Annotated in this window: 38 protein-coding genes and 1 pseudogene; 37 read left to right on the forward strand and 2 right to left on the reverse strand. The window is 34.6% G+C overall.

Features of this window, described 5'->3' with window-relative positions; genetic code table 11:
* From DB895_RS14390 to DB895_RS13030, 11 genes and pseudogenes are all read left to right on the forward strand, one after another.
* Nucleotides 1-201: pseudogene (locus DB895_RS14390) on the forward strand (MBOAT family O-acyltransferase); the annotation flags it as partial.
* 2 nt (nt 202-203) lie between these two features.
* Nucleotides 204-1,169 carry a hypothetical protein gene (locus tag DB895_RS12985; protein WP_116725800.1) on the forward strand — a complete coding sequence of 322 codons (966 nt, stop codon included), beginning with the start codon at nt 204-206 and terminating at the stop codon, nt 1,167-1,169.
* 81 nt (nt 1,170-1,250) lie between these two features.
* Nucleotides 1,251-2,216 (forward strand): hypothetical protein, encoded by a 966-nt coding sequence (locus tag DB895_RS12990; protein ID WP_116725801.1) that lies wholly within the window; start codon nt 1,251-1,253, stop codon nt 2,214-2,216.
* Between the two features lie 312 nt (nt 2,217-2,528).
* Nucleotides 2,529-3,131 carry a DUF6088 family protein gene (locus tag DB895_RS12995; RefSeq protein ID WP_116725802.1) on the forward strand — a complete coding sequence of 201 codons (603 nt, stop codon included), beginning with the start codon at nt 2,529-2,531 and terminating at the stop codon, nt 3,129-3,131.
* The gene (locus DB895_RS13000) at nt 3,128-4,129 is read left to right on the forward strand and encodes a nucleotidyl transferase AbiEii/AbiGii toxin family protein (protein WP_116725803.1); all 1,002 of its coding nucleotides are present in this window, start codon (nt 3,128-3,130) and stop codon (nt 4,127-4,129) included. Before DB895_RS12995 ends, DB895_RS13000 begins: the two co-directional genes overlap by 4 nt.
* Nucleotides 4,116-5,231 carry a glycosyltransferase family 4 protein gene (locus DB895_RS13005; RefSeq protein ID WP_116725804.1) on the forward strand — a complete coding sequence of 372 codons (1,116 nt, stop codon included), beginning with the start codon at nt 4,116-4,118 and terminating at the stop codon, nt 5,229-5,231. The genes DB895_RS13000 and DB895_RS13005 overlap by 14 nt, the downstream gene beginning before the upstream one ends.
* On the forward strand, nt 5,228-6,169 hold the full coding sequence (locus tag DB895_RS13010; RefSeq protein ID WP_116725805.1) for a GNAT family N-acetyltransferase: 942 nt from the start codon (nt 5,228-5,230) through the stop codon (nt 6,167-6,169). Before DB895_RS13005 ends, DB895_RS13010 begins: the two co-directional genes overlap by 4 nt.
* Nucleotides 6,170-6,274: 105 nt before the next feature.
* Entirely contained in the window at nt 6,275-7,369 is a 1,095-nt protein-coding gene (locus tag DB895_RS13015; RefSeq protein WP_243694677.1) for a hypothetical protein, read from the forward strand.
* A 302-nt stretch (nt 7,370-7,671) separates the two neighbouring features.
* Entirely contained in the window at nt 7,672-8,628 is a 957-nt protein-coding gene (locus tag DB895_RS13020; protein ID WP_116725807.1) for a polysaccharide deacetylase family protein, read from the forward strand.
* Between the two features lie 321 nt (nt 8,629-8,949).
* Nucleotides 8,950-10,050, forward strand: coding sequence for a hypothetical protein (locus DB895_RS13025; protein WP_133242678.1), 1,101 nt, complete (start codon nt 8,950-8,952; stop codon nt 10,048-10,050).
* A gap of 239 nt (nt 10,051-10,289) precedes the next feature.
* Nucleotides 10,290-11,438, forward strand: coding sequence for a glycosyltransferase family 4 protein (locus DB895_RS13030; RefSeq protein ID WP_116725809.1), 1,149 nt, complete (start codon nt 10,290-10,292; stop codon nt 11,436-11,438).
* A gap of 117 nt (nt 11,439-11,555) precedes the next feature.
* Here the strand turns inward: DB895_RS13030 and DB895_RS13035 are convergent, their stop codons facing one another.
* Nucleotides 11,556-12,311: a hypothetical protein gene (locus DB895_RS13035; RefSeq protein ID WP_116725810.1), complete on the reverse strand. Its 756-nt coding sequence runs from the start codon at nt 12,309-12,311 to the stop codon at nt 11,556-11,558.
* Between the two features lie 213 nt (nt 12,312-12,524).
* On the opposite strand from DB895_RS13035, the gene DB895_RS13040 reads away from it, so the two are divergent.
* The 6 genes from DB895_RS13040 (at nt 12,525) to DB895_RS13065 (ending at nt 20,205) form a co-directional block, all read left to right on the forward strand.
* Complete coding sequence (locus DB895_RS13040; protein ID WP_116725811.1) at nt 12,525-13,127, forward strand: sugar transferase; 603 nt, start codon at nt 12,525-12,527, stop codon at nt 13,125-13,127.
* Entirely contained in the window at nt 13,117-13,737 is a 621-nt protein-coding gene (locus tag DB895_RS13045) for an acetyltransferase (protein ID WP_116725812.1), read from the forward strand. Before DB895_RS13040 ends, DB895_RS13045 begins: the two co-directional genes overlap by 11 nt.
* The gene (locus DB895_RS13050) at nt 13,730-14,866 is read left to right on the forward strand and encodes a DegT/DnrJ/EryC1/StrS family aminotransferase (RefSeq protein WP_116725813.1); all 1,137 of its coding nucleotides are present in this window, start codon (nt 13,730-13,732) and stop codon (nt 14,864-14,866) included. Before DB895_RS13045 ends, DB895_RS13050 begins: the two co-directional genes overlap by 8 nt.
* A 90-nt stretch (nt 14,867-14,956) precedes the next feature.
* The gene (locus DB895_RS13055) at nt 14,957-16,912 is read left to right on the forward strand and encodes a polysaccharide biosynthesis protein (protein ID WP_116725814.1); all 1,956 of its coding nucleotides are present in this window, start codon (nt 14,957-14,959) and stop codon (nt 16,910-16,912) included.
* A gap of 87 nt (nt 16,913-16,999) precedes the next feature.
* Nucleotides 17,000-17,806, forward strand: a complete 807-nt coding sequence (locus DB895_RS13060) for a polysaccharide biosynthesis/export family protein (RefSeq protein WP_116725815.1) — start codon at nt 17,000-17,002, stop codon at nt 17,804-17,806.
* A gap of 5 nt (nt 17,807-17,811) precedes the next feature.
* A complete protein-coding gene (locus DB895_RS13065; protein ID WP_166426981.1) occupies nt 17,812-20,205 on the forward strand; it encodes a GumC family protein in 2,394 nt (797 codons plus the stop codon).
* 38 nt (nt 20,206-20,243) lie between these two features.
* Here DB895_RS13065 and DB895_RS13070 read toward each other — a convergent pair whose 3' ends face one another.
* Nucleotides 20,244-20,981, reverse strand: coding sequence for a tyrosine-protein phosphatase (locus DB895_RS13070; protein ID WP_116725817.1), 738 nt, complete (start codon nt 20,979-20,981; stop codon nt 20,244-20,246).
* 357 nt (nt 20,982-21,338) lie between these two features.
* On the opposite strand from DB895_RS13070, the gene DB895_RS13075 reads away from it, so the two are divergent.
* The 20 genes from DB895_RS13075 to DB895_RS13170 form a co-directional block, all read left to right on the forward strand.
* Nucleotides 21,339-22,208, forward strand: coding sequence for an ABC transporter permease (locus DB895_RS13075; protein ID WP_116725818.1), 870 nt, complete (start codon nt 21,339-21,341; stop codon nt 22,206-22,208).
* Nucleotides 22,209-22,303: 95 nt separating this feature from the next.
* Nucleotides 22,304-23,569: an ABC transporter ATP-binding protein gene (locus DB895_RS13080; protein ID WP_116725819.1), complete on the forward strand. Its 1,266-nt coding sequence runs from the start codon at nt 22,304-22,306 to the stop codon at nt 23,567-23,569.
* Between the two features lie 61 nt (nt 23,570-23,630).
* Nucleotides 23,631-24,176 (forward strand): class I SAM-dependent methyltransferase, encoded by a 546-nt coding sequence (locus DB895_RS13085; protein WP_166426982.1) that lies wholly within the window; start codon nt 23,631-23,633, stop codon nt 24,174-24,176.
* Nucleotides 24,173-25,174, forward strand: a complete 1,002-nt coding sequence (locus tag DB895_RS13090) for a polysaccharide pyruvyl transferase family protein (protein WP_116725821.1) — start codon at nt 24,173-24,175, stop codon at nt 25,172-25,174. The genes DB895_RS13085 and DB895_RS13090 overlap by 4 nt, the downstream gene beginning before the upstream one ends.
* Before the next feature lie 5 nt (nt 25,175-25,179).
* A complete protein-coding gene (locus DB895_RS13095; protein WP_116725822.1) occupies nt 25,180-26,448 on the forward strand; it encodes a glycosyltransferase in 1,269 nt (422 codons plus the stop codon).
* Between the two features lies 1 nt (nt 26,449).
* Entirely contained in the window at nt 26,450-27,280 is an 831-nt protein-coding gene (locus DB895_RS13100) for a glycosyltransferase family 2 protein (RefSeq protein WP_116725823.1), read from the forward strand.
* 49 nt (nt 27,281-27,329) lie between these two features.
* On the forward strand, nt 27,330-28,166 hold the full coding sequence (locus DB895_RS13105) for a glycosyltransferase (protein ID WP_116725824.1): 837 nt from the start codon (nt 27,330-27,332) through the stop codon (nt 28,164-28,166).
* Complete coding sequence (locus DB895_RS13110) at nt 28,163-29,095, forward strand: glycosyltransferase family 2 protein (RefSeq protein WP_116725825.1); 933 nt, start codon at nt 28,163-28,165, stop codon at nt 29,093-29,095. The genes DB895_RS13105 and DB895_RS13110 overlap by 4 nt, the downstream gene beginning before the upstream one ends.
* A 173-nt stretch (nt 29,096-29,268) precedes the next feature.
* The gene (locus tag DB895_RS13115; RefSeq protein WP_116725826.1) at nt 29,269-30,213 is read left to right on the forward strand and encodes an NAD-dependent epimerase/dehydratase family protein; all 945 of its coding nucleotides are present in this window, start codon (nt 29,269-29,271) and stop codon (nt 30,211-30,213) included.
* Between the two features lie 36 nt (nt 30,214-30,249).
* A complete protein-coding gene (locus DB895_RS13120) occupies nt 30,250-31,506 on the forward strand; it encodes a glycosyltransferase family protein (protein ID WP_116725827.1) in 1,257 nt (418 codons plus the stop codon).
* Nucleotides 31,506-32,417: a glycosyltransferase family 2 protein gene (locus tag DB895_RS13125; protein WP_116725828.1), complete on the forward strand. Its 912-nt coding sequence runs from the start codon at nt 31,506-31,508 to the stop codon at nt 32,415-32,417. The genes DB895_RS13120 and DB895_RS13125 overlap by 1 nt, the downstream gene beginning before the upstream one ends.
* A gap of 29 nt (nt 32,418-32,446) precedes the next feature.
* Nucleotides 32,447-33,454: an N-acetylneuraminate synthase family protein gene (locus DB895_RS13130; RefSeq protein ID WP_116725829.1), complete on the forward strand. Its 1,008-nt coding sequence runs from the start codon at nt 32,447-32,449 to the stop codon at nt 33,452-33,454.
* Nucleotides 33,451-34,611, forward strand: a complete 1,161-nt coding sequence (gene neuC / locus DB895_RS13135) for a UDP-N-acetylglucosamine 2-epimerase (protein ID WP_116725830.1) — start codon at nt 33,451-33,453, stop codon at nt 34,609-34,611. The genes DB895_RS13130 and neuC overlap by 4 nt, the downstream gene beginning before the upstream one ends.
* Entirely contained in the window at nt 34,611-35,309 is a 699-nt protein-coding gene (locus DB895_RS13140) for an acylneuraminate cytidylyltransferase family protein (protein ID WP_116725831.1), read from the forward strand. Before neuC ends, DB895_RS13140 begins: the two co-directional genes overlap by 1 nt.
* Before the next feature lies 1 nt (nt 35,310).
* Nucleotides 35,311-37,005, forward strand: coding sequence for an asparagine synthase (glutamine-hydrolyzing) (asnB, locus tag DB895_RS13145; protein WP_116725832.1), 1,695 nt, complete (start codon nt 35,311-35,313; stop codon nt 37,003-37,005).
* Between the two features lie 9 nt (nt 37,006-37,014).
* A complete protein-coding gene (locus DB895_RS13150) occupies nt 37,015-37,887 on the forward strand; it encodes an FkbM family methyltransferase (protein WP_116725833.1) in 873 nt (290 codons plus the stop codon).
* A gap of 2 nt (nt 37,888-37,889) precedes the next feature.
* Nucleotides 37,890-38,984 (forward strand): acyltransferase family protein, encoded by a 1,095-nt coding sequence (locus tag DB895_RS13155; protein ID WP_116725834.1) that lies wholly within the window; start codon nt 37,890-37,892, stop codon nt 38,982-38,984.
* 96 nt (nt 38,985-39,080) lie between these two features.
* Nucleotides 39,081-40,802 carry an HAD-IIIC family phosphatase gene (locus DB895_RS13160; protein WP_116725835.1) on the forward strand — a complete coding sequence of 574 codons (1,722 nt, stop codon included), beginning with the start codon at nt 39,081-39,083 and terminating at the stop codon, nt 40,800-40,802.
* A gap of 5 nt (nt 40,803-40,807) precedes the next feature.
* On the forward strand, nt 40,808-41,050 hold the full coding sequence (locus DB895_RS13165; protein WP_116725836.1) for an acyl carrier protein: 243 nt from the start codon (nt 40,808-40,810) through the stop codon (nt 41,048-41,050).
* A partial coding sequence (locus tag DB895_RS13170) for a MaoC/PaaZ C-terminal domain-containing protein (RefSeq protein ID WP_116725837.1) occupies nt 41,047-41,438 on the forward strand: 392 nt, incomplete at its 3' end. The genes DB895_RS13165 and DB895_RS13170, both read left to right, overlap by 4 nt.

The raw sequence follows: 41,438 nt of genomic DNA on the forward strand, positions 1-41,438 counted from the left end.
AAATTAATGTTGGTTATTACTTTGTTATTTGTTTTATTAATGTTTATTATTGAATGGATAGGGAGAGATAAACAGTATGGAATTGGAGGCTTGTTTACTGGAAAATCAAGACTTTATCGATGGGGCATATATTATGTGATTATTTTATTAATATTTATTTTTGCAGGATCTAATCAACAATTCATTTATTTTCAATTTTAAATATGAGAAATGATTTAAAGTATTTCCTGATTTTTCTATCTCCAATAATTATGGCGTCTTATTTTATAGATGTTTTTATTTCTACCAATTTAAAAAAATCTAATCAATATGCCGAAAAAGAATACAGTACTTGGAATGATTTATTGGAAGGAAATCTAAACTCGGATGTTATTGTATATGGAGCTTCAAGGGCATGGAGACACATTAATCCCACAATGATTAGCGATAGTTTGCATCTTTCCGCGTATAATTTAGGCATAGACGGGCATAATTTTTGGCTGCAATATTTAAGACATACTCTATTGCTGAAAAACAATAAAAAACCTAAGTTGATACTTGTTTCTGTCGATATGTTTACTTTTCAAAAAAGAGAAGATTTGTATAATTCAGAGCAATTTTTGCCTTATATGCTTTGGAACAAGGAAATTAAAAATGCAACTATTGGTTATAACGGATTTAAGGCAATGGATTATGAAATACCGCTAATTCGATATTACGGAAAACAGGAAGCAATTGAAACGGCAATCCGATCCTTTTCAGGACATTTAAGTAATCCGGTTTTTAGAATAAAAGGGTATCAAGGTCGTGAAGAATCTTGGAATGGTGATTTTGATAGAGCGAAACTAACCCTAAAAAATTACGAAGTAAAAATAGATGCTGCTACCGTAGTTTTATTCGAAAAATTTCTTAAAGAGTGCAAAACTCAAAATATAAAACTGGTTTTTGTTTATTCACCAGAATATATTGAAGGACAAAAATTTGTAAAAAACAGGAATGAAATTATATCAATTTTCACTAGATATAGCAAAGAGTATCATATTCCGTTTTATGACTATTCAAAAGATTCCCTTTCCTTTCAAAAAAAGTATTTTTATAATTCCAACCACCTGAATAAAACGGGTGCAGAATTGTTTACAGGTAAACTTATTGATAAACTCAAAAATACAAACGCATTGCAAGGATTATAGAAGAGGGTAATACGGAATTCCAATAACACATTTGTTTTTTTTCCTTAAATAATAGCAGTCCTCTTTTTCAATTATTAAACCATGAAGAAATTCTTAAAATATTTTTTGTTTTTTTTATCTCCAATAATCCTATTGTCTTATTTTATGGATGTTTTTATATCCACTAATTTAAAAAAATCCAATAAAGATGCCTTTGGGGAATATTCTACTTGGAATGATTTATTGGAAGGGAAAGTTAATTCTGATGTAGTGATTTACGGAAGTTCAAGAGCGTGGAGACATATAAATCCTTCAATGATTAGCGATAGTTTACATGTTTCCGCTTATAATTTAGGAATTGACGGTCATAATTTTTGGCTACAATATTTGAGGCATACAATTCTATTGGAAAAGAATAAAAAACCCAAATTAATCATCTATTCTGTTGATATGTTTACTTTGAAAAAGAATAAAGACTTGTATAATTCGGAACAATTTCTGCCCTATATGCTTTGGGACAAAAAAATTAGGGATGCCACGATAAGTTATAACGGATTCAAATCAATGGACTATGAAATACCACTAGTTAGGTATTATGGAAGGTATTTTGAAATTATGAAAGCCGGTTTTATGTTTTTTAAACCCCAAAATAATGCTGTTAAAAGGATAAAAGGATACCAAGGTCAAGAAGAATCTTGGAATGCAGATTTTGAGAGAGTTAAATCAAAAATGAAAAATTTAGAGATAGAATTAGACCCCGCTTCTATCGTTTTATTTGAACAGTTTCTTAAGGAGTGTAAGGCTAAAAACATAAAAATAATTTTTGTATATACGCCAGAATATGTTGAGGGACAAAAATTCGTAAAAAACAGAGATCAGATCATTTCAATTTATAAAAAGTACAGTGAAAAATATCATATTCCGTTTTATGATTATTCCAACGATTCCATTTCCTTTCAAAAAAAATATTTTTATAATGCCAACCACCTGAATAAAACTGGAGCAGAATTGTTTACAGGTAAACTTATTAGTAAACTTAAAAGTACAAACGCATTGCAAGGATTATAGAAGAGGGTAATACGGAACTCCAATAACACATTTATTGTTTTTTCTTAATACAGCAGTCTATCTTTTCCAATTATTAAACCATGAAGAAATTCTTAAAATGTTTTTTTTTTCGCCAATACTGCTATTGTCGTATTTTATGGATGTTTTTAATATCAAGGAATAAACTGCTACGATTTCTTAATTTCAGATGCATGGAGTATTTATAATTTTTTATAAAAATAAGTTTTTGTCCCAAATATTCACTAAATTTGGGACGAAAATGAAGTCTTACGAGTGTCAAAAAATAAATATTTCGAGAATAAATAAATCGTAATGGAACGACCAATAGTAGAAAATAAAATTGCCGAAGTGCTGCAATCACACCCAAAAGGAAGTATTCTTTTTGTGCACGACTTCTTAGACTATGGTAATCCCGAAAGTGTTAAGAAAGCCTTATTACGATTGAAAGAAAAAGAAATACTTGTTCGATTGGCTCACGGCATTTACTTATATCCCAAAATTGACGCAGCACTTGGTATTCTGTTTCCATCTACTGAAGATATAGCCAAAGCTATTGCAAGGCGAGATAAAGCAAGAATTGTCCCAACGGGAGTTCAGGCATTAAATAAATTGGGCTTGTCAACCCAAGTTCCAATGAAAGTAGTTTATCTAACCGACGGAGCAGCAAGAAGCATTAAAGTTGGAAAAAGAACAATTACTTTTAAAAACACAAGTCCTAAAAATTTATTGGCACAAGGCGAAATAAGCAGTTTGGTAATTCAGGCTCTCAAAACTATTGGTCAATCAAAAGTAGATGATAAAACAATTTCAAAAATTCAAACCCTTCTTAAAAAAGAGAAAATAGAAAATATAATGAATGATGCCAAACTTTCACCCGCTTGGATAAACAAAATAGTAATACAAGCGATTAAATGAATACCAACTGGCTAACATTATCAAAAGAAAGAAGAATTGAAATTCTTAATCAGGCAACAGAATTAACGGGTTTGCCATCGGTAGCCATTGAAAAAGATTGGTGGGTAACATTGGCATTGAACGCATCTTTTTCATTACCATACAGTAAAAACATAGTTTTCAAAGGGGGCACTTCTTTAAGTAAAGGTTGGAATTTGATAGAACGATTTTCGGAAGATATTGACTTGGCAATAGATAGAAAGTTTTTTGGTTTTGAGGGAGAGATTAGTAAAACTCAAATCAAAAATTTAAGGAAGGAATCTTGTGAATTTATATCAACTACATTTCTTGACGATTTAACTAAAATATTCAACGAATGGGAAGTAATAGATGAATGTAAACTAATTGCTCAACCAGTAAAAGATTCAGACAAAGATCCACAAGTGATTGAAATTCATTACAATTCTGTAATTGATACATCGGAATATTTACCACAAAGGGTTTTGATAGAAGTAAGTTCACGGTCATTAATGGAACCGATAGAAGCAAGAGAAATCAACTCCATTTTAAGCGATAATTTTCCTCAACAAGGTTTTGCAACGGTTCCGTTTGCAATAGCAACGGTGCTTCCTCAAAGAACATTTTTAGAAAAGGTCTTTTTGCTTCACGAAGAATTTTCTCAAGAAACCGAAAAAATCCGTATTGACAGACTTTCAAGACATTTATATGATTTGGAAAAATTGATGGACACCGAACATGGAATTGAAGCTTTGAAAAACAAAAAACTATACAAGAACATTGTTGCACACAGAGAAAAATTTAATCCATTGAGAGGTCTTGGCTATGCTAATCACATTTCAAATAAAATCAGTATTATTCCGCCAGACAGTGTAATGAAAAATTACGAAATGGATTATGAAGCCATGACCCGTTTTATGATTTACGGAGATTCGTTAAAATTTGACCAACTAATGAAAAGAATTTTAGAATTACAATTAAGAATAAATGAGAAAGACTAAAATACTTCATATTATCAAATCGCTGGGGCGTGGCGGTGCCGAAATGTTACTGCCGGAAACCTTAAAGCAACATCATCAAGACCAATTTGAGTTTCATTATATCTATTTTTTGCCTTGGAAAAACCAATTGGTAGAAACCATAGAAAAAGCAGGAGGGAAGGTAAGTTGTTTTTCGGCCAAAAATAATATCCAATTGCTCTTGCAATACCCTAAAATCATACGATATTGTAAAGAAAACCAAATCCAATTGATTCACGCCCATTTGCCATGGGCCGGTTTTGTGAGCCGTTTGGTTCATCAATTAACAAAAATCCCCGTAATTTACACCGAACATAATTTACAGGAACGCTACCATTTTATTACCAAAACCATTAATAAATGGAGTTTCAATTCCCAGACCTTAGGCATTGGAGTTTCTGAAGATGTTACCCAATCGATACTTAAAAACATTAAACCTATAATTCCTTGTAAAACAATACTTAATGGGGTAAATACCCAAAGTTTTGTGCGATTAAATGGAGCCGAGAGAGAAACAATCCGAAAACAATTTAGTATTCCTGAAGATTCCCTATTGGTAGGAACCGTGGCGGTTTTTCGTTTTCAAAAACGTCTGGACAAATGGTTGGAAATCATGAAGGAGTGTATGGAGAAAAACCCCAATGTATATGGAATTATCATTGGAGCTGGCCCATTAGAAAATGAATTAAAAGCGAAACATAAAGAACTTAATTTAGAAGGAAAGGTTTTTTTTGCGGGCTTACAAACTCAGGTAAAACCCTATTATGAAGCCATGGATATTTTCATGATGTGTTCCTCTTTTGAAGGGCTTCCTATAGCGCTACTTGAAGCGATGAGCATGAGCTGTGCAATTGTCTCAACCAATGCGGGAGGGATAAAGGAAGTACTACGTCACGAAGTTGACGGACTCATGGTTGACGTTGACGATTGGGAGCAATTACCTTACTCTATATTGGAATTGGCCGAAAATCCATCAAAATTGAATCATTTACAAGTTCAAGCCAGAAAAAGAGCGGAAGCGGCTTTCAGTATTGACGCCATGGTAACCGAACTCGAATCGTTATATCTTTCCCATATCTCATGATTATCAGGACATCCGAAATAGCCGATACTCCAGCCATAGTTGATTTATTGAAACTTAGTTTAGGAGAAGGTTTAGTAAAAAAATCAACCGTTGTTTGGAATTTTAAACATCTTAAGAATCCATTCGGGGCATCTCATGTATTGTTGGCTATAGAAAACGAAACCTTCGTAGGCGTGAGGGCTTTTATGAAATGGAATTGGCAAATAGGCAACAAAGTATGGATAGCTTACAGGGCTGTGGATACTTCTACTCATCCAGAGTACCAAGGGAAAGGAATTTTTAAAAAACTGACCCTGCAAGCGTTAGAAGATGTTCAAAAGGATAAAGAGACTTTTATTTTTAACACCCCTAATGATAAAAGTCGTCCTGGATATTTAAAAATGGGATGGGTTGAAGTGGACGCCATTCCTATTGCATTAGTACCAACAATCGGGTATTTTTTTCAAAGTGTTTTTTCTAAAAAAAAGGTTATAATGAATCCAATTGAGCCTGAAAGACTGGAGGAACTTTGTGTCGTTCATAATCGCATTTTGGCAGAAAAAAATGTACTCTTTACACCAAAATCAGCCGAATATTTAAAATGGCGATTCGAACAGAATCCAATGCAGGAGTATGTCGTAATATCCTCTAATGATTGGTATGTGGCATTATACATAAAGAAACAGCGATTTTTTAAAGAGGTAAGGGTAGTTGAAGTGATTGGTTCCGAAAGCCATTCTGATAAAAAAGAAATTCGCAATGCCATTGTAAACTATGCCCTTAAAAATCGTTGTTGGATCATTACCATTGCCAATACCGAATTATTTCGATTTAGGATTTATGGTAAATTTGGACCCAAGCTCACTTTTAAAGCACTAACAAAAAATACTTCATTTATTAACAAAGCCCTGAATGTATACCATTGGAAATACAGTCTAGGAGATTTAGAATTATTTTAGATGATTGATATCGATTTTCCGATTGTTTTTATTCTGCTTTTCATTATAAACAATATGATGCTGAATCGTTTGTCTAAAAAATATTCTTTTTTTGACAAAAAGTTAATGAACTACCTGTACTGGTATCATCTTTTGTTTTTTGCCATCTATTTTATGTATTCAATTTATAATAATTCAGATTCATTATTGTATTATTTAACGGTTGGAAATAAGGGAGACCAATGGCCAGAGCTTTTCTATACAGGCACTCGATTTATCAGTTTTTTTGCAGTACCTTTTGTTTATTTAGGACTATCCTATTCTTCTGTGATGCTGGTTGCATCGTGGTTTGGCTATGTGGGTTTTGTTTATGCCTATCTGTATTTTAGAGAGAGCATTCCCATAAATGTAACAGTTTTCGGTCGATTTGATTTGCTTACGCTTTTGTTGTTTTTGCCCAACATGCACTTTTGGACGGCTTCTCTAGGAAAGGGAGCCCTGATTTTCATGGGTTTGATGGTGTTTACCCAAGCGGTTAAATTTCCGCAAAAAAGAATAGTTGCCTTGCTCATAGGTGGTTTCTTTATTTATATGGTACGTCCCCATGTCATGCTTTTTGTTTTGGTTGGGGTTATGATTGGCATATTAACCGGTAAAGGAAAAATCAGCATTGGAATAAAACTGCTGGTACTGGTGGCTTCAATAGTTTTTTTGGCAGCTGCAAGCAGTTCTATTTTGGCAGTAGCCAAGTTGGAAAATTCCGAAAACGTAGTGGATGACTTTGAGCAATTTTCTGATACAAATTCAGCAAAATTAGAGTCGTCGGCTAAATCGGGCGTTTCCATGGCTAGTTATCCATTACCCTTAAAATTATTTACGTTTTGGTTTCGTCCTTTGTTTGTAGATTCTCCGGGAGCTATAGGTATGTTTAGTTCAGTCGAAAATTTAATTTATTTATTGTTGTTTGCCAAAATTTGTAATCGGCGTTTTTTGCGTTTTATCCTAAAAGCACCCTATATGGTAAAAATGTCAATCATAGTTTTCTTATTGTCTTCTTTTGCATTGACCTTCGTGATGTCTAATTTAGGGATTATCATGAGACAGAAATCGATGGTAATGTATTTTGGGTTCTTCGTTATTTACTACTTTTTGGCACAGGAAAAATGGGAACAAATGCAAAGATTGAAGGAAAGAAATAATGCCGTGGCTTTAAATGCCTGATCCTCTACCCTCCCGATAGGTATCGGGACTTTCCAAAGGAAAGGGGAGAAAAAAGAATAAATATTATAACCTGAGTTCGATTATTCTTTATTGACGAAAAACAATTTAATTTTTTTATTAAACCACATAGAGACATAGAAAAATAGAGATAAACAAGTCGCTTTGCTCTGTTTTAGACCACAATAGTCCCGATAGCTATCGGGATTGAAAATGTATTTTCTAGAAAAGCTCTTGTTTTCTATGTTTCTATGTGGTAAAAAATTTTTAATTGTACTCCCTCCGGTAATAAAATACAAATAGCTATGAAAAAAGGAACTTTGGTAATTTCTTTGGATTTTGAATTGATTTGGGGTGTTTTTGACCATGTCTCCATTGTCGATAAAAAACAGTACTTTGACAACACTTTAAATGTAATTCCTAAAATTATCGAAAGCTTCGTTAAAAATGAAGTTAAAGCGACTTGGGCAACGGTAGGGATGTTATTCAATTGCAATTGGGAGGAATGGGAAGCGAACAGCCCCTTGAAAAAGCCGAGCTATACAAATACCCAATTAGATGCTTATAGTTATGGACATCTCCATAAAAATTTAGGTTTGAATCGGTTCTTTTTTGCGCCCAATATCATTCAAGATTTGCAAAAGGCAGAAGGGCAGGAAGTAGGAACCCATACCTATTCGCATTACTACTGTTTGGAAGGAGGCCAAAATAAAGAACAATTTGAAGTGGATTTGGATACCGCCATTGCCTTGGCTAATAAATTTGGGATTTCCCTAAAATCGTTAGTTTTTCCCAGAAATCAATTCAATGCTGCTTATTTGGAATGTTGTGCTGAAAGAGGAATATCGTCTGTGCGTTCTAATCCCGATGTTTGGTATTGGGACACTTTAGCTCCTCAAACACTAGCCACAAAAGTTTTCCGTACTGCGGATGCCTACGTGCCATTAGGTGTAAAGTCCTATCCGAAAGACAGCCTGAAACAAAATAGCCCCTTAAGCCAGCCTTCAAGCCGGTTTTTGCGTCCGCAACATAAGCTTGAACTGCTTAATAGTTTACGATTAATTCGAATCAAAAACGAAATCATACACGCTGCCCGTAACGGTGAAATTTACCATTTGTGGTGGCATCCGCATAACTTCGGGATAGATCCAGAAGGAGCTATGAAGACACTAAAATCCATATTGGAAGTCTATTCCTACTGTAAAAACACTTTCGGGATGGAAAGCAAAACCATGGAGGAACTACAACGGGATGTGGAGTAATTATTTAAGATTTTTGATTAACGATTTTTGACCCGAGCGATAGCGAACTGGCGAAGCATTTCAGAATTTTTTAATATGACTATCCGTTACTTGTACCAAAATAAAAATTGGAACACGGATGACACGGATTTAAACCGATTTAAACGGATTTTCTTGTTTAATAATCAGCGAAAATCCACTCAATCTGTGTCATCTGCGTCCTAATTTACTTAATGGCATTAGTTGCAGATTGGTTCGTGGTAAAAAAACAATACCGACACTACTCAGGGTAGTACCATTATTTTAAATTTATAGTCCGGTTGATTTCTAAATAAATTAATTTTGAATATAATCAAACGCCTTAGTTTCTCGAAAATTTTTCAGAATCAATGGTTGAATCTCCTTTTTGTTTACCATTGTCTTTTTATTCTTTTGGCCTACTTTCTTCGAATCCACCGAGGCTATTCGGATGCACATCTGTATTGGGCACGGAGTTTTGACATTACTAAATATTCCTGGCTTTCTTTTGCAGATTACGGGACTACTTTCATGCTTTTTTTAAACTACCCGTTTATTAAAATGGGGCTTCCTTTTTGGTTTGGATTTTTACTGTATGGATTGGTTGGTTTTTGGAGCATTATCCTTTACATTAAATGGATTCATCTGGTTTTAGGAAAACAACTCCTCATTCGAGGAATTAATATTCTTCCCATTTTTTATTTTTTGCCCAATCTGCATTATTGGACGGCTGGTTTAGGAAAAGAACCCTTGATTTTTTTTGGATTGGTTTCTGTTTTTTATGCTATGGCTTCCCGTGCTTATATCACATTCAGTAGTCTTATGGGGGGTATTCTCCTTTTGATTCTCCGTCCCCACGTGGCCATGATGTTGCTTTCAGCTCTTGTTTTGGTTTTTGTTTTCAATGAAGAATACAGTTTAAAAAGACGTGTGGCGGTGGCTTCAGTAGCTCTTTCCTTTTTTTTAACGCTCTTGTACATGGTCTTTCAAATCACCCATATCCGGCATTGGAATTGGGAACGCATCCTCTATTTTAATGCCTATTCCATAGAGTCTTTCCGGCATTCCGGTTCTTATGTTCCTATGTTGGAATACTCTTTGCCGTATCAATTGTTCTCCTTCTATTTTAGGCCTTTGTTTTTTGATGCTAATTCCCTGTTTCAACACTTGGCGAGTGTCGAAAATGTTTTTGTTTTTGCGATTCATCTTTTGGGGATTTTATTTGCCCTTCGCGATTATAAAAAAATCCATTATCCGCAATGGGTTAAAATGGTCTTTCTATTTACATTGATTTGTGGGCTTTTGTATGTGCAACGGTATGCCAATTTGGGTATTTTTATGCGTACCAAAATGATGTTTCAGCCTTTTACTTTAATTGCTTTGCTATTCATAATCAAACAGGGTAAGCCTTTTAAGAACACATAAAACTTGAACCACAAAGAAACACAGAAAAAAAACAATAGTTTATTAAGGAATTATAGTCGTTTCACTTTCTCATGGTTATGACCTGAAACCAAAGACCGAACAGATAAAGTAAATCTATCCAAAAGTGAAACTTTCTTTTAGTATCTTACAAAATCTATGTATTTATGTGGTAAAAAAACAAAAAACAATTTGTACCTAATTTCAAAAAAGGGTTTACCCTGTCTTAGTCCCAAATCCACATGACAAAACAAAAAATTGTACGCATCACCACGGTTCCCATTTCATTGGAAAAATTACTTTCCGGACAACTCCGCTATATGAGTTCGTTTTATGAGGTAATTGCTATTTCTTCGGAACGGGGAAAATTAGAAAAGCTTGGGAAATCTCAAGGGGTTGCCGTATTTCCACTCGAAATGACCCGAAGAATTACGCCTCTGTATGATTTATTTGCGGTTATTCGGTTGTATTTGTTTTTAAGAAAAACGAAACCTTATATTGTTCATACCCATACCCCAAAAGCTGGGATTGTAGGAATGGTAGCCGCGAGATTAGCGGGAGTGCCCCATCGTTTGCATACCGTTGCCGGTTTGCCTTTGCTGGAAGTTAGTGGTTCTAAAAGAAAATTACTTAACTGGGTTGAGCAATTTACTTACCGTTGTGCCACGAATGTTTATCCCAATTCTTTTGGTTTGATGGATATCATTCTCGCCCATGATTTTTGTGCTCCCGAGAAATTGAACGTATTAGCGAATGGCAGTTCCAATGGCATTGATACTTCCCATTTTAGTCCTTCGTTGTTTACAGCTGCACAAAATTCGATCTTAAAAGAGCAGTTGGGTATCCCGTCGGATGCTTTTGTATTTGTTTTTGTTGGGAGGTTGGTTAAAGATAAAGGAATTAATGAAATGGTTGTGGCTTTCGAGCTTTTGCAAAAAGACAACCCAACTGTGCACTTGCTTTTAGTGGGGGATTATGAAAGCGATTTGGATCCTTTGTCTTCCTCTACTTTGGAAAGCATCCACAACAATCCTTTCCTACATGCCGTAGGTTTTCAAAATGACGTTAGACCTTATTTGGCCCTTTCCAATGTATTGGTATTTCCGAGTTACCGAGAAGGTTTTCCTAATGGGGTTTTGCAAGCCGGAGCCATGGGGTTGCCTTGTGTCGTGTCGGACATTAATGGCTGTAATGAAATCATTGCGGATGATATTAATGGATTGATCATCCCGGTAAAGGACGCCTTGGCTCTCTATAATGCCATGAAACGTCTTGCCACGGATTCCGATTTACTAGCTAAAATGCGACTGCATGCCCGATCTTTGATTGTTTCCCGATATGAACAAGAAGTGGTTTGGAATGCCATTTTGGAAACGTATCGGAGTTTGTGATGGATTCGTATTTACTTTAGGTAGGATATTTCTTTAACAACTATTAGGCTTTTAACCTCATCTTGTTCCTTCGTAGGAGAAACAATTTTGGACCTCCTTATAGATCTTTTTTAAACTTTAGGGAATCACCACTATCAGTGTTACTGTATTGTACTTTCTTTTTAGGGGGATTGTTCTTTTTTTGTCCTTGATGGAAAAGCCGATAAAAAGATAGACCATTTGGAGGTTATTTCCCTCTGGGATTTCTAGTTTTAAGTCGATATCTATTTTAATCGCTTCTTTTGGATAGGTTATTTCTTCGCTGTAAGTGGTGTTGAAGGTGTTTTCTTTGTAATTCCAATTGGTTCTTGCAACCGCCAGATGTACCTGATTTGCCAGTTCCGGCCAGTCTAACAGTTTTAAAGGGTTGAATTTTGGGATTTTGAAAATCCCCTCTTGATTTTCCCAAATCCATTTTGTTTTTAAAACGTTAGAAAGGGGTCTGAGTTTGTTGCCCTCAAAACCCACAAATTGTAGTTTTCCCTCTGGGGTATCAATTCCATTGGCTACCGTTCTTTTTCCTTGTTCATTGCCCGTGTCTTCTTGTAGAATTTCAAATAACAGTTTGTTTGCCCTTCCTGCAAAACTTCCATCTTTTGCCCGAAGGTTGAACTGGTTGGCAAGCATTCGAAATTGCACGCCTACCTTGGCACAATGACCAAACTCTGTTCCTTGGTTCCTTATTTTTTGGAAAACCGGGTTGGATCTAAATTCCTTGGACGAAACACCCGTTTTGCCTTTCATCCTTACCCTATTGATGTCATTTTCGTCGATGTAGAAGTTAAGATCTTCTAAGGTACCCACTATTTTGAAAGGTGCAATCACTTTTGCCATATTGTTTTCAATCTAAAAATCAGGACTAAAGATACGTTTTTTTTCATTTGGGTTTTATTGGTTCCAAAAAGTTTATTAGGCTCTTTCACATCATTTCTGTTGTTCCGTTTCTATCCTTAAAAAGGAATAAATACGATTTTCGGAAATTATTAAAGCTTTATACTAGTTCCATAAATTATTATTAGCTTTGACCCATACTAAGAACGAAAAGGAATGTACAAAAATTACCTTAAAAGAATTGCGGATTTTACTGCCTCCTTGTTGGGTTTTATTATTTTATTGCCGGTTTTACTTGTCGTTACAATACTGTTGTATTTTGCCAATAATGGAAAACCGTTTTTCTTTCAGCTCCGACCTGGTAAGGGCGGAAAAATCTTTACCATCATCAAGTTTAAAACCATGAACGATGCAAGGGATTTAAACGGAGTCCTGCTGTCTGATGCCCTCCGACTCACAAAAGTGGGTGCTATTGTTCGAAAAACCTCTTTAGATGAAATTCCACAATTGCTTAATGTATTAAAAGGGGATATGAGTATTATAGGGCCGCGCCCCTTGCTAACCCACTATTTGCATTTGTACAGTGCTTTTCAAAATCGCCGTCATGAAGTTAAACCGGGCATTACGGGTTGGGCACAAGTTAACGGAAGAAATGCCATTTCTTGGGATGAAAAATTTGAATATGATGTTTGGTATGTCGATCATCTTTCTTTTGCCTTGGATTTAAAAATACTGTTTAAAACGATACAAAAAGTGGTTGTCAGCGAAGGCATTAATGCCGCTAATTCCTCTACTATAGAACCTTTTAATGGAAACTAAAGTCACTCTATTTGGCGCAAGCGGCCATTGCAAAGTCATTATTGATATTTTACATACCAATCGTGTAACCGTAGCTTTGATTGTTGATGATAATCCTCTTACTACCTGTATTGTAGGACAAAAAGTAGTCCATTCCAGTGCCGTAGATTTCAACCATTTGAATCCATTGATTTTATCGATTGGGAATAACAGCACCCGAAAGATGCTCTCCGAGAAGTTCAAAGGCCCTTTTGCCCGAGCGATCCATTCCAAGGCCATTGTTTCAAATTATGCCACTATTGGAGAAGGGACGGTTATTATGGCCGGAGCTATTGTCAATCCTGATGCCACAATCGGAAAACATTGCATCATTAATACCGGAGCCGTTATTGAGCATGACTGTATTATCCGGGATTTTGCACATATTTCGCCAAATGCTGCACTCGCGGGTGGGGTTGAAGTTGGAGAAGGATCACAAATCGGTATTGGAGCATCTGTAATTCAAGGAATAAAAATAGGAAATTGGGTTACAATTGGTGCTGGAACCGTACTTGTTAAAGATGTTCCAGATTTTGCAGTTGTAGTAGGGATTCCCGGGAAAATAATAAAATACAATAAAGAAAATGACTAATTCTAAAATTTGGCTTTCCTCCCCTCATATGGGAGGAGGTGAACAAAAATTCGTGCAAGAGGCTTTTGATACCAATTGGGTTGCTCCTTTGGGGCCTAATGTCACTGGATTTGAACAGGATCTGGCGCAGTATATCAAAGGAGACATTCATGTTGCCGCTTTAAGTTCCGGTACTGCAGCCCTCCACTTGGGACTGATTTTGTTGGGCGTAACATCAGGAGATGAAGTTATTTGTCAAAGTTTTACCTTTTCGGCTTCGGCAAATCCGATTCTTTATCAAGGAGCCATTCCGGTGTTTGTAGATAGTGAGCCGGAAACATGGAATATTTGTCCGATTGCACTAGAAGAAGCTATTGTTGACCGAATTGCGAAAGGTAAAAAACCGAAAGCGATTATTGCGGTGCATCTTTATGGTATGCCGTTTCAAGTTGAGGCCATTAGTGCCATTGCCCACCGCTATGAGATTCCTATTTTAGAGGATAGTGCTGAAGCATTAGGAAGTACCTTTAAAGGAAAAAAATGTGGCACTTTTGGCACTTTTGGCGTTTTGTCTTTTAATGGAAATAAAATCATCACCACATCTGGAGGAGGCGCATTAGTGGCCCCTACAAAAGAGCTGAAAGAAAAGGCCGTTTTTTTTGCTACACAATCCAGAGATCCCGCACCCCATTATCAGCATTCGGAAATTGGTTACAATTATAGAATGAGTAATATATGTGCCGGAATTGGACGAGGACAAATGGAGGTTCTAGCTGCCCATGTTGCTTTACGAAGAAGCATGCATGATTTTTATGTTGATTATTTTGCGAATATTGACGGGGTTGCCGTCTTTTGCGAGCCTAACACTGATTATTGTTCCAATCACTGGTTGACTGCGCTAGTAGTAGACCCTTACAAAACCAATGGAAAAACCAGAGAAGATTTACGATTGGCACTGGAACAAGTTGATATTGAAAGTCGACCTTTGTGGAAGCCCATGCATCTACAGCCCCTTTTTGAAAGGTATCCCTACTATGGAGGTACAGTTGCAGAACACTTGTTTGAAAATGGTTTGTGTCTGCCTTCCGGATCCAATTTAGAAGAATGCGACAGAATTCGACTTCAGGAGGCTCTAGATGGATTTTTTTAATACCTCTACATTTTTCTTAAAAAAGGAACGTTATATCCGGTAAAGTCGTAATTTTGCCAAAATTTAAATCCATTGACCAATACCACTAAAATGAACTCTATTTTTGGCATTACAAAAGATAGTTTTTTTAAAAAGAGATTCCATAATTTGGCTTACTTGCCACGGTGGATTATTTTTGTGGTAGATTTAGGAATCGTTTTTATTGCCATTCTAATCACACACTTGATTATTACGAGCCTCAATGTTTCTTTTTACGATCATCATGATGTTTATTTCGGTTATGCCATTGTGCTTGCTGTAAATGCTGTTTTCTTTCTGTTTTACCGGACCTATGCCGGGATTATTCGACATTCTACCTTTATCGATGGAGTCAATTTATTGATCTCCACAACGACTTCCTACTTTGTGTTGCTGGCTATCAATTATTCCTTTTTGCTTATTTTTAAGGATAAAATATTATTGACCACTGGATTGTTTATTAGTTATGTTATCTCTTTTACACTACTTTTTTTATTTCGAATATTGGTTAAGTATTTTTTCGAAAAGTACATGAATTTTGATGATAAAAAACAGCTGACCAATGCGGTAATCTATGGTGCAGATGCCAATGCGATATCCGTTGCCAATGCCTTACGGACAGAGAAGCCAAGTCGATTTAAGTTGTTGGGATTCATTGATAAATTCAGTCAGGACAAAACGAGCAAGAGTATCCTCAATCTTCCTATTTTAAACCAAAATAGGAATATCCACGTGGTATTACGCGCAATGAAAGCAGAGGCTTTGATTATTGCCGAAAAAAGTCTCAGTAAAGAAGAGACCATTGCTATCGTTGAAGAGTGCCTTGAATATAATTTTAAAGTCTATTCCGTTCCCTTAATAACCGATTGGGAAGATGAAAAACAAATTTCCAATAAATTAAAAAGTTTTGAAATCGAAGATTTACTGGAGCGAAAACCGATTGTTTTAGACACCAAAACCATTTCTTCCCAACTCAACGGAAAAACCATATTGATAACGGGAGCTGCCGGTTCCATTGGCAGTGAAATTACAAGACAGGTTCTAGGTTTTAACCCTGCGCAAATTATTATTTTAGATCAGGGAGAAACGCCTCTTCATAGTTTAAGTTTGAAAATAAATAGCATTAAGGGGCAGATTAAAATACGAACGGTACTTTTGGATATAAGGAATTTTGAAGCCTTGGAGAAAATATTCGTAAAATACAAACCACATATTGTCTATCATGCTGCTGCCTATAAACATGTTCCCCTGATGGAAGAGAATCCATCACAAGCCATAAATACCAATGTTTTGGGTACTAAAAATCTTGCTGATTTAGCGGTTAAATATGGTGTAGAGCGGTTTGTCATGGTTTCTACCGACAAGGCGGTAAATCCGAGCAGCGTTATGGGAGCCAGCAAGCGCATAGCCGAAAAATATGTGCAAACCCTTCAAAATAAATTGCAGCAGGAACAAAATTCAAATATTACCAAATTTATTACCACTCGATTTGGAAATGTATTGGGTTCTAATGGCTCTATTGTTCCTTTATTTGCGAGACAAATTCAGGATGGCGGGCCACTAACGATTACCCATCCCGAAATCATACGCTATTTTATGACCATTCCAGAAGCGTGTCAATTGGTTCTTGAAGCAGGAACGATGGGTAATGGTGGAGAAATTTATATTTTTGATATGGGTCAGCCCGTGAAAATTATTGATTTAGCTAAAAAGATGATCCGATTGGCTGGTTTTACGCCCAATAAAGAAATTGAAATCAAAATCATCGGTTTGCGTCCCGGAGAAAAACTGTATGAAGAACTGCTTAACGACGATTCAAAAACCCTAGCCACCCATCACGAAAAAATATTGATAGCGCAAGAAATTCATGCTGATTATGAGTTTATAAACGATACTATATTACGATTATTACATAAAATTGAAAGTATTGCCGATGAAGAGATTGTTGTAACTATGAAGGAAATTGTTCCTGAATTCAAGAGTATGAACTCCAAATATGTAGCTTTAGATTTAGATAATATACTGTAAAAAACTATTATTTTCAATATACCACTTATACTTTATAAATTGTATCTTTGTTCGCCTTTAAAATAATTAGAAAATTAAAATTCATCCATGTTTCTAACCCAAAGTAGATGCCAACATAATGGCGCAAGCCGTATCGTATTTAAATCAATTTATTTTTTTATTCTGTTGGCATTGACCTTACAATCCTGTGCCACACGAAAAGAGGTAGAATACTTTAATGACGTAAGAATTGGTTCGGAGGATCCCGTTATTTATTATCCCAATAAAATCCAGGTTAATGATATTTTAAGCATAAAGGTTGGGGAATTGATACCCGAGGCTGTGGAGCCTTTTAATTCATCTTTAGGATCTCTTGAATCTGCCCAACTTAATGGCTATCTGGTCTCTTTTGATGGCAATATCGTTTTTCCCAGGCTAGGTACCATTGCCTTAGCCGGTAAAACCACAACGGAAGCCGAGGGTCTTATCAATACTCTCCTTGTCGAGAAAGGATTGGTTAAAGATCCTACCGTAAGTATACGGATTATCAATGCCCGAGTAACGGTAATTGGTCAAGTTGGAGTAGGAGGTAATAGCGGTGGCGGTCATGTTATTCCTTTTGGGGGCAACAATTCCATGACAGTGTTGCAAGCCGTGGGGAATATCTTTCCCACTGGAATTAAAAATGATATTGTATTGATTCGTGAAGAAAATGGCATGCGAACCTATCGTAAATTGGATATTACTTCCATCGATTTGGTTAATGGTCCTTATTATTATTTGAAGCAAAATGATGTTATTTACGTAAAACCCAATGGGACTAGCGTAATGCTGTCGGGATGGCTAACCAGCCCAGGAACCATACTGAGTTTGTTTACTTCCGCTTTGGCATTATTCCTTGTACTAACCCGTTAATTGTTATGGAAAATTTTGAAATTGACAGTAAAGTAACTGCCAGCGAGGTCGATATCCTTGGGGAAATCAATAAATATTTAAAATATTGGTATTTGTTCGTTATTTCAACGCTCGTTTTTTTTGCGGCCGCTAAAATTTATTTACGGTATACCACCCCGATTTTTGAGACTTATTCTGAAATTAAGATCTTGGATAATTCTGCTACCGCTTTTAAATTACCCAGTAATGCAATCTCCATCTTTGGTAAGACCAATAAGCCAGGTTTAGATAATGAGATGGAAATGATTAAGTCTTATCAGTTGATGGAGCGCGTGGTTAAGAATTTGGATTTGACCACCCATTATTATTCGGTTGGCTTTTTGACCCAAAAAGAGTTGTGGAAAAACAGTCCTTTTTCTATCCAATGGCTAAAATTACCCAAAGAATTAGAGACCAAATCGGTTCAGTTTACCATCGAAGTTGCCTCTAAAGGATATGAAATTGTTGATGCCCAAAATGGAATTAAGTCGGGAGTCATTCCCTATCATTCCGTTCATCTTGTTTCGGGGATTCCCTTTAAAATATCCCCAAGATTGGGGTTAAATGTTGGTGGTTTGACTGGGAAGCAATTTGCTTTCGAACTTTCTCCTTTGCGCCAAACGGCACTCGGTCTTTGCAGCGGAATTACCGTAAAAGGGGTAGCCAATCAAAGTGATATCTTGGGCTTGTCCCTGACTGGAACCAATACCCTTAAATTAGAGGCCACTCTGAATGAAATTATTAAACAATTTGATTTGGACGGCATTAAGGATCGGCAACTGGTATCCCAGCGCACTATTGATTTTGTCAATGATCGGTTTGATTTTTTGGGTAAACAACTCGATTCCATTGAGACCGATAAGGAAAAATACAAACGGGATAATGGATTGACGCTTGTGGACACCGATATCGCGTCTGCCACCAAAAATATGGAAATGGCTAAATCCGCCATTATTGAGACTGAAAACCAAATTGAACTGACCAAATATGTAGAGCAAACCCTATTTAAACATAATAAATTCGAATCTTTCCCACTTGAAATGGGTATTTCGAACACCATTATTAATCAGTTGTTTGGGAATTACAATGCCCTTGTTATTGAACGGGAACGCCTTTTATTTAGCGCTGGAGAGAATAATCCTAAAGTAAAGATAATTAATGAGCAATTGGACGTGCTTAAAAAAGACATGTTTAAATCTATTCAAAACTACCGACAAGAGTTGGCGGTTTCACTGGCTAAAAATAATTCTATTTTTAGGAGTTATACCGACAAATTCAATAAGATTCCCTTGTATGAAAAATTCATTAGAAGCATAGAACGTCAACAAAGCATTAAAGAAGCCCTTTATATTTTATTGCTTCAAAAGCGAGAAGAAGCCGCCATTAATGTTGCCGTGACGGGACCTTCAATAAAAGTGGTGGATTATGCCTCGTCAAACGGTAAGGCGGTATCTCCCAAAACCGATTTGATTTATATGGGATCCCTTTTGATTGGATTGTTGATTCCCTTCCTATTTGTTTTTGTCAAGAATGTATTAGACAATAAGGTTCACAACAAACAGGAATTGTCCAAACTGGTTCGTGATGTGCCTATTGTTTCAGAAATTCCTTTTATTGGGGATTCCGTAAAGATAATGACGGATAATGATCGATCTTTACTTGCCGAATCTTTCCGGATTTTGCGTACCAATATTAGCTATCTTTTGCCTTTAAAGACGGGTAATCTGGCACCCATTCTCTTTGTAACGTCAACCATAAAAGGAGAGGGGAAGACCTTTACCTCCATCAATTTGGGTATGGCTTTTGCTACGTTGAGCAAGAGGGTTTTGGTTGTAGGTGCAGATTTACGGAATCCACAGTTCCACACCTATACCAATTTAGGGAAAGGCCAAGTGGGACTGTCGCATTATTTATATGACCCCTCTGTTGATTGGCGAAATTTGACTGTTAACAACCAATTTGATAATTCTAATTTAGATTTGATTTTTTCAGGAGCCATTCCGCCTAATCCGGCAGAACTCCTTTGTAACGGCCGATTGGAACTGTTACTCAACGAAGCTAAAAAAGAATATGATTATATTGTTATTGATACAGCACCCACACTTTTGGTTACCGACACTCTAACTATTTCACAATTGGCTGATGTTACTTTATTTGTTGTTCGAGCCGATTTTACCGAAAAGAAATTAATGCAGTATTCTTTAGAGTTAAAAAATAAAGGGAAATTAAAAAATCTTGCCTACGTCCTAAATAATGTAGGTGTTAATTTGGGTTTTCGATCTAAATATGGCTACGGCTACGGCTATGGCTACGGCTATGGCGAAGATGTTGTGAAGAAGTCGGTATTAAAAGAATTTATCAGTAAAAAATTCAATGTTTAACTCGTAATTGTTAAAATAGGTACTATTTTCGGGTTGCTTTAAAACCTAAAAAATTGGTTCTGTTCTATTGCTTCTTTTAAGGGTAGGGTGTCTTTGATTAATATTCTTTTAGAAAAACCATTCACATGGTTCTGATGGTGCACGTCAGATCCTACGAAGTCAATCATTCCTTTTTTTAACAGTTTTTCCGCCGTTTTTGCAACTTCATTTCCATAATATCCTATTGTCGATAATAAATTGATTTGAAACAGACAGCCTGAATGTTTCAGTTTTAGATACTCCTCAAAATTGTGGTGGTAAAAAGAATATCTTTCCGGATGAGCCATAATTGGCTTATATCCAGCAACTTGTAATTCGAAAAGGATGTCGTATAATTGTAATGGTGCATTAATATAGGATACTTCAACGAGTACATAGTTATCCTTTAAAACCAATAACGGTTCGTTTTGAAAAAGGGTGACAAAGTTGGCATCCAATAAATATTCCGCAGCGGCTTTCATGGGAATACCGTTATTTTTGACCTTTAAATCTTTAGCAGTAGCACTTAAAGTAGTTTCAATATTAACTCTCGTATTATCCCAAACATTTTTCATGATATGGGGGGTGGTGATGCATTGTTCAAATCCTAGTTTTTTTACCGCTGTCACTAAAGATAGGGTATCTTCAATAGTTTGTGCGCCATCGTCAATTCCTGGTAACAGATGTGAATGAATATCGATATAATTTTCTGGAATTAAATCTTTGAGTATGGTTTTAGGTCTAAATAGTGTTAGCATACAGCAAAAGTAAATAAAAATTGGGATTTATGATTCATTGGTTTTCGCTTTTATGATTGCTGTTTTTTTATTTAAAACCATTAAATGATAAAAAACCTCCTTTGCAGGGTAAATATTTTATAATTCCTATTTGTGAAGTATTTAAAATAATAATTATTGAAATTAAAGGCGCCAATCCACAAATCAGTAAAATACACTTTCAAAAAATCAATTATTTCAACTGTTAATCCTATTTTTAAAAGTGTTATATTTGGCGTTCAAACCAATAATTAGTGAAAGAAATTGGTGATCTCGAATTAATAAGGACTGGAAACTGTTAAAATTAGTCTCCATTATTTTAGTTTATATTTTAGAAAAATGAATGATAAAGAACATTCCAATGAGGAATGGTTGTTTGAAATAACACCAAAAAAAAAATTCTTTTCGCTTAATTTCAAAGAAGTTTGGCAATATAGGGATTTGTTAATGCTTTTTGTAAAAAGAGATATAGTAACGGTTTATAAACAAACGGTTTTAGGACCATTATGGTATCTTATCCAGCCCTTGTTTACCTCTGTAATTTTTACCATCATTTTCAATAACGTGGCAGGTATTGATACGGGTAAAGTTCCCCCTTTTTTGTTTAATTTGGCAGGGATTACGATTTGGAATTATTTCACCTCTTGCCTTAATGACACTTCAGACACTTTTAAAAAAAATGCTGCCATATTTGGTAAAGTTTATTTTCCGCGAGTCATTATGCCTTTGTCCATAGTGTTATCCAATTTATTGAAATTCGGAATTCAATTTTTGATTTTCATTGCCTTTTATGTTTATTATTACTATCAGGGAGCTACGATATGTTTGAATGGGACTACCTTATTTTTTCCTTTGTTAGTCGCTTTAATGGGAATTTTAGGATTAGGTTTAGGAATGATTATTTCATCCTTAGTTACGAAATACAGGGATTTTACTTATCTTATTGGTTTTGGCGTGCAATTGCTGATGTATTTGTCGGCGGTGATGTATCCTATCGCCCTGCTAAAAGAAAAATTGCCAGCTTATGGTTGGCTCATCGCCTATAATCCTTTGGCTTATGTGATTGAAACGACCCGATATATGTTGCTCAATTCAGGTACTGTTTCTTATCTTGGATTAGGTTATACATTTGCAGTAACGGTATTCGTGTTCTTAATTGGATTGCTGCTTTTCAATAAAACGGAGAAGAGTTTTATTGATACCGTTTAAGGAATAAGGTTGATATTTTTGATTTAAAAAAAATAATACGTGAACGATAAATAGGTTATTGCCAAATACAGATAACTTCGTTCCTTGCAATGACAATGAAAAAAGACATTATATTAAAAGCTGAAAACATCTCCAAGCAATACCGCTTGGGTCAGGTAGGGACAGGAACTTTGAGTCACGACTTGAACCGTTGGTGGCATCAAGTACGGGGTAAAGAAAACCCCTACCTAAAAATTGGTGAGACCAATGACCGAAGTGTCAAGGGCAGCAGTGATTATGTATGGGCCTTACAAGATATTAATTTTGAAGTGGAGCGAGGTGAAGTATTAGGGATTATAGGAAAAAATGGAGCTGGGAAATCGACATTATTAAAAATATTATCAAAGGTTACCACACCTACCACCGGAAGCATAAAATCTAAAGGTAGGATTGCTTCTTTGCTCGAAGTGGGCACGGGATTCAATCCTGAATTGACCGGTAAAGAAAATATTTACCTTAACGGCGCCATTCTTGGTATGACCAAAAAAGAAATTGCCTCTAAAATCGTTGAAATCGTTGAATTCTCCGGTTGTGAGCGTTATATCAATACCCCCGTAAAGCGGTACAGTAGTGGTATGACCGTGCGTTTGGCATTTGCTGTAGCGGCTTTTCTAGAACCCGAAATATTGGTGGTAGATGAAGTCTTGGCTGTCGGTGACGCTGAATTCCAGAAAAAAGCGATAGGAAAGATGCAGGATATTTCCCGTCAAGGAGGAAGAACTGTTTTGTTTGTGAGTCATAATATGGCGGCTGTAAAAAGTTTATGTACAAAAACAATTATTTTAGAACACGGAAAAGTGGTTTTTGAAGGTGGCACTGAAGCTGGAATCGATTATTATTTAAGATCCAACCAATATGAAGCCTATAGAGGCAATTACATAAATGAAACTATTGAAGAAACAGGTTTTGTAAGCATCGCTCTTATAGATAAGGATAAGGTAATCAGAACCGAATTTGGTTTTGATGAAACTATAAGCATTAAGATAAAAATAAAAGTGGCAGAAAACCACCTGAATGCGCATATGGGTTTTAGAGTAGTTGATAGAAACGAAAGAATTATCTTTACCACACAAGTTCAACTGGCCGATAAAATAAATAGTGCCGGTATGCATGAATTTGAAGTGCAATTCCCCGTAAAATTTTTAGTCCCTAATACATTTAAACTAACATTTGGCATTCATATTCCCAATGTGGAATTGATAGATTATCAAGAAGAATGTTTGTCTTTTGAAATTATTGAGACAGGGTCTGAATTTCATATTTATGGAAATAATGACAATGGTTGTGTTATCGTAGATTGTGATTGGTGCCTAACGAGCTAAATGGTTCAACATCAAAGAATAATCTTTATAAAATAATATATAACAAGAATTAGATATGGTTATGGTTTCATTTGTAAAAAAAGTGATTAATTTCTTTAATAAAAAGAAAACAATACAATGGAAGAATATTGAGAATTTTGATCCAAATTGGAAAGAAAGAATAAAAGATATGTCTAGATATATTGATTCAGGTTCAGTTATTGTTGATTTGGGTTGTGGCGAAATGTGGCTCAAAGAATTTATAACCGAAAAGGAATCATACATTCCGGTTGATTATATGAGTAGAGGAGGTGATACCATAGTTTGCGATTTTAATAATTATGAATATCCAAAGACAAATTCTGATACCGCTTTTGTAAGTGGTTGTTTGGAATATATAGAAGATTTTAAATGGTTTGTCGAAAAAATATCGCAATCAAATACCAAGTGCATTTTATCGTACTGTACCACTGAATATTTCCCGAATATGGAATCACGGAAACAATTGGCATGGAAAAACAATTTATCCAAATTTGAGGTCATATCTTTATTTGAAAGCAATCAACTTTTTTTAGTAGACGAAAATTTGACAAAAACCAATAATCAAATATTTGTGTTTAAAAAATGAAAAAAATAGTATTATTCGACCCTTCAATGGGAGATAACAACGGGTCATTTTCGTCCAATCTGGGAGATATTATCATAAATGATTCCGTTATGCAATTTTTGAAATCAGATTTAAATGATTATGAGGTGGTTAGAATATCTACTCATGTGCCCATACATTCAAAGGAAAGAAGTCTTATTAAGGGTTCTGAACTGATTTTTGTAGGTGGAACCAATTTGCTTTCCTCGGATATTAAAGTCTATAATCAATGGAAAAGCAATTATTATAACTTTTTGATTAATTTCCCAATTGTAAATAATGCAATTTTGTTTGGTGTCGGATGGTGGCAATACCAAAATAGTCCAACTAAATATACAAGGACATTTTATAAAAAACTGTTATCGTCCAATTTTAATCATTCGGTGAGAGATTCATACGCAAAAAACAAAGTTGAAGAATTAGGGATAAGTAACTGCATCAACACCTCTTGTCCAACTACGTGGAGTCTAAATGGAATGGTGTCTGATAGAAAAAAACAGGATATTAACAATGTTTTATTAATGCTAACAGATTATCATCCTAATGCTGAAATTGACAACAAATTAATAAATATCTTACTTGAAAAATTTAGTGATAAAATTTTCTTTTTTCCACAAGGTAAGGGGGATATAGATTACATTAAATCTCTTAAGTCCTATAATGAAAATAGAAATAGATTTGTTTTACTAAATCATGACATCAATGATTTGAATGAATTAATCAAATCGAATTCTGATTTTGTTTACATAGGAACTCGACTCCATGGTGGGGTCAGATGTTTGCAAAATGGCATTTCTGGATTGATACTTTCTAATGATAATAGGTCTAAAGAATTAGGAAATGATATTAACCTTGCAGTTATAAATAGAGATGACTTTTCGAAAATTGTAGATTGGATAGAATTCAAATCAGATTTTGGCAGGATTTCATTACCTCAAAAAAATATTGAAAATTGGAAACTTCAATTTGTTAATAAATAAACTTTATGAAAATATTAATCGTTAATTCTAGCGATTTTGGAGGTGCTGGAAAAGCCTGTTTAAGGTTGCATGAAGGACTGTTACAAAATGGAGTTGATTCTAATTTGCTTTTAAGAAGTAAGCATTTGAATATTCCTAATTCACATACAATAAAACAAACGCAAAAAACAACCTCAAAAATTTATAAAGTTAAGATTAAGCTCATAAAATTTTTGAATGAACTAAAAATATTTAAAACCAATAGTTATACTAATAATAGATCTTCTAAATTGGAAATGTTTAGTTATCCAATTTCAAACTATGACATTACAGAATCTCCCCTCTATAAAGATGCAGATATAATCAATTTACATTGGGTTGCAGGTTTTGTAGATTATAAATCTTTTTTTAAAAAAAATACGAAACCGGTTGTTTGGACTTTACATGACATGAATCCATTTACCGGAGGAGAGCATTATACAGAAGAAATCATAGATATTAATGCAAATGGGTATCCTATTTTCCGCAAGTTGACCACCGAAGAAATACATGAGTTTAAAAAGGTATTAGATTTTAAAGAAGCTATATTTAACAATGTAAATAACTTACACCTTGTAAGTTTATGTAACTGGATGACTCATGAAATCAAGAAAAATAAGGTGTTTAATCGATTTCCAATTGCCCTGATCCCTAATGGAGTAAATCATGAAATTTTTTCTCCGAGAGACAAGTTTTTTTCTAGAGAATTGTTGGGTTTGCCCAAAAATAAAAAGATTATACTTTTTGTGGCAGATTCAATACATACTACTAGAAAAGGGTTTGCTTTCCTCAAAAAGGCTTTTGAGATAATAGATAGTGAGGATTTAACATTATGCGCCATTGGAAATGGTAATTTGAATTCATTTAAAAACTGTATTGAATTAGGTCCCATTCATGACGAAAGATTGATGAGTTTGGCTTATTCCGCAGCAGATGTTTTTGTCATTCCATCTTTGATGGATAATTTGCCCAATACCGTTTTGGAATCCTTAATGTGCGGTACACCCGTCATAGGATTTCCCGTTGGAGGAATTCCTGATATGATTCAAGATGGTGTAAATGGGTATTTGACCGAAGATATTAGTGTCGAATCACTTGTTAAAACGATACATAAATTTTTAAATAATTCAGATTGCTTTAATGGGAAAAAAATAAGAGAAAATACATTAAATAGCTATAATCAAAAGTTGCAATCGGAAAAATATATTGATTTGTTTAATAGTATATTGAATAAAAATAGTTTAGAAATAAAATAGGATGCTCAAAATTTCCATCATCACCATCAACTACAACAACCTCGAAGGCTTGAAAAAAACTGTGGAGAGTGTTTCTAATCAAACCTATAAAGGGTTTGAATATATTGTTATTGACGGCGGTTCCTCGGATGGGAGTGCCGCTTATCTAGAAAGTCAAAATGTAAATATAGATTATTGGGAGAGTGTGCCTGATACAGGTATCTACAATGCCATGAATAAAGGGATTTCAAAAGCCACAGGGGACTATTTGTTGTTTTTGAACAGTGGTGATCATTTATACAACAATGATGTGATTAGAGAAAACTTACAGGATGTAAAAGACCATGATTTAATCTACTTTAATGTGCATATGATTGGGAAGAGAGACTATGGGATTCTATCGCATCCTGATACATTGCGTTTTTCTGATTTCTATTTAAATGGTTTGAATCACCAATCTGTTTTGATCCGAAAAGAGCTTTTTAAAACTGTGGGTTTGTATGATGAAAATTTAAAAATTGCGTCAGATTGGAAATTTTTTATTTTAGCATTGTTCGTCCACAATTGCAGTTATATCAACATAAAAAAAACACTTTCCACCTATTATATTGACGGGATAAGTTCACAAGTGGATTATTCAAGTGAAAGAAATTTGGTTCTAAATGAATATTTTAGTGCCTTTGTTATGGATTATGAGGAATGGCATGAAAATCGGAAATTATTGAATATGAATCGATTTAAAATGTTATCTGAAATTGAAAAATCATTGATTGGAAAGAAAATAACCTCTGTTTTTTTTAGATTTTTCCTGATTATATTTTCCAAAAAAAGGATAAAACAAATACTGAATTAACACAAAAATACTTTTACTAAACACCTAATTTTTTAGGATATAAGAAAATATGATATACAGTAAAGTTTCCATAATTATTGCTTGTTATAACGATGCGCATTACATTGAGCAATCGGTAAATTCGGCATTGAATCAAACGTATCCTAATATAGAAATAATTGTTGTAGACGATGGTTCCAATGCCGAAACAAAAGCAGTTTTAAAAAAAATAGAGCCCCAAATCACAAAATTACTCACACAAGAAAATCAAGGACAGAGTATCGCAAGAAATAATGGAATAAGGTTTGCAAAAGGGGATTATATTTTGAATCTAGATTCTGATGATTTCTTTGAGCCATCCTTTTGCGAAAAAGCCGTTAAGAAATTTCAGGAGGACGATAAAATTAAAATAGTGACCTGCCATGCCAACCGGTTTAATGAAAAAGGGACTGTAGATGTTTTTGTTCCTAATGGAGGAGACTTAAATAATTTTTTATTTGGTAATTCATCGTTAGGAAGTTGCATGTTTAAGATGCTGGATTGGGAGGGTACGGGAGGGTACGAAGAAAAGTTGCCCATTTTAGGTTTTGAAGATTGGGAATTTTATATTCAGATTTTAAAATCAGGCGGATATGCGTATGTGATTAATGAAATCCTATTTAATTATCGATTAAGAGAAGGTTCTACTACCAGTAGAATTCGTCACGAGAGGTTAGATAAGTTTAAACTTATTATTAAAAAACATCGAGACCTTTACGTTAGTAATTTTGATTTATTATTAGAAGATTTGTTTAATAGGATAAAAAGAGAAGAATTTGAAAAAAACAAAAATACAGATCGTCTAGAATTCAGAATAGGTAAGGCTGTTTTAAAACCATTGCGTTATATTAAATCTCTATTTAAATGAGCAAAATCCCTAAAGTTACCATTATCATGGCTACCTACAATAGAGCGCATTTTATTGTAGATACCTTACAATCCATAAAAAATCAATCCTTTACAGATTGGGAATGTTTGATTATTGATGATGGAGGGACAGATAATACTAGGGAAGTTATTGCTCCGCTATTAGCACAAGATTCTCGGTTTCAGTTTCTAAAAAGAGAAGCACCCTATAAAAAAGGCTTGCCCGGCTGTCGTAATTTTGGTTTGGATTTAGCGAAGGGCAATTATATTATTTTTTTTGACGACGATGATTTTGTCCATCCGGCGAACTTAAAAATAAGTCTTGAAGCATTCGAAGATTCTTCAATAGACTTTTGCAATTATCAAAAGTGTGCCTACCAAGGAGAAATGCCTGCCATTTCAACTACCGCTTTTGCAATTGAACAAAAGCTTACTAAAGCCGATATCGCAAAAGTAGTTACTCAAGAAATTGGTTTGGCTTCCTGTACCGTATTGTGGAAAAAACATTGTTTTGATACCATACGGTTTAACGAAAAGTTATTGTATGCCGAAGAATGGGAATGCTATATTAGAATTATTGCGAAAAACTTCAAAGGAATAATACTAAGCAACGTTTTGTATTACAATAGGAAACATGCTGAATCTAATACCGGAGAGTTCTATAGGGATAATCCCATTAGAAGGGCATCCTATGTGGAAGCAGTTTTAATGGTGATGCAAAATCTAAAAGAAAAACAATTACTTACCGAATCACTAAGACGTCATTTTATTTCATTGTCAATAGATTTTAAGGAATATGATTTGTTTGGTCAAATTATGGCAATTCTCAAATTATCGGTATTACAAAGAGTGAAATGGCAATTTTTTTATAGTACATTTCCTTTGCGATTGTCTGTTTACAAATTTAAAAAAAGCATTAAAAAAGGTTAATTTGTAAGAATAGCAACCGATTTTCATTTGTCTTAAAAATTGTTTCCGAGCCAAAATTCAAGCGTATTCACAGGAACAGTTCAAGTGAAAATATTTTAAATAATTGATGCAATTTCACACCAATTTACTGTTTTTGAATTAGAATATTTACTTTTTTATAATATATTTGCAAAATGACATTCAACAATTCAAAAATATTAATAACTGGTGGTTTCGGAGCATTAGGTTATAATTTGATTCAATATTTAACAGGTAACTACAACTGTTCCATACACGTTATTGATAATTTTAGTGCAGGACACACGAATTTTTCCAATGAAGTTACTTTTTCTTATATTGATATTGGAAATACAGAAAAGCTAAATATATTTTTAAAAAATTATCAACCCAATTATGTTTTTCATTTGGCGGCTCATTTTGCCAATCAAAATTCTGTAGACCACCCATTGTCCGATATAAGTACGAATGTTGTTGGTTTAGTCAATTTGTTTGAAGCTCAAAGAAGTAATAAGGAGCTAAAAAAAATCATTTTTGCTAGTTCAAGTTGTGTCTATGGCAACAGCGAAATAATGACAGAAGATCTTCAGGTTTCACCACACGATACGCCCTATGCCATAAATAAATACGTTGGAGAATTGTATAGTAAATATTATGCTGAAATTCATCACATCCCAGTAGTCAGTGCGAGAATTTTTAATAGTTACGGACCTGGAGAAATGCCTGGACAATACAGAAATGTGATTCCCAATTTTATAAAAAGTGCTTTATTGAATGAAACGATAAATATAACCGGAACAGGGGAAGAAACCAGGGATTTTACTTATGTTGAAGATACCATAGATTTGCTTATTAAACTGGCTACTTCAAAATATCATCGAGCCGAAGTTTTTAATGGAGGAACGGGAACAAAATTAAGCATAAAAAATTTAGCCGAAGAAATAATACGTCTAACCGAATCTCAGTCAAAAATTGTATTCACCGAGCCAAGAAATTGGGATCATGTAAAAGACAGGTGTTCGAGTATAGAAAAATCGCAAACTCTATTGGGGTACCATCCCAGTCACGACTTTAGAACAGGGTTGGCAAAAACCATAGATTGGATAAAGGGGAAATTGTAATTTTACGCCTTTTAAATATTTTTTAATTTACAGTTAATGACACCTACAAAAATTGCAATTATAGCCGAATCGATTGATGTAAATGACAGTAGTTGTACCAAATGCAATGTTGCATTAATAGTGAATCTTAAAGAATGTGGTTTTGATTTAATGGTATACCACTATACCAGAAAAAAAATCGCATTAAAAAATATTGATTGTCGTCCTATAAAAGAAATTAAATTTAGTCTTAACTATCTTTTGAGTAGAACCCAAAGAAAGTTACACAGCTATTTTAATATATACCTTCATACTTTTTTTGAAAGTGTATTCGGGTTTTCATTTACTTTTTTTAACGATGTAAATTCCATAAAATTAATTATAAAAGAGGTAAAAGATTACAATCCGGATTATATTCTTACGCTAAGCAAAGGAACTAGTTTTCGGCCGCATTATGCACTATTATCTTTTCCTGAATTGCACGAAAAATGGATTGCAAACATTCATGATCCGTTTCCGGCGCATCTAAGTCCAAGGCCTTTTACTTGGGTGGAACCAGGGTACAATAAAAAAGAAAAATTCTTTAAAGAGCTTTCTGAGAAAGCAAAATACTCCTCATTCCCAAGTCAATTACTTAAGGAATGGATGGGAAGTTATTTTCCCAATTTTTTAAAAACAGGGGTGATAATTCCGCATCAAAATGCAGAATATGAGTTTGAAAACACTGCGTTGCCCTCTTATTTGGATGTGTCAAAATTCAATCTGCTTCATGCGGGAAACCTATTGCAACAACGTTCGCCTGTGGGCCTGATTGAAGGTTTTAGATTGTTTTTAAATCAGAATCCTGAGGCACGAACAGATTCGAAGCTTATTTTACTAGGTCCTGCTCCTTTTCACTCCCAAATACTCGAAGAATATAAGCGAAATAATCCCGAACTATATATTCATATTGGAAACGTTTCTTTTGATGTCGTATACCATCTTCAAAAAAATGTTTCAATAAATATCATTTTAGAATCCAAATCAGAAATTAGCCCTTTTTTACCGGGTAAGTTTCCACATTGTGTTGAGGCCAATAAAACAATCCTTTCCTTGGCACCCTATTATAGCGAAACTAAAAGATTATTAGGGGATCAATATCCGTATTGGTCTGAAGCGGATGACAAAAATAAAATAGCCCACATCATTGAAAAAGCCTATCAATTGTGGAAGCAAAATCCAGATCATTTGCTTTTGAATAGAGGTGATTTGCAGGAATACTTATCGGTATCCTATTTAAAAAAAGTAATTGACGATTTAGTAATTAAATCTTGATGCCAAATAAAACTGTATCGATTCATATTTCAACCAAAAACCGCAAAATCGATTTAGAGATTACTTTACGAAAAATTCAGTATTTATTGGAAAGAAAGGACGTGGAATGTGTTATTTTTGATGATGGTTCTTCGGATGGAACTTTTGAAATGGTCAAAAATAAATTCCCTCAGGTTATATTACTCCGAAATGAGATTTCAAAAGGCTATATTTTTTGCAGAAATAAAATGCTCAATGAAACCAAATCCGATTTTACCATTTCGTTAGATGACGATGCTCATTTTTTGACACAAAATCCATTAGAAAAAATAGAAGAATATTTTGATGCAACTCCAAATTGCGGTTTATTGGCATTGCGAATTTTTTGGGGAATTGAAGAGCCAAAAAACATAACATCTCATGAAAAACCACAGAGAGTCCAAGGATTTGTAGGTTGTGGACACGTTTGGCGAATGAAAGCGTGGCGTGATATTCCAAACTACCCGGAATGGTTTGAATTTTATGGCGAAGAAAATTTTGCCTCTTTACAATTGTTCAAAAAAAACTGGGAAGTTCATTATTTGCCCGAAGTTTTAGTGCACCATCGGGTAAATTTAAAATCCAGAACAAAGAACAATAAAGATTTTGGATTCCGTTATAGAAGATCCATTCGTTCAGGTTGGTATTCCATACTTTTATTTTATCCGGCAATAAAAGTTCCCAGAATCATTGCCTATTCTATATTCATGCAAATCAAAACCAAAATTGCAAAAGGAAATTTTAAAGTAGTAATTCCTTTGTTTCAGGCGATTATGGATGTTTTTTTTAACATTCCAAATTTAATTAAGAATAGGAACGTTCTGACAAGGGAAGAATATCAGCACTATACGGAATTAAAAGAAACAAAAATATTCTGGAAACCAGAAAATTAGTTATTTTTGTTTCCTATCTATTGATTTTCATGAAGGATAAACCTTATCTTATTGCCGAAATTGCTCAAGCCCATGACGGAAGTTTAGGGATTTTACATTCTTATATTGACGCTGTTGCCAAAACAGGCGTTCAGGCCATTAAGTTTCAAATGCACCTGGCCGAAGCCGAAAGCAGTATTCACGAACCTTTTCGCATAAAATTTTCGTATGAGGATGAAACCCGTTACGATTATTGGAAAAGGATGGAGTTTACATTAGAGCAGTGGCATGGAATTAAAAAACATTGTGATGCCGTGGGATTGGATTTTATTTGTTCCCCTTTCAGTAATTTAGCGGTAGATTGGTTGGAAGAAATAGGGATTTCAAGCTATAAAATTGGTTCCGGGGAAGTGAATAATATTCTGTTGTTGGAAAAAATTGCCAAAACTGGAAAACCGATTATCATTTCTTCCGGAATGAGCAGTTTTGAAGAATTAGATGAAACTGTTGCTTTTTTAGAAAGTAAAAATGCGAATTTTTCCATTTTGCAATGTACAACGGCCTATCCAACAAAGCCAGAGCAGTTTGGATTTAATGTCATTCAAAAATTAAAAGAAAGATATAATGTTTCAGTCGGTTTTTCAGATCATTCTGCCAAAATAGCAACTGGAATTGCCGCTGTTGCCCTTGGAGCTGAAATTTTAGAGTTTCATGTGGTTTTTCACAGAGCAATTTTCGGACCCGACGCGATTGCTTCTTTGACTTTAGAAGAAACAAAACAACTCGTTGAATCCGTGAATGCTATCTATGAGGCTAAAAAATATCCAATCAATAAAAATAATAATGGGGATTTCAAGGAGCTAAAAGCCATCTTTGAAAAGTCATTAGCCATAAATAAAAATTTACCCAAAGGACATAAAATCACTTTTGATGATTTAGAAAGTAAGAAACCAAAAGGATTTGGAATTTCTGCCGCTAAGTTTTCCGAAATTTTAGGGAGGGAATTGTCATGCGATAAAAACCAATGGGATTTTTTGAATGAAGACGATTTAGCATGAATGAAACCCGAAAAATAGCTGTAGTTATTACAGCGAGACCCTCTTACAGTAGAGTTAAAACCGTTTTAACAGCAATCAAACAACATCCTGAGCTGGAACTGCAATTGATTATTGCGGCTTCTGCCTTGCTTGATAGATACGGAAGTGCAGTAAACTATATTGAGAAGGATGGTTTTGAAATTGCCGCCAAAGTTTTTAATGTACTGGAAGGCGAAAACTTGACCGCGGCCGCTAAAACAACCGGGATAGGGATTCTGGAACTGTCAACCGTTTTTGATAATCTGAAGCCCGATATTGTGGTAACTGTTGCCGATCGATTTGAGACGATGGCAACCGCTATTGCAGCCTCCTATATGAATATTCCGTTGGCTCACATTCAAGGTGGCGAAGTGACTGGAAACATAGATGAGAAAGTGAGACATGCCATTACCAAACTTTCGGATTATCATTTTGTGGCTTCTGAAAATGCTAAAAACAGAGTGATTCAATTAGGAGAAATTCCCGAAATGGTTTTCAATACGGGTTGTCCGTCTATTGATATTGCTAAAGAAGTGTTGAAAAATGATGGTTTAACATTCAATCCGTATGAAAAATATGGTGGAGTAGGTGCAAAACCTGACTTGGATAAAGGATACATTGTCGTGATGCAGCATCCGGTAACCAATGAATATCAGGATTCCCGTAAACATATTGAAGCCACTCTGAGAGCCGTTCAAAAAATTAATTTGCCAACACTTTGGTTTTGGCCCAATGTTGATGCCGGTGCAGATGGAACTTCGTCCGGGATTCGTTCTTTTAGAGAAAAATATGCCATGGAAAATGTCCATTTTTTTAAAAACATGGAAGGGGATGATTTCTTGAATCTTTTGAATTCTTCTATTTGCCTAATAGGAAATTCAAGCGTTGGAATTCGCGAATGTGCCTATTTGGGAGTTCCCGTAATCAATATTGGTTCGCGACAAAACAGAAGGGAACGAGGTCAAAATGTGGTTGATGTTTCCTATAATGAGAATGAAATAGTAGCTACTTTAAAAAATATATTGATTAAAATTGAACGGCCAAAATCTGATGTTTATGGTGGAGGAAATGCAGGAGAAAAAATAGCGGCATTACTCCAAAATCTCCCCTTACAATTTCATAAAACGATTACCTATTAATGAGAGTTTTAGGTTTAATACCAGCAAGGGGTGGTTCAAAGGGCGTTCCCAAGAAAAACATCAAAATTTTGGGAGACAAACCTTTAATCTCTTATTCTATAGAAAGCGCAAGACAATCAAAAGGAATTCAAAGGACGGTAGTTTCCACCGATAATGATGAAGTTTATTCGGTTGCCGAGAATTTAGGGCTAAAACCACCTTTTAAAAGGCCGGAAAATCTGGCCCAGGACACATCCACTTCTTTGCAAGTGATTCAGCACGCCTTGGATTTTTTTGAAAAACAAAATATTTTTTTTGATGCCGTTTGTTTATTGCAGCCAACGAGTCCTTTTAGGGAAATTGGTTTTATTGATTTGGCAATCGATAAATTTATTGCGAGTAATGCGGACTGTCTAGTAAGCGTTTTGCCCGTTCCGCATGAATATAATCCGCACTGGACATTTGAAGAAAATGGAAAGGGACTTTTAAAAATTGCCACGGGAGAAGATATTATTATTTCCAGAAGGCAAGATTTGCCAAAGGCATTTCACAGGGACGGTTCCATTTATATTACCAAAACAGAAGTTATAAAAAGCGGAAGCCTTTACGGAAAATCTATTGCTTATATAGAGAGTAATCCTGATTTATACGTGAATATTGATACCATGGAAGACTGGGAAAAGGCAGAGCAATTAGTGAAAAACATAATACATTTTTAAGATGTGTGGAATTGCAGGGATTTTAGGATTCAAGGCGAACAAGGCGAACATTTTAGGAATGTTGGAAACGCAAAAACATCGCGGTCCAGATTTTATGGATTTCTACAATGAAGAACATAAAATAACACTTGGTCACAACAGGCTGAGCATTATTGATTTGTCAAGTGATGCCAACCAGCCTTTCCTTAGCGATTGCAAAAATTACATTCTGGTTTTTAATGGTGAAATTTATAATTATCTGGAATTAAAACAAGAGCTTCAATCGAAATACACTTTCCGGACCCATTCAGATACTGAGGTTTTAATGAATGCCTACATTGAATGGGGCGAAGGTTGCTTGAACAGATTTAATGGGATGTTTTCTTTCGCAATTTGGAATAAAAAAGAGAATCTGTTTTTTGCAGCAAGAGACCGATTTGGTGTTAAACCTTTTTATTATTTTTTCGACAATTCCAATTTCTTTTTTGCTTCCGAAATAAGCACACTCTGGTCAGCAGGGATTCCTAAAATCCCCAATGATAAAGTTTGGCTGAATTATTTTTCTGACGGAAGTTACGGCACGCCGGAGGAAACTTTTTGGGAAAACATTCATCAACTGCCCGGAGGACATTTTTTGACTTTGAAGAATAATTCCCTGCAAATAAAAAAATGGTATTTCTTTGAAGACAGGGTTTCGAAATTAACCAATTCTTTCGAAGAAAACGAAGAAGAATATATTACCAATTTACTTTTAAAATCCATAAATTTAAGGTTTAGAGCCGATGTTCCTGTGGGTTTTAATTTGAGCGGAGGTCTGGATTCCAGTACGCTTTTAGCATTAATCGACCAACAAAACATAGACAAATCAACAGTTGAGGCTTTTACTTTTGTTACCAATGATGAAAGATACGATGAACTCATTTGGGTAAAATCAATGCTTGAGGACAGACCGTACAAGTTAAATGTTTGTGAGCTCAAGCCTCAGGAAGTTCCAAAATTGGCTTTGAAAATAGCAAAAAATCAATCGGAGCCTTACGGCGGAATTCCAACTATTGCCTATTCCAAGATTTTTAAAACTGCCAGTCAAAAAGGGGTAAAAGTGTTGTTAGATGGTCAAGGTTCTGATGAAGCTTGGGCTGGTTATGATTATTATGTAAATAATTCACAGAATATAATTCAAGGGATAACTGTATCGCCTTTTAAAACAAATGTTTTGGACGGTGGTTTTTTCAAAAATTACAGTAAAACTTTTTACGGCAAACCTTTTGAAGATGATTTGTTAAACTTGCAATATCGAGATTTGTTTTACACCAAAATCCCTAGAGCTTTGCGCTTTAATGACAGGGTTTCCATGCTTTACGGAACGGAATTAAGAGAACCTTTTTTAGACTACGAATTGGTAGAATATGTTTTTAGCCGTCCTAAAAATTTTAAGATTAAAAATGGAGTTCAAAAATGGATGCTCAGAAAAATTGCTGAAAAATTTTTAAAAAAAGATATCGTTTTGGCTCCTAAACGACCATTACAAACTCCGCAAAGGGAGTGGTTATCCCACGATTTAAAAGATTGGGTTGCCTCTGAAATTGAAATTTTGAAAAACAACAGTTGGTTTGACAAAAAAGAACTTCAATTGGAGTTGGATTTGTTTTTTAAAGGAAATAATCAAAGTAGTTTTCATATTTGGCAGTGGATAAACACGGCACAATTGTTTAAATAAAAGAAAAAAATGCAAAAAATAACTAATTTACATCGTTTAAATTTTTCCAATAGCTTTTTGATTTTAGGCTATCTGTTGAAAAGAGTATTAAAACTTAAAACAACTCTTAATGAAAGAATTACAAACGACTATTACTTTCATCTTATCAGTTATGATGGGTTTTTAAAAGAAGAAACGAATCAGTATTTTACTTCATTTTATCCAAAATGGAAAGCCAAGATTAAAACCCGAAGAAGACCTTCCAGTGATTTGGATGTTTTTGGACAAATTTTCAAACATGAAGAATATCTTCCTGTAGTTAAGGTGTTTAAAGTCAATTTTCCAGACCAGAAACCTTTAAATTTTTTTGATGCAGGAGGTAATATTGGGCTGACGTCTCTCTATTTTTCTCGTTTTTTTGACGATGCCACATTTATTTGTATCGAACCAGATGAGTCGAATTTTAGGACATTGAGCTATAATTTAGAAACTAATTCCGTATCGAACGTGAACAAAATTAAGGCTGGAGTCTGGAGTAAAAACACCCATTTAAAACTTATTAACGATTTTAGAGGCCAAAATGATTGGACTTATAGAGTCGAAGAAACGAACGAAGAAACAGGTTTGCAAGCGTTCTCCATTCCCTATTTATTAGAAAAATTTCAATGGAATACAATTGATATTTTGAAAATTGACATAGAAGGTTCCGAAAAAGAAATTTTCATGAACCCCAATTCCGACATTTCTTTTTTAACTTTTACCAAATGTATAGCTATAGAAATTCACGATGAGTTTAATTGCAGACAAGCTATTTATGAGGTGTTGGAAAAATACGGTTTTACCTTCTTTAATTCTGGAGAATTGACCATAGGAATAAATCAAAATTTGATTCAGAAAAAATAGATATGCAACAAATTCAGCGATTGAGAGAGCTTGATTTCCTGAGAGGAATTGCCATTATTTTGGTGCTATTCCGTCATCAATTGTTGTTTCCTTTTCTGGAAACGATGGGTTGGATTGGAGTTGATTTGTTTTTTGTTCTTAGTGGGTTTTTAGTTTCAGGATTATTATTCAAAGAGTACCATAAATTCGGTTCTATTAAACCTAAATTATTTTTAATTCGAAGGGGATTTAAAATTTATCCTATTTACTATCTAACCTACATTGGTTATATGTTACCAAGAATTTTACAGCATAAATTACAATGGAATAAAGTTTTTTTTGATGTTTTTTTTATTCAGAATTACGCATTAGGATGGGGATATGCATATCCGGCAAGCTGGTCATTGGCAGTAGAGGAGCATTTTTATTTTGGTTTGGCTTTGCTACTTTGGCTTATCTTCAATAAAAAAATAATTCGGTTTGATGATATTAATAATGGCAACATTTTTTCGGCATTTGAAAAACTGTTATTTGCTGTTTTGATTTTTGTTTTTTTAATTCGTATCCTTTCTAATATTGAATTTCCTGATGAGGCGGCAAGAAATACAACGATGTCACATCTTAGAATAGATTCTCTTTTGGCCGGCGTTTTGATTTCCTATTGGTATTATTTCAAAAAAGAAAAACTGGTTGGGATTTATACGAAATTCCGTAAACCATCTTTGTTGCTCGCTTTTTCATTGCTTGCTTTCACACCATTTATTGAACCGGTTCCTTCTTTTTTTGTGCAAACGATTGGTTTTACAATGCTTTATATTGCTTTTGGAATACTGCTGATTCATTTTCTTTTGGACTCCAATATCAATGTTAAAATCAACCGATTTTTTTCTTCATACGTAGTTAATTGTATTTCAAAAATCGGATTTTGTTCCTATTCCATCTATGTCATTCATTCCTTTGTTATATATGTGGTAGGCTTTTTACCCATTAAAAATCATTATGTTACCTTTGTTTTGGTTTTTTTAATTTCTATCATAGGAGGATTTATAATGACCTATAAAATTGAAAAATATTTTTTAGGTTATCGGGATAAATATTTTCCCAGCAGGGCTCTTTAAAATTACCAAAATTAAAGACTAGAATTTTAAGATCCCAAAATACACACTTTAATTAAATTTCATGATTTTAGTTAAATTAAAAACAAAGCATCAATAATGAAGAATTTTTCTCAATTAAAGAAGAATTTAAAAAAAGATTTTTCTGGTTTAAAGGCCATCAAAGTTGCGATTTTGGGCGATACCGCCACGCAGTTCCTAACGCAGACATTGCGGGGGTTGGGTTATGATAACGGTTTCAATCTCGAAATATGGGAAGCCGATTTCAATCAAATCGAGCGTCAAGTTTATGATCTTTCTTCTGAATTGTATGAATTCACACCAGAAATTGTCATCGTGTTTCAATCGTCCCACAAGTTATTAGGGAAATACAACAAAATTAAACCAGCCCAACATGTATTGTTTGCGTCAACTGAATTGGAAGCGATAGAAAACATCTATTCCAATTTAACCAACAATCTCAATGCCAAAGTAATTTATTACAATTATACCGAAATTGACGATTCCATTTTTGGGAATTATGCCAATAAAACTGAATCTTCTTTTTTGTTTCAATTGCGAAAACTCAATTACGAATTAATGACATTGGCGTCAAAAAAACCGAATTTGTATTTGTGTGACCTTTCATCCATTCAAAACCAAGTAGGAAAATCCAATTTCTTTCAAACGTCAGTTTATATCAATACAGAAATGGTTCTGAGTATTGATGTTTTGCCCAAAGTAGCCACCAAAACAATCGATTTAATAAACACCTTAAACGGCAAGTTTAAAAAGTGTATTATCCTAGATTTAGACAATACCACCTGGGGCGGCATCATTGGCGATGACGGCATGGAAAATATCCAAATAGGCAGTTTGGGAATTGGGAAAGCTTTTTCCGAGTTTCAATATTGGATAAAAAAATTGAAAAATAGAGGAATCATAGTGGCCGTTTGTAGCAAGAATACCGAATCAGTCGCCAAAGAGCCTTTTGAAAAACATCCCGATATGGTTTTGAAAATGGATGACATTTCCGTTTTTGTTGCCAATTGGGAAAACAAGGCCGACAATATCCGGCAAATACAAAGTATTTTAAATATCGGTTTTGACTCGATGGTATTTTTAGACGACAATCCTTTCGAGAGAAATATCGTCAGAGAAAACATTCCCGAGATTTGTGTTCCCGAATTGCCCGAAGATCCAGCAGATTATTTGGAATATCTATATACTTTGAATCTTTTTGAAACCGTTTCATTTTCCAATGAAGATGCTGAAAGAACCAAACAATACCAAATAGAAGCACAAAGAGCCACAATTCAACAAAAATTCACGAATGAAGATGATTTTTTGAAGAGCCTGAACATGCTTTCCTTGGTTGAACCGTTCAATAAATTCAATGCTCCAAGAGTGGCGCAGTTATCCCAACGTTCCAATCAATTTAATCTTAGAACTATCCGTTATACAGATGCCGATATTGATAGGCTTGTAGTATCCGATGATTATTTTACTTTTGCCTTTACGCTTGAAGATAAATTTGGGGACAACGGATTAATCTGCGTGGTAATTTTACAACAAGAAAACAGCGAGACTTTATTTATAGACACCTGGTTTATGAGTTGCAGGGTATTGAAACGCGGAATGGAAAATTTTGTGCTCAATACCATTTCAAGTTTTGCCAAAGAAAATGGATATACTCGATTAAAAGGGGAATATTTGCCCACTGCCAAAAACGAAATGGTAAAAGAGCATTATCCTAATTTAGGGTTTGAAAAAAACAACACCCATTGGGAATTGAATATTGAAAATCACAAAAGAAGAAAAAGTTTTATAAACAGCAAATAAGGATTATGGAAAGAAATGAAATTTTAAAGCAAGTAAATGCAATATTTATAGACACCCTTGATGACGATGATGTGGTGATTGAGGAAATAACAACCGCAAATGATGTCGAAGAATGGGACTCGTTAACGCACATACAATTAGTTGTGGCCATCGAAAAACATTTTAAAATAAGGTTCACTTCCAAAGAAATCCAAAGTTGGAATAATGTAGGGGAAATGTTGAATTGTATTCAAGAAAAAGGAATATGATTTTTAAATTTGGAGATAAATTTGAAGAACGTTTTATTGTTTCCGATGAAACCTATAACGGATTCATTCAAATATTCAAAGATAAAAACCCTTTGCATACCGATGAAAATTTCGCTATTGAAAACGGCTTTAAAGGTAAGGTAATGCACGGCAATATTTTGAATGGTTTTCTTTCCTATTTTATTGGCGAATGCTTGCCAACAAAAAATGTCATTATCCATTCCCAGGAAATACAGTTTAAAAACGCGGTTTATTTAAATGACGAATTACAATTCAAGGCTGAAATAACCGGGATTTACGAATCGGTCAATGCCATTGAATTTAAATTTGATTTTAAAAATGCAACAACAAAAACAGTCGCTAAAGGTAAAATTCAAATAGGAATAAT

Source organism: Flavobacterium psychrotolerans (assembly GCF_003097635.1).
Taxonomy (GTDB): Bacteria; Bacteroidota; Bacteroidia; order Flavobacteriales; family Flavobacteriaceae; genus Flavobacterium; species Flavobacterium psychrotolerans.

Bases quoted from the DNA above. Each gene is read 5' to 3' on its own strand.
- DB895_RS12985 (WP_116725800.1), top strand. From the start codon at position 204: ATGAGAAATGATTTAAAGTATTTCCTGATTTTTCTATCTCCAATAATT.
- DB895_RS12990 (WP_116725801.1), top strand. From the start codon at position 1,251: ATGAAGAAATTCTTAAAATATTTTTTGTTTTTTTTATCTCCAATAATC.
- DB895_RS12995 (WP_116725802.1), top strand. From the start codon at position 2,529: ATGGAACGACCAATAGTAGAAAATAAAATTGCCGAAGTGCTGCAATCA.
- DB895_RS13000 (WP_116725803.1), top strand. From the start codon at position 3,128: ATGAATACCAACTGGCTAACATTATCAAAAGAAAGAAGAATTGAAATT.
- DB895_RS13005 (WP_116725804.1), top strand. From the start codon at position 4,116: ATGAGAAAGACTAAAATACTTCATATTATCAAATCGCTGGGGCGTGGC.
- DB895_RS13010 (WP_116725805.1), top strand. From the start codon at position 5,228: ATGATTATCAGGACATCCGAAATAGCCGATACTCCAGCCATAGTTGAT.
- DB895_RS13015 (WP_243694677.1), top strand. From the start codon at position 6,275: ATGAACTACCTGTACTGGTATCATCTTTTGTTTTTTGCCATCTATTTT.
- DB895_RS13020 (WP_116725807.1), top strand. From the start codon at position 7,672: ATGAAAAAAGGAACTTTGGTAATTTCTTTGGATTTTGAATTGATTTGG.
- DB895_RS13030 (WP_116725809.1), top strand. From the start codon at position 10,290: ATGACAAAACAAAAAATTGTACGCATCACCACGGTTCCCATTTCATTG.
- DB895_RS13035 (WP_116725810.1), bottom strand. From the start codon at position 12,311: ATGGCAAAAGTGATTGCACCTTTCAAAATAGTGGGTACCTTAGAAGAT.
- DB895_RS13040 (WP_116725811.1), top strand. From the start codon at position 12,525: ATGTACAAAAATTACCTTAAAAGAATTGCGGATTTTACTGCCTCCTTG.
- DB895_RS13045 (WP_116725812.1), top strand. From the start codon at position 13,117: ATGGAAACTAAAGTCACTCTATTTGGCGCAAGCGGCCATTGCAAAGTC.
- DB895_RS13050 (WP_116725813.1), top strand. From the start codon at position 13,730: ATGACTAATTCTAAAATTTGGCTTTCCTCCCCTCATATGGGAGGAGGT.
- DB895_RS13055 (WP_116725814.1), top strand. From the start codon at position 14,957: ATGAACTCTATTTTTGGCATTACAAAAGATAGTTTTTTTAAAAAGAGA.
- DB895_RS13060 (WP_116725815.1), top strand. From the start codon at position 17,000: ATGTTTCTAACCCAAAGTAGATGCCAACATAATGGCGCAAGCCGTATC.
- DB895_RS13065 (WP_166426981.1), top strand. From the start codon at position 17,812: ATGGAAAATTTTGAAATTGACAGTAAAGTAACTGCCAGCGAGGTCGAT.
- DB895_RS13070 (WP_116725817.1), bottom strand. From the start codon at position 20,981: ATGCTAACACTATTTAGACCTAAAACCATACTCAAAGATTTAATTCCA.
- DB895_RS13075 (WP_116725818.1), top strand. From the start codon at position 21,339: ATGAATGATAAAGAACATTCCAATGAGGAATGGTTGTTTGAAATAACA.
- DB895_RS13080 (WP_116725819.1), top strand. From the start codon at position 22,304: ATGAAAAAAGACATTATATTAAAAGCTGAAAACATCTCCAAGCAATAC.
- DB895_RS13085 (WP_166426982.1), top strand. From the start codon at position 23,631: ATGGTTTCATTTGTAAAAAAAGTGATTAATTTCTTTAATAAAAAGAAA.
- DB895_RS13090 (WP_116725821.1), top strand. From the start codon at position 24,173: ATGAAAAAAATAGTATTATTCGACCCTTCAATGGGAGATAACAACGGG.
- DB895_RS13095 (WP_116725822.1), top strand. From the start codon at position 25,180: ATGAAAATATTAATCGTTAATTCTAGCGATTTTGGAGGTGCTGGAAAA.
- DB895_RS13100 (WP_116725823.1), top strand. From the start codon at position 26,450: ATGCTCAAAATTTCCATCATCACCATCAACTACAACAACCTCGAAGGC.
- DB895_RS13105 (WP_116725824.1), top strand. From the start codon at position 27,330: ATGATATACAGTAAAGTTTCCATAATTATTGCTTGTTATAACGATGCG.
- DB895_RS13110 (WP_116725825.1), top strand. From the start codon at position 28,163: ATGAGCAAAATCCCTAAAGTTACCATTATCATGGCTACCTACAATAGA.
- DB895_RS13115 (WP_116725826.1), top strand. From the start codon at position 29,269: ATGACATTCAACAATTCAAAAATATTAATAACTGGTGGTTTCGGAGCA.
- DB895_RS13120 (WP_116725827.1), top strand. From the start codon at position 30,250: ATGACACCTACAAAAATTGCAATTATAGCCGAATCGATTGATGTAAAT.
- DB895_RS13125 (WP_116725828.1), top strand. From the start codon at position 31,506: ATGCCAAATAAAACTGTATCGATTCATATTTCAACCAAAAACCGCAAA.
- DB895_RS13130 (WP_116725829.1), top strand. From the start codon at position 32,447: ATGAAGGATAAACCTTATCTTATTGCCGAAATTGCTCAAGCCCATGAC.
- neuC (WP_116725830.1), top strand. From the start codon at position 33,451: ATGAATGAAACCCGAAAAATAGCTGTAGTTATTACAGCGAGACCCTCT.
- DB895_RS13140 (WP_116725831.1), top strand. From the start codon at position 34,611: ATGAGAGTTTTAGGTTTAATACCAGCAAGGGGTGGTTCAAAGGGCGTT.
- asnB (WP_116725832.1), top strand. From the start codon at position 35,311: ATGTGTGGAATTGCAGGGATTTTAGGATTCAAGGCGAACAAGGCGAAC.
- DB895_RS13150 (WP_116725833.1), top strand. From the start codon at position 37,015: ATGCAAAAAATAACTAATTTACATCGTTTAAATTTTTCCAATAGCTTT.
- DB895_RS13155 (WP_116725834.1), top strand. From the start codon at position 37,890: ATGCAACAAATTCAGCGATTGAGAGAGCTTGATTTCCTGAGAGGAATT.
- DB895_RS13160 (WP_116725835.1), top strand. From the start codon at position 39,081: ATGAAGAATTTTTCTCAATTAAAGAAGAATTTAAAAAAAGATTTTTCT.
- DB895_RS13165 (WP_116725836.1), top strand. From the start codon at position 40,808: ATGGAAAGAAATGAAATTTTAAAGCAAGTAAATGCAATATTTATAGAC.